The sequence below is a fragment of the Variovorax sp. IB41 genome (assembly GCF_016405905.1).
In the GTDB taxonomy this organism is placed as follows: Bacteria; Pseudomonadota; Gammaproteobacteria; order Burkholderiales; family Burkholderiaceae_C; genus Variovorax.
The window spans coordinates 1-54,414 of record NZ_JAEFCB010000010.1; the positions used below are offsets into that span (position 1 = coordinate 1).

56 protein-coding genes (1 of these 56 only partly in view) are annotated in these 54,414 nt (G+C 67.2%); 23 read left to right on the plus strand and 33 right to left on the minus strand.

Annotated features, from left to right (window positions below; translation table 11 throughout):
• The 7 genes from JC881_RS18550 to JC881_RS18580 all read left to right on the plus strand — a co-directional run.
• Positions 1-8,954 (plus strand): hemagglutinin repeat-containing protein (locus tag JC881_RS18550; RefSeq protein WP_198787183.1); only part of this gene is annotated, 8,954 nt, incomplete at its 5' end.
• A gap of 8 nt (positions 8,955-8,962) precedes the next feature.
• Complete coding sequence (locus tag JC881_RS18555) at positions 8,963-9,355, plus strand: hypothetical protein (RefSeq protein WP_198787184.1); 393 nt, start codon at positions 8,963-8,965, stop codon at positions 9,353-9,355.
• A gap of 51 nt (positions 9,356-9,406) precedes the next feature.
• Positions 9,407-9,586, plus strand: a complete 180-nt coding sequence (locus JC881_RS32610; protein ID WP_198787185.1) for a toxin C-terminal domain-containing protein — start codon at positions 9,407-9,409, stop codon at positions 9,584-9,586.
• Between the two features lie 173 nt (positions 9,587-9,759).
• Positions 9,760-10,080: a hypothetical protein gene (locus tag JC881_RS18565; RefSeq protein ID WP_198787186.1), complete on the plus strand. Its 321-nt coding sequence runs from the start codon at positions 9,760-9,762 to the stop codon at positions 10,078-10,080.
• A gap of 86 nt (positions 10,081-10,166) precedes the next feature.
• Positions 10,167-10,667: a hypothetical protein gene (locus JC881_RS18570; RefSeq protein WP_198787187.1), complete on the plus strand. Its 501-nt coding sequence runs from the start codon at positions 10,167-10,169 to the stop codon at positions 10,665-10,667.
• A gap of 115 nt (positions 10,668-10,782) precedes the next feature.
• Positions 10,783-10,953: a YrhB domain-containing protein gene (locus JC881_RS32465; protein WP_443083358.1), complete on the plus strand. Its 171-nt coding sequence runs from the start codon at positions 10,783-10,785 to the stop codon at positions 10,951-10,953.
• A gap of 373 nt (positions 10,954-11,326) precedes the next feature.
• Complete coding sequence (locus JC881_RS18580; protein ID WP_198787188.1) at positions 11,327-11,899, plus strand: hypothetical protein; 573 nt, start codon at positions 11,327-11,329, stop codon at positions 11,897-11,899.
• Between the two features lie 107 nt (positions 11,900-12,006).
• Here the strand turns inward: JC881_RS18580 and JC881_RS18585 are convergent, their stop codons facing one another.
• Positions 12,007-13,851 (minus strand): DEAD/DEAH box helicase, encoded by a 1,845-nt coding sequence (locus JC881_RS18585; RefSeq protein ID WP_198787189.1) that lies wholly within the window; start codon positions 13,849-13,851, stop codon positions 12,007-12,009.
• A gap of 290 nt (positions 13,852-14,141) precedes the next feature.
• Here JC881_RS18585 and ettA point away from each other — a divergent pair, with 290 nt between their 5' ends.
• On the plus strand, positions 14,142-15,803 hold the full coding sequence (ettA, locus tag JC881_RS18590; protein ID WP_198787190.1) for an energy-dependent translational throttle protein EttA: 1,662 nt from the start codon (positions 14,142-14,144) through the stop codon (positions 15,801-15,803).
• Between the two features lie 3 nt (positions 15,804-15,806).
• Here the strand turns inward: ettA and JC881_RS18595 are convergent, their stop codons facing one another.
• The 5 genes from JC881_RS18595 to JC881_RS18615 are packed head-to-tail and all read right to left on the minus strand — an operon-like array spanning position 15,807 to position 21,006.
• Positions 15,807-16,268 carry a carboxymuconolactone decarboxylase family protein gene (locus JC881_RS18595; RefSeq protein WP_198787191.1) on the minus strand — a complete coding sequence of 154 codons (462 nt, stop codon included), beginning with the start codon at positions 16,266-16,268 and terminating at the stop codon, positions 15,807-15,809.
• The gene (locus JC881_RS18600; protein WP_198787192.1) at positions 16,177-16,695 is read right to left on the minus strand and encodes a MerR family transcriptional regulator; all 519 of its coding nucleotides are present in this window, start codon (positions 16,693-16,695) and stop codon (positions 16,177-16,179) included. The genes JC881_RS18595 and JC881_RS18600 overlap by 92 nt, the downstream gene beginning before the upstream one ends.
• Positions 16,696-16,729: 34 nt before the next feature.
• Positions 16,730-18,517 carry an aminodeoxychorismate synthase component I gene (pabB, locus tag JC881_RS18605; RefSeq protein WP_443083359.1) on the minus strand — a complete coding sequence of 596 codons (1,788 nt, stop codon included), beginning with the start codon at positions 18,515-18,517 and terminating at the stop codon, positions 16,730-16,732.
• A gap of 4 nt (positions 18,518-18,521) precedes the next feature.
• Positions 18,522-19,934, minus strand: coding sequence for a TAXI family TRAP transporter solute-binding subunit (locus JC881_RS18610; RefSeq protein ID WP_198787194.1), 1,413 nt, complete (start codon positions 19,932-19,934; stop codon positions 18,522-18,524).
• 25 nt (positions 19,935-19,959) lie between these two features.
• Positions 19,960-21,006, minus strand: coding sequence for a P1 family peptidase (locus JC881_RS18615; RefSeq protein WP_198787195.1), 1,047 nt, complete (start codon positions 21,004-21,006; stop codon positions 19,960-19,962).
• Between the two features lie 48 nt (positions 21,007-21,054).
• Between JC881_RS18615 and JC881_RS18620 the strand changes: the two genes are divergently transcribed.
• Positions 21,055-22,356, plus strand: a complete 1,302-nt coding sequence (locus tag JC881_RS18620) for an NAD(P)/FAD-dependent oxidoreductase (RefSeq protein WP_198787196.1) — start codon at positions 21,055-21,057, stop codon at positions 22,354-22,356.
• Here the strand turns inward: JC881_RS18620 and JC881_RS18625 are convergent.
• From JC881_RS18625 to JC881_RS18710, 18 genes are all read right to left on the minus strand, one after another.
• A complete protein-coding gene (locus JC881_RS18625; RefSeq protein WP_198787197.1) occupies positions 22,349-22,645 on the minus strand; it encodes a copper-binding protein in 297 nt (98 codons plus the stop codon). The two genes, JC881_RS18620 and JC881_RS18625, sit on opposite strands and share 8 nt — an antisense overlap.
• Before the next feature lie 12 nt (positions 22,646-22,657).
• Positions 22,658-23,119 carry a DUF411 domain-containing protein gene (locus tag JC881_RS18630; protein ID WP_198787198.1) on the minus strand — a complete coding sequence of 154 codons (462 nt, stop codon included), beginning with the start codon at positions 23,117-23,119 and terminating at the stop codon, positions 22,658-22,660.
• A gap of 27 nt (positions 23,120-23,146) precedes the next feature.
• Positions 23,147-23,662 carry a cupredoxin domain-containing protein gene (locus JC881_RS18635; RefSeq protein ID WP_198787199.1) on the minus strand — a complete coding sequence of 172 codons (516 nt, stop codon included), beginning with the start codon at positions 23,660-23,662 and terminating at the stop codon, positions 23,147-23,149.
• 31 nt (positions 23,663-23,693) lie between these two features.
• Positions 23,694-25,073 carry a multicopper oxidase family protein gene (locus JC881_RS18640; RefSeq protein ID WP_198787200.1) on the minus strand — a complete coding sequence of 460 codons (1,380 nt, stop codon included), beginning with the start codon at positions 25,071-25,073 and terminating at the stop codon, positions 23,694-23,696.
• Between the two features lies 1 nt (position 25,074).
• Positions 25,075-26,550 carry a TolC family protein gene (locus tag JC881_RS18645; protein WP_198787201.1) on the minus strand — a complete coding sequence of 492 codons (1,476 nt, stop codon included), beginning with the start codon at positions 26,548-26,550 and terminating at the stop codon, positions 25,075-25,077.
• A gap of 76 nt (positions 26,551-26,626) precedes the next feature.
• Positions 26,627-27,040, minus strand: coding sequence for a hypothetical protein (locus JC881_RS18650; protein WP_198787202.1), 414 nt, complete (start codon positions 27,038-27,040; stop codon positions 26,627-26,629).
• Between the two features lie 24 nt (positions 27,041-27,064).
• Positions 27,065-27,340, minus strand: coding sequence for a hypothetical protein (locus JC881_RS18655; protein ID WP_198787203.1), 276 nt, complete (start codon positions 27,338-27,340; stop codon positions 27,065-27,067).
• Positions 27,337-28,329, minus strand: a complete 993-nt coding sequence (locus JC881_RS18660; RefSeq protein WP_198787204.1) for a glycerophosphodiester phosphodiesterase — start codon at positions 28,327-28,329, stop codon at positions 27,337-27,339. The genes JC881_RS18655 and JC881_RS18660 overlap by 4 nt, the downstream gene beginning before the upstream one ends.
• The gene (locus JC881_RS18665; protein ID WP_198787205.1) at positions 28,326-28,907 is read right to left on the minus strand and encodes a DUF1439 domain-containing protein; all 582 of its coding nucleotides are present in this window, start codon (positions 28,905-28,907) and stop codon (positions 28,326-28,328) included. Before JC881_RS18665 ends, JC881_RS18660 begins: the two co-directional genes overlap by 4 nt.
• A gap of 72 nt (positions 28,908-28,979) precedes the next feature.
• A complete protein-coding gene (locus JC881_RS18670) occupies positions 28,980-29,468 on the minus strand; it encodes a GNAT family N-acetyltransferase (RefSeq protein WP_198787377.1) in 489 nt (162 codons plus the stop codon).
• Between the two features lie 196 nt (positions 29,469-29,664).
• Positions 29,665-30,450, minus strand: a complete 786-nt coding sequence (locus JC881_RS18675) for an amino acid ABC transporter ATP-binding protein (protein WP_233101892.1) — start codon at positions 30,448-30,450, stop codon at positions 29,665-29,667.
• Positions 30,434-31,087, minus strand: a complete 654-nt coding sequence (locus JC881_RS18680) for an amino acid ABC transporter permease (RefSeq protein WP_198787206.1) — start codon at positions 31,085-31,087, stop codon at positions 30,434-30,436. The genes JC881_RS18675 and JC881_RS18680 overlap by 17 nt, the downstream gene beginning before the upstream one ends.
• 27 nt (positions 31,088-31,114) lie before the next feature.
• A complete protein-coding gene (locus tag JC881_RS18685; protein ID WP_198787207.1) occupies positions 31,115-31,777 on the minus strand; it encodes an amino acid ABC transporter permease in 663 nt (220 codons plus the stop codon).
• 15 nt (positions 31,778-31,792) lie between these two features.
• On the minus strand, positions 31,793-32,593 hold the full coding sequence (locus JC881_RS18690) for a transporter substrate-binding domain-containing protein (protein WP_198787208.1): 801 nt from the start codon (positions 32,591-32,593) through the stop codon (positions 31,793-31,795).
• On the minus strand, positions 32,590-33,363 hold the full coding sequence (locus tag JC881_RS18695) for a GntR family transcriptional regulator (RefSeq protein ID WP_198787209.1): 774 nt from the start codon (positions 33,361-33,363) through the stop codon (positions 32,590-32,592). The genes JC881_RS18690 and JC881_RS18695 overlap by 4 nt, the downstream gene beginning before the upstream one ends.
• An 82-nt stretch (positions 33,364-33,445) precedes the next feature.
• Positions 33,446-34,420 (minus strand): Bug family tripartite tricarboxylate transporter substrate binding protein, encoded by a 975-nt coding sequence (locus JC881_RS18700; RefSeq protein WP_198787210.1) that lies wholly within the window; start codon positions 34,418-34,420, stop codon positions 33,446-33,448.
• Between the two features lie 41 nt (positions 34,421-34,461).
• Complete coding sequence (locus JC881_RS18705; protein WP_198787211.1) at positions 34,462-34,902, minus strand: OsmC family protein; 441 nt, start codon at positions 34,900-34,902, stop codon at positions 34,462-34,464.
• 130 nt (positions 34,903-35,032) lie between these two features.
• Complete coding sequence (locus tag JC881_RS18710) at positions 35,033-35,569, minus strand: CHRD domain-containing protein (RefSeq protein ID WP_198787212.1); 537 nt, start codon at positions 35,567-35,569, stop codon at positions 35,033-35,035.
• 220 nt (positions 35,570-35,789) lie between these two features.
• Here JC881_RS18710 and JC881_RS18715 point away from each other — a divergent pair, with 220 nt between their 5' ends.
• Together JC881_RS18715 and JC881_RS18720 are read left to right on the plus strand one after the other, a co-directional pair.
• A complete protein-coding gene (locus JC881_RS18715) occupies positions 35,790-37,481 on the plus strand; it encodes a long-chain fatty acid--CoA ligase (protein ID WP_198787213.1) in 1,692 nt (563 codons plus the stop codon).
• Between the two features lie 79 nt (positions 37,482-37,560).
• The gene (locus JC881_RS18720) at positions 37,561-38,103 is read left to right on the plus strand and encodes a thermonuclease family protein (RefSeq protein WP_198787214.1); all 543 of its coding nucleotides are present in this window, start codon (positions 37,561-37,563) and stop codon (positions 38,101-38,103) included.
• A 334-nt stretch (positions 38,104-38,437) separates the two neighbouring features.
• Here the strand turns inward: JC881_RS18720 and JC881_RS18725 are convergent, their stop codons facing one another.
• Positions 38,438-38,686 carry a hypothetical protein gene (locus JC881_RS18725; protein WP_198787215.1) on the minus strand — a complete coding sequence of 83 codons (249 nt, stop codon included), beginning with the start codon at positions 38,684-38,686 and terminating at the stop codon, positions 38,438-38,440.
• Between the two features lie 16 nt (positions 38,687-38,702).
• Complete coding sequence (locus JC881_RS18730) at positions 38,703-40,058, minus strand: NAD(P)/FAD-dependent oxidoreductase (protein ID WP_198787216.1); 1,356 nt, start codon at positions 40,056-40,058, stop codon at positions 38,703-38,705.
• Between the two features lie 155 nt (positions 40,059-40,213).
• On the opposite strand from JC881_RS18730, the gene egtB reads away from it, so the two are divergent.
• The 5 genes from egtB (at position 40,214) to JC881_RS18755 (ending at position 45,008) form a co-directional block, all read left to right on the plus strand.
• The gene (egtB, locus tag JC881_RS18735; RefSeq protein ID WP_198787217.1) at positions 40,214-41,473 is read left to right on the plus strand and encodes an ergothioneine biosynthesis protein EgtB; all 1,260 of its coding nucleotides are present in this window, start codon (positions 40,214-40,216) and stop codon (positions 41,471-41,473) included.
• A gap of 113 nt (positions 41,474-41,586) precedes the next feature.
• Positions 41,587-42,483: an L-histidine N(alpha)-methyltransferase gene (egtD, locus tag JC881_RS18740; RefSeq protein ID WP_233101907.1), complete on the plus strand. Its 897-nt coding sequence runs from the start codon at positions 41,587-41,589 to the stop codon at positions 42,481-42,483.
• A 922-nt stretch (positions 42,484-43,405) separates the two neighbouring features.
• Entirely contained in the window at positions 43,406-43,687 is a 282-nt protein-coding gene (locus JC881_RS18745; protein ID WP_198787219.1) for a DUF427 domain-containing protein, read from the plus strand.
• Entirely contained in the window at positions 43,684-44,439 is a 756-nt protein-coding gene (locus tag JC881_RS18750; protein ID WP_198787220.1) for a 2OG-Fe dioxygenase family protein, read from the plus strand. The genes JC881_RS18745 and JC881_RS18750 overlap by 4 nt, the downstream gene beginning before the upstream one ends.
• Before the next feature lie 128 nt (positions 44,440-44,567).
• On the plus strand, positions 44,568-45,008 hold the full coding sequence (locus JC881_RS18755) for a universal stress protein (RefSeq protein WP_013542598.1): 441 nt from the start codon (positions 44,568-44,570) through the stop codon (positions 45,006-45,008).
• On the opposite strand, the gene JC881_RS18760 is transcribed toward JC881_RS18755, so the two are convergent.
• Complete coding sequence (locus JC881_RS18760; RefSeq protein WP_198787221.1) at positions 44,995-45,657, minus strand: RluA family pseudouridine synthase; 663 nt, start codon at positions 45,655-45,657, stop codon at positions 44,995-44,997. The genes JC881_RS18755 and JC881_RS18760 overlap by 14 nt on opposite strands.
• A gap of 99 nt (positions 45,658-45,756) precedes the next feature.
• Here JC881_RS18760 and JC881_RS18765 point away from each other — a divergent pair, with 99 nt between their 5' ends.
• Positions 45,757-47,058, plus strand: coding sequence for an MFS transporter (locus JC881_RS18765; RefSeq protein ID WP_269823192.1), 1,302 nt, complete (start codon positions 45,757-45,759; stop codon positions 47,056-47,058).
• Here JC881_RS18765 and JC881_RS18770 read toward each other — a convergent pair.
• The 3 genes from JC881_RS18770 to JC881_RS18780 are packed head-to-tail and all read right to left on the minus strand — an operon-like array spanning position 47,055 to position 47,784.
• On the minus strand, positions 47,055-47,336 hold the full coding sequence (locus JC881_RS18770) for a 2Fe-2S iron-sulfur cluster-binding protein (protein WP_198787223.1): 282 nt from the start codon (positions 47,334-47,336) through the stop codon (positions 47,055-47,057). The genes JC881_RS18765 and JC881_RS18770 overlap by 4 nt on opposite strands.
• On the minus strand, positions 47,333-47,638 hold the full coding sequence (locus JC881_RS18775; RefSeq protein ID WP_198787224.1) for a VF530 family DNA-binding protein: 306 nt from the start codon (positions 47,636-47,638) through the stop codon (positions 47,333-47,335). The genes JC881_RS18770 and JC881_RS18775 overlap by 4 nt, the downstream gene beginning before the upstream one ends.
• On the minus strand, positions 47,635-47,784 hold the full coding sequence (locus JC881_RS18780) for a hypothetical protein (RefSeq protein ID WP_013542593.1): 150 nt from the start codon (positions 47,782-47,784) through the stop codon (positions 47,635-47,637). Before JC881_RS18780 ends, JC881_RS18775 begins: the two co-directional genes overlap by 4 nt.
• A gap of 86 nt (positions 47,785-47,870) precedes the next feature.
• Here JC881_RS18780 and JC881_RS18785 point away from each other — a divergent pair, with 86 nt between their 5' ends.
• From JC881_RS18785 to JC881_RS18795, 3 genes are all read left to right on the plus strand, one after another.
• On the plus strand, positions 47,871-48,389 hold the full coding sequence (locus JC881_RS18785) for a GNAT family N-acetyltransferase (protein ID WP_198787225.1): 519 nt from the start codon (positions 47,871-47,873) through the stop codon (positions 48,387-48,389).
• 4 nt (positions 48,390-48,393) lie between these two features.
• Entirely contained in the window at positions 48,394-49,089 is a 696-nt protein-coding gene (locus JC881_RS18790; RefSeq protein ID WP_198787226.1) for a PepSY-associated TM helix domain-containing protein, read from the plus strand.
• A 94-nt stretch (positions 49,090-49,183) separates the two neighbouring features.
• On the plus strand, positions 49,184-50,092 hold the full coding sequence (locus JC881_RS18795; protein ID WP_198787227.1) for a DUF808 domain-containing protein: 909 nt from the start codon (positions 49,184-49,186) through the stop codon (positions 50,090-50,092).
• A 55-nt stretch (positions 50,093-50,147) separates the two neighbouring features.
• On the opposite strand, the gene JC881_RS18800 is transcribed toward JC881_RS18795, so the two are convergent.
• Together JC881_RS18800 and JC881_RS18805 are read right to left on the minus strand one after the other, a co-directional pair.
• Complete coding sequence (locus JC881_RS18800; RefSeq protein ID WP_198787228.1) at positions 50,148-50,360, minus strand: hypothetical protein; 213 nt, start codon at positions 50,358-50,360, stop codon at positions 50,148-50,150.
• A 41-nt stretch (positions 50,361-50,401) separates the two neighbouring features.
• A complete protein-coding gene (locus JC881_RS18805) occupies positions 50,402-51,598 on the minus strand; it encodes a lactonase family protein (protein ID WP_198787229.1) in 1,197 nt (398 codons plus the stop codon).
• A 101-nt stretch (positions 51,599-51,699) separates the two neighbouring features.
• Here JC881_RS18805 and JC881_RS18810 point away from each other — a divergent pair, with 101 nt between their 5' ends.
• The 3 genes from JC881_RS18810 (at position 51,700) to JC881_RS18820 (ending at position 53,330) form a co-directional block, all read left to right on the plus strand.
• On the plus strand, positions 51,700-51,972 hold the full coding sequence (locus JC881_RS18810) for a DUF2164 domain-containing protein (RefSeq protein WP_198787230.1): 273 nt from the start codon (positions 51,700-51,702) through the stop codon (positions 51,970-51,972).
• Between the two features lie 69 nt (positions 51,973-52,041).
• Complete coding sequence (locus JC881_RS18815) at positions 52,042-52,470, plus strand: hypothetical protein (RefSeq protein WP_198787231.1); 429 nt, start codon at positions 52,042-52,044, stop codon at positions 52,468-52,470.
• A gap of 62 nt (positions 52,471-52,532) precedes the next feature.
• Positions 52,533-53,330: an enoyl-CoA hydratase/isomerase family protein gene (locus JC881_RS18820; protein ID WP_198787232.1), complete on the plus strand. Its 798-nt coding sequence runs from the start codon at positions 52,533-52,535 to the stop codon at positions 53,328-53,330.
• Positions 53,331-53,357: 27 nt separating this feature from the next.
• On the opposite strand, the gene JC881_RS18825 is transcribed toward JC881_RS18820, so the two are convergent.
• Positions 53,358-54,414: the 3' portion of a M14 family metallopeptidase gene (locus JC881_RS18825; protein WP_198787233.1), read on the minus strand. 47 nt of this gene lie beyond the right edge of the window; only the last 1,057 of its 1,104 coding nucleotides appear in the window; its start codon lies beyond the right edge, outside the window; its stop codon occupies positions 53,358-53,360.

The window sequence follows — 54,414 nt, forward strand, 5'->3', positions numbered from 1 at the left end:
GCCACACGATCATCACGGCAGACAGCGTGCAGGGCGGCGAGAAGAGCGTGTTCGGCGCCGGCATCCAGGGCGACGGCAAGCCGGGCGCAGCGGGCGACCTGGGCGTCAGGGCGCGTGGCGCACTCGTGGCGCAGGGAACGAATCTCGCGGCCGGCAACGCCTTGCTGCAGGGCGCGAGCGTCGATCTCTCGAAGAGCCAGACGAGCGCCGCGAACATCGCGCTCGCGGCCGACCAAGGCCATGTCGCGACCAGCCATGCCACGGTCGTCACACCGGGCACGTTGGCCATCACGGCCGATGCCGATCCCTCGCAAACGCTGGTCAACGATGCAGGCAAGCTCGATGCGGGCCGCCTCGCGCTGAAGGTCTCGAACCTCACCAACACCGGCGGCGGCGAAATCGTGCAGACCGGCACGGATGCCACGGCCATTGCCGTGAGCGGCACGCTCGACAACAGCGATGGCCGCATTGCGAGCAACGGCAGTCTCGCGCTCGCAGCGGCGACCCTGCGCAACCGCGACGGCACCGTGCGCACCGCTGCAACGGCAGACCTCGCGTTGACGGTGAAGGGCCTCGCGGACAACGCCGGCGGCGACATCGCTTCCGGGAACGATCTGTCCATCCACGCCGGTACGCTGGGCAACGACGCAGGGCGCATCACCGCTGCGGGCAGCGCATCGGGCACCGTCGATGGCGCGGCCGGCAACAAGGGCGGCACCATCGCCTCGAACGGCGCGATGCGCCTCGGCGCGGGCAGCCTGGACAACAGCGCGGGCACGGTGTCCGGCGCGGAGGGCGTCACCGTCGATATCGCGGGCGCACTGAACAACACCGACGGCACCGTGGTGACCCACCGCGCGCTCTCGCTCAAGGCAGGCTCGCTGGACAACGCCGCAGGCGTGGTCCGCTCGATCCACTCCACCGCGCAGCTGGACGTGTCCGGCGCACTGGCGAACAGCAAGGGCCAGATCGATGCCGCCACGGATCTGGACGTGAAGGCAGGCGCCGTCGCCAACACAGGCAGCCTGCGCGGCACCCACGACATCACGATGAACGTCGGTGGCGACTTGGCTAACGACGGCAACATCACGGCGGGACGCAACAACACGGTCACCGCAGGCAGCGTGAAAGCCGGCAGTGCCGGCGTGTTCGGCGCCGGCATCCAGGCCGATGGCACGCTCGGAGCCACGGGCGCATTGAGCGTGCGTGCCGGCGGCGCGCTCGCGGCGCAAGGCCGCAACCTCGCGGCAGGCGATGCCGCCCTGCAGGGCGCCAGCGTGGATGTATCGGGCAGCCAGACGAGCGCCGCGAACATCGCCCTGACGGCCACGCGGGGCGATGTGACAACGAGCAAGGCCGCTGTCGTGACGCCGGGCACCTTGGTCATTGCGGCGAACAACCAGGCGGCCCAGGCGCTGGTCAACGCGGGAGGGCAACTCAATGCCAACCAGCTGGACCTGAAGCTCTCCAACCTCGCCAACACAAACGGCGGCGAGATCGTCCAGGTCGGCATGGCGGCGACGACCATCGCCGTCGCCGGCACCTTGAACAACGACGGCGGACGCATCGCCAGCAACGGCCGCGACCTGAGCCTCGGTGCCGGTGGCGCGATGACCAACGCAGCAGGCCGCATCGAGCATGCGGCCCCCGAGGGCCAGGGCACCTTGACCCTGAAGGCCGGCAGCTTCAGCGGCCCGGGAGGACAGATCACCGGCAACGGCGCCTTCGTGGCCAACGTGGCGGGCGCCTTCGACCAGCATGCCGGAACGACCCGTGCCCGCGCCATCGCCATCGATGCAGGTTCCCTCGGCAACCGCGGCGGGCAGATCGTCCAGAGCGGCACCGATGCCACGCGCATCGCCATCGTGGGCGCCATCGACAACAGCGACGGCACCATCGCCAGCAACGGCCACATGAATGTCGCGGCCGGCAGCCTCGCGAACCACGGCGGCACGGTCCGCGCGGCGGGCGCAGCCAGCCTCGACCTGGCCGTGGCCGGTTCGCTGGACAACAGCAGCAACGGCGTGATCGGCGCAGGCGGCAACGGCACCATCGCCGCCGGCCTGCTAAACAACGACACCGGCAGCGTGACCGCCGCCGGCGATCTGCGCGCCACCGTCGGCGGGGCCGCGAGCAACGTCGGCGGCATGCTGGCCGCGAACGGCAACACCACGCTCGTCGCGGACACGCTGGACAACAGCAAGGGCACGGCCGCCGCAGTCAAGGGCGACCTGAGCGTCAGCACGAAGGGCGCAACCACCAACGATGCCGGCACGCTGCAGGCGGCGGCGCGGGTCGCGTTGAAGAACGGCGGCCTCGGCAACATCGGCGGCAGGGCCCTGGGCGACAGCCTGTCCGTGGACACGCACGGCCACGCGCTCGACAACACGCAAGGCACGCTGGCCGCGGCCACCACGGTGGCCCTGAACTCGGGCGCGCTCGTCAACGCCGCCGGCCTGATCCAGTCCGGCGGCGCGATGGCCATCGACACGAACGGCAAGGCGCTCACCAACACCCACGCGGCAGGCCATGCCAGCAAGCAGGGCGGCATCGCCAGCGCGGACACGCTGGACCTGAAGACGGGCTCGATCGACAACGCGGCCGGCTTCATCGGCGCGAAGAACGCACTGACCGCCAGCACGCAGGCCCAGGCCTTCTCCAACACGAAGGCAGGCCTGGTGCTCGGCCAGTCCACAGTGGCGATCGATACGCACGGCGCCGCCTACGACAACAGCGGCGGACAGACCATGGCCGCCGGCGACCTGCGCATCGGCGCAGGCAGCCTGGGCAACACCGCGGGCCTCATTCGCTCGATGGCCACGACCACCCTCGATGCCGGTGGCATCGACAACCACGGCACCCAGGGCAAGGACCAGGGCATCGAAGGCAAGGCGGTCGCCATTGCGGCAAGCGGCTTGAACAATGCCTCCGGCGCCATCCGGGCCGACGCGGACACCACCGTAACCAGCAGTGGCACGGTTGACAACACCGGCGGCCTGATCTCGGGCGGCGGCACGGTGGCGATCGCCGATCCCCATGCGGCCGACCCCGCCGCCAAGACGCTGAACCTGGTCAACACCAACGGCTCGCTGGTGGGAGACCAGCACCTGAAGATCGACGCCGCGACCTTCAGCGGCGACGGCCAGCTCGTTGCGGGCAAGGACCTGTCCATTGCGCTGAAGCAGGACATCGTGAACAGCGCCGAGCTCTCGGCCCACGGCAACCTGGCCTACACCACGACCGGCAACTTCGCCAACCACGGCAAGCTCATGGCCGGCCAGGCGCTCACGGTGGGCGGCCGCGATGTCGACAACGCGGCAGGCGCCGAGATGTCGGGCACGGACACCACCGTCAACGCCGGCGGCACGCTCACCAATCGGGGCCTGATCGACAGCAACGGCAACACGCGCATCGACGCGAGCGCGGTGAAGAACATCGGCACCGGCCGCATCTACGGCAACCAGGTGTCGATTGCGACAGGCACGCTCGACAACGATGCCGAGGCCGCGAACGGTGCGACCAAGGCCGGCACCATCGCCGCGCGCAATACGCTGAACATCGGCGCGAACGCCATCCACAACCGCGAGCATGCGCTGCTCTTGAGCGCCGGTGCGGGCGCCGACGCGATGCGCATCGGCGCCGCGCTCGATGCCAACCGGCTCGCCACGGGGCAGGGCGGCTTGCTGGACAACCTGAGCGCGGACATCGAATCGCTGGGCGGCCTGTCGGTTTCGATGGCGAACGTCAACAACCGAGACGTGCACATCGAGCGCGGCGAGCCAGCCAGCGAGAGCAGCATGCTCGTCACCTACGCACCCAAGCTTCCGACCATGGGGCACAGCGGGTTCTACCTGCCCGAGCAGGTACGGCTCGACCCCGCCAATGGGCAGGTGTTCCTGAAGAAACCCGACGGCACCGAGGAACTGGTCGGCGTGGGCGGCTACGGCCAGTGGACGGCCGCCGTCGTCACGACGCGCGAGACGGCCAGGAACATCGACCCCGCGCGCATGGCGGCCGCGGGCGACATCACGGTCTCGGGCCGGCTCCTCAACCAGGACAGCCAGGTGTCAGCTGGCGGCACAGTGCAGGCCGGCCCCTATGCGCCCGAGCAGATGCAAGGCGAGAGCACCACCACCGTCGGGCCGACGATCGTGATCAACGAGAAGGGCGGCTTCGAACCCATGGTGCTCCCCCAGACAAAAAAAGACACCGTCTCGCTCGGCGCCTACAAATACGAGCCCAACGTCAACGCCGCAAACGGCACGAAGCCCGATGCGGCCGTCACCGCCGGCGGGAACGGCGCGGCCGGAGCGGCCGGCGCGGCCGGTGCGGGCGGTGCGGGTGGCATCGGCTCGGTGACCACGGGCCACGGCGCAGCCACCATCGTCGAGGTGCCGGCTACCGTGGGCGCAGTGGTGAGCGTCACGGGCCAGAGTACAGGCAAGGCCAGTGCCGCTGCGGTACCGCAAGGCGTGGCGGCCGTGTCGGTCAGCGCGTCCGGCGTCGTTCATGTGGACGGCACCGCGGCCGCGCAGGCCGGTGCAGGCGTCGATCGCGTGTCCGCCATTCAGGGCGGCAACGCCGGTGTCGGCACCGTGACGACGGGGGCCGCGGTTCATGCCGAAGCCGCGCCCGGCGGCGTGCCCGCGCCGCAGACCGGCCAAGCCGATGCCACGCGCGTATCGACGGGCGCCGCCGTCACGCCCGAGGCGTCGACGGCCCGGGCGGGCGCCACCCGCACCATCCCGATGGTCGTTCGCACCAGCAGCCCCAACACGAGCATCCCGCGCGCGAGCCTGTTCAACATCCACCCCGAGGCGGGCAGCCGCTACGTGGTCGAGACCGATCCGCGTTTTGCGAACTACCGCGAATGGCTCGGCAGCGACTACCTGCTGAACAACCTCGGGCTCGATCCGAACACCACCCTCAAGCGCCTGGGGGACGGCTTCTACGAACAGAAGCTCATCCGCGAGCAGGTCGCGCAGCTCACGGGCTACCGCTTCCTCGAAGGCTTCGCGAGCGACGACGACCAGTACACCACGCTGATGAACTCGGGCGCCACCTTCGCCAGGCAGTACGGCCTTCGCCCCGGCATTGCACTGACCGCCGCGCAGATGGCCCAGCTCACCTGCGACATCGTGTGGCTGGTCGAGCAGACCGTGACGCTGCCCGACGGCAGCACGCAGCAGGCGCTCGCGCCCCAGGTGTACGTGCGCGTGCGCCCGGGCGACATCGATGGCGCGGGCGCGTTGCTCAGCGCCGATGCGACGGTCATCAAGAGCAAGGGCGACGTGGTCAACACCGGCACCATCGCCGGGCGCACGCTGGTGGCGATCAATGCCGAGAACGTGAAGAACCTCGGCGGGCGCATTGCGGGTAGCGACGTCGGCATCAGTGCGCGCAATGACCTGGAGAACATCGGGGGCAGCATCACGGCGCGCGACAGTGCGGTGCTGACGGCCGGGCGGGACATTCGCATCGAGACCACGACCAAGACGGCCACGCAGCCGGGCACATCGCGCACGGACATCGACCGCGTGGCGGGCGTGTACGTCACCGATCCGGGGGGCGTGCTGATCGCCAACGCGGGCAACGACGTCAAGGTGATCGCCGGCGTGCTGTCGAACAAGGGCGCGGACAGCTTCACATCTGTCACGGCCGGCAGGAACATCGAACTGGGCACCGTCACCGAATCGCAAAGCCGGTTGACGATGCTGGGCGCCACGGGCTTCCGCGGCGATGCGTCCAGCAAGGAAATCGGCAGCACCGTCGCGGGCAACGGCACGGTGCTGCTCGATGCCAAGGGCGGCAACATCGATGCGCGCGCCGCGACCATCGATGCCGGCCCCGGTGTGCTGGGCCTCACGGCAGCGGGCAACGTCAACATCGCCGCGGGAGAAGAAACCGCGTCGGTGGTCGAGCGCAGCCAGTCCAAGGAGAAGCGCAAACTCAAGTCGACGACCAGCACCCTGGTGGGCGATGCCACCTCGAGCACCAGCATCGGCAGCCGCTTGTCCGGCGGGTCTGTCGGCGTCTTCGCCGGAGGCGACATCGACGTCGTGGGCAGCGACATCGAAGCCCGGAAGAACGCGACGCTCAAGGCCGCGGGCAACGTGAACATCGTGGCCGCGCAAGACAGCCTGTCCGCCAGCCTGGACACCACGCGAACGACGAAGGGCTTCATCGCGCCCAAGCTCGGCGGCTCCAGCATCGACCGCAAGCTCGCCACCGCGCAGCACGCCGCGGTGTCGAGCCAGACCGAACAGGCCTCCCGCATCGCCGCGGGCGAGAACCTCAACATCACGGCTGGCAGCGAGGTCACCGTGTATGCGAGCGACCTGAGCGCGGGCGACGACCTGAAGGTCACGGGCCGGGAGGTGAATGTGCTGAGCGGCACCAACGCGTCCAGCCGCGAGCTCGGCACCAGCAGCGCCAAGGGCTCCATCGGCACGATGGGCAACTTCAAGCGCGCCGGCAAGGGCATGAACGGCAAGGAGAGCGTGACCGACAGCGTGACCCAGACCACGCTCGCGCCGGCCACGCTCAGCGGCAGGAACGTCACGCTCACCGCCACCGATGGCGACCTGACGCTGGATGCCGCGCGCATTCATGCGGGCGAGCAGGTGACCCTGAACGCGGCAAAGGGCCGGGTGAACATGGGCGTGGTGACCACGACCACGGAGGTCGGCCAGAGCCGCGGCGAGAGCGACCCGATGTACCAGCGCACGCGCGAGTCCGGCGCGCACGTCGAAGCGGCGAACTACACCCGCATCGACAGCCAGGCCCTGAAGGTGCAGGCGCCCAAGATGAACGTGGAAGTGGCGCAGCACACGTTCAACGGCCAGAGCGCAACGCCCTCAACATCCGGTACGCAGCAGACCATCGATCAGCTTCTTGCCATGCAGCGCAACCAGCCGGGAATGGGCTGGTTGCAGCAGGTGCAGAACGATGCCGCACTGAACAGGCTGCAGATCGAATGGCAGGCCGTGCCGCTGACGCAGCGGCAATGGGCGCAGAGCCAGGGCAGCCTCACGGGCGCGGGCGGGGCGGTGGTGGCGATCGTGGCGACCGTGCTGACCTGGGGTGCGGCCAGCGGCATCGGCGCGGCAGTGGGCGGCACCGTGGGCGGCACCACCGGCGCGGTTGTCTCCGCGGCGGTCAGCGCGGGCGTATCGAGCATCGCGGCGCAGGCGGCGGTCAGCCTGATCAACAACAACAACAACGGCAACGTCGGCGCGGTGCTCGAGGAGCTGACGTCGAGCCAGGGCATCAAGGGCATCGTCTCCGCGATGGCGACGGCGGGCGCCTTGCAGGGCCTGAACATCGGCCTGGGCATCAACGACTACACGGCCGCCAACATCGGCCGCACGCTGCCCGACGGCACCACCGTGGGCTGGCAGCAGGTGCTGCAGCGCAACTTGATCGACAGCGTGTCCGGCGGAATCGTCAACTCGGCGATCCAGGGCACCAGCGTGGAGCAGGGGATCAAGCGCGGGCTGTTGAACGGGCTGCTGAACACGGCTGCCTCAGGCAGTGCGCACTGGATCGGCGCGAACGGGCCCAATGGAGAACAGAACCTGAACGCGCTGGCGTCCGAAGCCGCGCATGCGATCGCCGGATGCCTCGTGGGCGCCGGGCGGGCGTCCGCCGGCAGCGGCGGTGGCATGAGTTCGGGCGATGGCTGCAGCGCGGGCGCGGTGGGCGCGGTGGTGGGCCACCTGACGGGGCAGATCTACAACCCGAACGCCGATCCGCAGTATGCGGAGCGCACGATCCAGTTGGGGCAGATGGTGGCGGGCATCGCGGGTGCGCTGGTCGGTGGCACGCAGGGCGCGGCGGACATTGCTTCGGGCGCGGGTGCGAATGCGGTGGAGAACAACTGGCTGAGCCAGAAGAATCCCAAGGGCCCGATGTACACGTCGCAACAGCAGCAGTACGACGCTGCGGTCGCGGCTTGCAACGGCGGGCGAGGTTCCGCAGATGCCTGCGCGACCATGAGCCGACTGGCGAGCGAATCGGCCACCAACGAGAGCGCGCTGAGAGCCGCCTGTGATGCCGTCACCGGTTCGGCCAATGCCTGTGCCGCGCAAACGCAATTGGCTCAGGCGAACGGCAATACCGTGGTGACGGCGGGATCGGGCGGTAGCGCCATCACGTACACGACAGGCGCTTATCCGAAGGGGTATCCGACGCTCGGGCCGGTCAACAGCCCCTTCTACAACTCGTGGCATGGGCAGCAGTCGCAAAGCCTGTCGGATGGGCTGGTGCTGGAGGCTGCGAATCAACTTGCAGGGCCGCTTGTGGCGCCGATTGCGAGAGGGCTCGGGGCGGGCGTGGATGCGCTGGCGGGATGGGTGGGAGGAGGGGAGGTCGTGACGCGGATCGCCGCGCCGGCGGTGGAGAGGACGGTCACGGCGGAGATGGCTCCTGTGGCGCTTGGTCCGGTGCCAAGAACGGCTTTAACAGCAATCTACAGAGATGTAGAGACGGGCTTGAACGCAGTGAATCCGACATCCTCTGTAAGCCGAGCCGAAGTAGATCGACTAGCCTGGGATACGGCAGCGGGAAAAGCGCGCCCTGGCGAAGGAAATGCGGCAGCCCAATACCAAAACGCGACAGGTAGTACGCTGGAGCGAGTGAATCCGGCCGACTACCTGCCGGGAACTCCAAAGCCGGACTTTGTGATTGTCTCGGGCCCCAATGCAGGCCAAAAGGTTGATTTCATGTTCGCCGTGGATAGCGAGTACGCAGCGGCCGGCATGAACAATAATTTTTTGAAGACCAATAAAGATGTCACAGCTATGAAAAATCAACTCATTGACCATGCGGAAAAAGCTGACGTAGTTCCACTGGATTTCAGAAAACTTACTGCGGAGAATCAACAGCTTTTATTGGACAGAGTGATCAGCTTGCTGTCACCGGCGGAGCAAGCAAAGTTGCTCATTCTTCGTTGAGGTGAACTATGGGTCGCGCCATCATCATTTCTCTAGACCACGACGCCACCGGACATTCTGCAAGTCTTTCCGCTGCCTACGCAACAGGCGTTTTTGAGGTAATTACTGAAGGAACGCGAAAGCAATTCAAGCCAACGGAGCAAGGGTGTCTTCGAGCTTGTTTTCTTCGGCTGGATGAGGAGTTTCAGGAATACATAAACCTTGACGAAATATCTGCCGAGTGCTTCAACGTGTTTGTTCGCGCATGCGAGTCAGGCCTCGCAAACTACCAAGCTACTGGGACGACTGCCTGGGGCTTCAAGCAAGAAGAAGCTTGGGTTCACAGCAATACATTGGAATGGTCCGAGCTCATCAAAAAGCTCCATGCCGATCCTCGGTATGAATTGGCACGACTTCCTTGACGCTCCTGTGCCACTGGAATGACGTTGTGCCAACTAAGGCCAAACTTTCGCGTGAAAGCGCAGCCTGTTTATTTCAATCCGAATGCCAAAGAAGAGGAAGAACGTTTTATCATGCCCGATGTAGGCAGCGGTGATGGCTCTGGAAGTCATAATGGCGGTTTTTGGAAAGCGGCCTCAGCGCCTGAAGAGCTCGGAAAAAAGACTACGCGTTCAGGGACGACGCAGAAATGAATCGGATGAAAAATGATTTCCAAAATATCAGTAACCGAGTTGATTGACGCTCTAAAAAAAATTGGGGGAGATCGGGCTTTTATTAAGGGGAAAATAATGGAAAAGGTTCTTCCTATATATTCGATTGGTTTTTCTGGGAATTTCGTAAATTTAACCATGCTTTATAAGAAGCCATGGGAAAATGCGGAAAAAATGTTCAAGAGGTAATTGGAATTTTGGAAAGATATGCTTTTTCAAAAGAAGGCTTTCCAAAGGGCGATTCCGCCGTATATTTGACTGTGGAAAAGAATTTAATAAATTATCGGGTGAGGATAAGTTCCTTTTTTATAAAAACAGTCTTTTCGAAAGAAAATGGAGTTTTAATTATTGGGGGCGATGAAGATGGTGCATTGAGAAGAGAGCGTCCGCCAAGTCCTTATCTTTTAAAAATGCAAAAAAGTGAACCATCGAATCCTTTCTATTTTCCTTTTAGACCGGGTATAGATAAAAAATAAAGGGTGTTGCGCGTTTAAAGATCGTGCACGGTTTGCTGCCTCTCGGTATTCGATTGCAGGTCTTCGAATCGCAAAGCCGCCTGACGATGCTCGGCGCCACGGGGTTCCACGGCGATGTGTCCAGCAAGGCACAGCTTTCTACCGAGGTCGGAGATCATCTCGAGGTTCGTGTCGAATTGGCCAATAGAAGGAGTGCCATGGCCTTAGATCCGTTTAAGTATTCATATACCCAGGATCAACTGGGTGTAATTTTAACTTGGGCCATTAGCATGGTGGTTGCTGATGATTTGGGAAGATTCGATATTCGGCCCAAACCTTCCTTGCAATATCTTGTTGAGGAACGTGGGCTGGGACATGAGGCAGGTTTTGAGATCGATGCTTATCCCGTGAATAAAAATGAGCCAGTCCTTTTTTATATAGTTCAAGGTGATGTATTTGGCTGTTCTGCGGATGGAAACGATGTGGCCATATACTCTCCGGAGGAGTTTAAGGCGGCGGTGTCTAGAGAATTTTCCATTCAGCTTGAAAGAGAGCCGGAATATTTTTTGGCCGTAGAGAAATTGAAAATGATTTTCAGTTTGTCCTAAACGTATGAAATATGAAAAAAGATGCTGCAATGGATCTTGATTTTTGTAGTGCAAAAAACCGGCGACCGAGTATTTAAAAAACCTTGAAACGCAACAGGATGGCGTTTCATATGTTTTGATCGAATCGCTCACCAAGGAAGACCTCGATGGATGGTACTTTCCCTACCAATCGAAAAGTTTTATCGAAAGTGGCGATTTCAATCAATCACTGGTCGGAAATTGGCCTGTATTTGTTGATCGTTCAGGGGGGAATGTGGGGCCGCGTCGCAGAAAGCTACCGATCTGAAAATAATTCGATGGAGCCTTCAATTATTCTTGAAAAAGGGCGGTGCATGATCTTTCCGGCAAGGTAGAGAAGAAAACGTGAGGGGCGTTATTGGGATGTTTGGAGATAAAAGGCGGTGTAATTTGAAAATGCACTATCTGCCTGGATTTTTTGAAAGCCTTGTTATTTGGCTGTTCTATCGATTCCGATGGTCGCCCGCCCTCGAATTGGGTGCGCCAATAAATTTGATATAAGGGGTGGGCTGATGAAGAATTAAATAAGTTTCTGCTCTAAAAAACATCAATAGCTGTAATCCATCAAATGCCCACGAGCGCGCTCGCCTTTGGCCTTGGATACAAAAATGAACCCCATCAAGCTGTCACACCCTTCCCCCTTGCGAATCCTCCCCATCACCCTGGCCGCCAGCCTGCTCCTCTCCGCCTGCGCCACCCACCTCCCCCAACCCATCACCGGCTACACCTGCTGCAACCTGCACCCCGACGCCGGCTGGACCTCCAGCGCCAACATGCTTGGAGGCCCCATCGTCCCGGCCGGCCAGCCCGTGGTGATCGACACCATGAAGCGCGATCGGTATCTCTACGGCACGATGGGCAGCGACTACATCACCCTGCGCGACGACACCGCGCGCGGCAAGGACGACGTGCTGCGCTGGACGCGGCAGATCGTCGTGCCCACGGACCCTCGGGCGGCGCTCGCGCGCTGGAGCCCCGAGGTGCAGAAGGCGGTTTATTCGGGCAAGGTGCTGGTCGGCATGACGCGTGCGCAGGTGCTGATGTCGCTCAGCTATCCGTCGCGCAACGACACCAAGGACCTGAGCGCGAGCGCATGGCGCTACTGGACGATTCAGGACGACGAGCCGGTCGACGTGCGCTTCGGCGCCGATGGCCTCGTGAGTGGATTCGCGGGCACGCCGTCTGCCGTGCGTGCCGTCGAGTTCAAGGGCTGATCGGCCCGCGGCGCGGCGCGGGCGCCGATGCGTCCGACGAATGAAAAAAAAGGGCACCGAAGTGCCCTTTTTCATTTGCCGCAGGTAGGTGTTCCTACCGCCAGCGTTCAGCGCCCGAACGAACGGCCACCGCCGCCACCGCCGGAACGGTTGCCACCGCCACCGCCGCCACCGCCGTAACCACCGCCGCCGCCACCCGAACGGCCACCGCCGCCCGAGCGATTGCCGCCATAGCCGCCACCACCGCCACCCGGGCGGCCGCGACCGCGTCCGCCACCCATGTGGTCCACGCTCGTGCGCAACGGATCCGGCTGGCCGTCACCGCCACCGGCGACCGCTTCGGCGCGCAGGTGCGCGACCTGGTTGGCTTGCGTCGGGCTGTGGCTGTTGCCGTGATGGCGCGGTTGGCGCTCGTCGTGCGGCAGGTGGTTCTGTTGTTGATGCTGGGGTGCATGGTGCGGCGTGCGTGCCGGACCTTGCGGACCGCGGCCTTGCGGTGCGCGTGCGCCCTGGCCGCGCGGGCCTTGGCCCTGGCCGCCGCCATTGGCGTTGCGGCCCTGACCGCCACCACCGCCGCCGCCGCCACCGCCCTGGCCGCCACCGCGGCGTTGGCCGCCGCCGTTGCCGCCGCCACCGCCGCCGGCGCGCTCACCGCCGCCCTGGCCGGCCTTGTTCTCGCGAATGCGCGAGAGCATCTCGGTGCGCGCGGCCTTGGCGGCCGCCTGCATCACGTCGCGGCTCGGCGGACGACCCGCACCGCCCCAGATCGTCTGGCGACCCATGGCGATCGGCTCGGCACGTTCGCCGTCTTCGGGCGCGAAGCCCTCGACGATCTGCACCGGAATCGTCTGCTTGGTGAAGCGTTCGATTTCCTGCATGAAGCCTTCTTCGTCCAGGCACACGAAGCTCACGGCCTCGCCGCTCGAACCGGCGCGGCCGGTGCGGCCGATGCGGTGCACGTAGTCTTCGCTGACGTTCGGGATTTCGTAGTTCACCACGTGCGGCAGCTCGTCGATGTCGATGCCGCGGGCGGCGATGTCGGTGGCCACCAGCGCGCGGATGTCGCCGCTCTTGAAGCCGGCCAGCGCCTGCGTGCGGGCGCTCTGGCTCTTGTTGCCGTGCAGCGCCATCGCCTCGATGCCGTTCTTGGTCAAGAATTCGGCCACGCTGTTGGCGCCGAACTTGGTGCGCGTGAACACGAGCACCTGGCTCCACTTGTTCTCGTTGATGATGTGCGCGAGCAGCGCCTTCTTCTTGCCGCGGCCCACGGGGTGGATCACCTGGGTGATGCGTTGCACCGTGGTGTTGCGCGGCGTGACCTGGATGCTCTGCGGGTTCTTCAGGAGCGTGGCCGCGAGGTCGCGGATTTCGTCGCTGAAGGTGGCCGAGAAGAGCAGGCTCTGCTTTTCCTTGGGCACGAGCGCCAGGATCTTCTTCACGTCGTGGATGAAGCCCATGTCCAGCATGCGGTCGGCTTCATCGAGGATCAGCATCTGCACCTGGCTCAGGTCCAGCATGCCCTGCTGCTGCAGGTCGAGCAGGCGGCCGGGGGTGGCCACGAGGATGTCGACGCCCTTCTTGAGCTTGCTGATCTGCGGGTTCATGCCGACGCCGCCGAAGATCACGGTCGAGTCGAGCTGCAGGTACTTGCCGTAGGTGCGCACCGACTCTTCGACCTGGGCCGCGAGTTCGCGGGTGGGGGTGAGCACGAGGGCGCGGATGCCCACGCCGCCGAACTTGTTGGTGGCGCTGCGGCTCATGGTGAGCTTGTGCAGCATGGGCAGCGTGAAGGCAGCGGTCTTGCCGGTGCCGGTCTGGGCGCCGCCGAGCAGGTCGTGGCCTTCGAGAACGGCGGGAATGGCTTGCGCCTGGATGGGGGTGGGGGTGTCGTAACCGTGCTCGTGCACAGCCTTCAAGATGGCGGGAGCCAGCTTCAGTTCATCAAAATTCATTGGAAACAATAAGCGCCATACACGGCGCAGTGGCATCGGCCCGCTTGGCGTCTTAGTGTTGACGCCGAGCCAGTCAAGGCAGATGAAGGTCAGGGGTGGGAGCCGGAAAACCCGTTGCAAGAAGGGTCTTCTTCGTCCCCGGCAGAGAGCCGGTGTTGCGGGCAACTGGACCCGGCAACGGTGCCTATTGTCGCATGAGTCGATAATCGGTGGTTTGCCGCGCCCGGATGCGTTGTTCTGGCGCCCGCGCTTTTCCCCCAATTTCCGCTACCCAAGGTAAGTATCCACAGATGGCTCAATACGTCTATTCGATGAACCGCGTCAGCAAGACCGTGCCGCCCAAGCGGCAGCTCTTGAAGGACATTTCGCTTTCTTTCTTCCCCGGCGCCAAGATCGGCGTGCTCGGCCTGAACGGCTCGGGCAAGTCCACGCTGCTCAAGATCATGGCGGGTGTGGACAAGGAGTTCGAAGGCGAGGCGCTGCCCATGCCGGGGATGACGATCGGCTATCTGGAGCAGGAGCCCAAGCTCAACAACGAGCACACGGTGCGCGAATCGGTCGAGGAGTCCATGGGCGCGGTGTTCGCGGCCAAGGCGAGGCTGGAAGAGGTGTACATCGCCTACGGTGCCGAAGACGCCGACTTCGACGCGCTGGCCGCCGAGCAGGCCCAGCTCGAAGCGATCATCGCCACCGCCGGCACCGATTCCGAGCACCAGCTGGAAATCGCCGCCGATGCCCTGCGCCTGCCGCCATGGGACGCGAAGATCGGCCTCCTGTCGGGCGGCGAAAAACGTCGCGTGGCGCTGTGCCGCCTCCTGCTGAGCAAGCCCGACATGCTGCTGCTCGACGAGCCGACCAACCACCTGGACGCCGAATCGGTGGAGTGGCTCGAAGTGTTCCTGCAGCGCTTCACGGGCACCGTGGTGGCCATCACCCACGATCGCTACTTCCTCGACAACGCGGCCGAGTGGATCCTGGAAATGGACCGCGGTCGCGGCATCCCATGGAAGGGCAACTACAGCACCTGGCTCGAGCAGAAGGGCGAGCGCCTGGCGCAAGAGCAAAAGAGCGAAGAAGCCCACGCCAAGGCACTGAAGAAGGAACTGGAGTGGTCGCGCCAGAACCCCAAGGCACGCCAGGCCAAGAGCAAGTCGCGTCTGGCCCGCTTCGAAGAGCTGAGCGACATGGAATACCAGAAGCGCAACGAAACGCAGGAAATCTTCATTCCCGTGGCCGAGCGGCTGGGCCAGCAGGTGTTCGAGTTCCACGGCGTGAGCAAGAGCTTCGGCGACCGCATGCTGATCGACAACCTGAGCTTCACCGTGCCGCCGGGCGCGATCGTCGGCATCATCGGCCCGAACGGCGCCGGCAAGTCGACGCTCTTCAAGCTGCTCGCGGGCAAGGAACAGCCGGACGCCGGCAGTGTGGTCATCGGCTCGACCGTCAAGGCGGCGTTCGTCGACCAGCACCGCGACGAGCTCGCCAATCAGAAGACCGTGTGGGAGGACATCTCGAACGGCCTGGACATCATCAATGTCGGCAAGTTCCAGATGGCCAGCCGTGCGTATGCAGGTCGCTTCAACTTCAACGGTGCGGACCAGCAGAAGAAGGTCGGCACGCTGTCGGGCGGTGAGCGCGGTCGTTTGCACCTCGCCAAGACCCTGATCGCCGGCGGCAACGTGCTGATGCTCGATGAACCCTCGAACGACCTGGACGTCGAAACCCTGCGCGCACTGGAAGACGCGCTGCTCGAGTTCGCCGGCACGGTCATGGTGATCAGCCATGACCGCTGGTTCCTCGACCGCATCGCCACGCACATCCTCGCGGCCGAAGGCGACAGCCAGTGGACCTTCTTCGACGGCAACTACCAGGAGTACGAAGCCGACAAGAAGAAGCGCCTCGGCGAAGAAGGCGCCAAGCCCAAGCGCATGCGCTACAAAGCCCTCAAGTAAGCCTCAGGCTGCTTCCAGGGAAGCGCGCGGTTCCGTAAGGGACTGCGCGCTTTTTTCATCGTCCGCCGCAAACACCTCGCGCGCCGCGCTGATGCCGTTGAGCGCCGCCGGAAAGCCCGCGTACACGGCCATCTGCATGATGATCTCGATCACTTCGGTGCGCGTGACGCCGACGTTCAGCGCGCCCTGGATGTGCACCTTCAGCTGCGGCGCCGCATTGCCCATGGCCGTGAGCGCGGCCACCACCGCGATCTCGCGGGAGCGCAGGTCCAGGCCGGGGCGCGAATAGATATCGCCGAACGGAAACTCGATCAAGAGGCGCGCGAAGTCGGGCGCGATGTCGGCCAGGCTCCTGACCACATTGACGCCGCCTTCACCGTCGATTTCCTGGAGCTTGGCCAGCCCGCGTTCGTAGCGCAGGTTGTCGTGGCTGTTGTGGGTCGGGTTGGCTTGTGTGTTCGTCATCGCTCGTCTTTCTTTCCGGGGCAGTGCCCGACAACGAGGGACGCTTCGTCTTGACCCTGGCCTTGGCCTCGATCGCGCGGTAGTGCGCAATCTTGGTCGAAAGCGCCTGCATCGATTGCTGCAGCGCTTCCACCCGGGCCTGGACCTCGGCGAGATGCTGCTCGAGCATCTCGCGCCGTTCGCCGACGCTGGCGTCCCCCTGGCTTCGAAGCCCGGCGAAGGCCTGCATGCCCTGGATGGGCATGCCGGTCTCGCGCAGGCGCAACAGGAAGGCCAGCCAGTCCATGTCGGCGCCCGCGTAGCGGCGCTGGCCGCCCGGTGCGCGAGACACCGCGGCGATCAGGCCGATGCGCTCGTAATAGCGCAGCGTGTGGGCCGTGAGGCCGGTGCGCTGTGCGACTTGCGCGATGGTCAGGCTGGTTTCCATGGCGTTGATTCTCGGAGTTGGAGCGCGCTCTAAGTCAAGCGCTTTGTCGAACTATTTTTTGCGGAGGCAGAAGATCGGCGTCGAGCCAGCCGCGCAGGCTGTTGACGAAGGCCAAGCGCTGCACACGGGGCAGATCGTCCACCCGCACGACGGCTTCGGCAAGCTGGCCGTCGTGCAGGCGCCTGGCGCGGCCGATGCCATCGAGCAGCCCGCAGCGCAGCGGCGGCGTGACCCAGCGGCCATCGAGCAGCAGCGCGATGTTGCCGCGCGTGCATTCGGTGATCTCGCCGTGGCGGTTCCACAGCAGCGTGTCGAACACGCCAGGCCCGATGGGCGCGAAGGCCTCGTAGTGCGCGCGGTGCGTGGTCTTGAAGCGCGAGAACTCGCTGTCGGCCTCGTCGAATGCGCGGGAGGCCAACTGCAGTTGCACGCGCGACGGTGGGGCGTCCATCGCGAAGGCTTCTGCGCGCGGCTGGCCTTGGGCATCGAGCAGGAGGCGAACGCGCCACGTACCCGTTGGATGCGCGTCGATCAGCCGATGAAGGCATGCCGTCACGACCGTCTCGTTCCACGGACAGCCGAAATGCGCAGCCGCCTTCTGCATCCGCGCCAGGTGCGCAGGCGCATCGCGCAACGCGCCGCCGACCAGCGCAAGGGTTTCGAGCAATTCGAAAGAAGGCATGGCCGCAGACGATACAGACGCGCGCTGTTGCCCCAGAAAAGCCCGCTTGTGCCGCCACTCATCCCATTCCGCATCGGCCTGCGCATCGGCGGTGATGCCACTCCCGATGCCGCAGCGGGCCTGAGTGCCGCGCAGCGTCACGGTGCGGATCGGCACGTTGAAGGTCGCATGCCCGCCGGGTCGCACCACGCCGACCGCGCCGCAGTACACGCCGCGCGCCTCAGGCTCCAGCGCGCGGATCATGCGCATCGCGCCGACCTTGGGCGCGCCCGTGATCGAGCCGCAGGGAAAGAGCGCCGCGAACACATCGGCCAGCGAAATACCGTCCCGCACCTTCGCCTCGACGTCGGACGTCATCTGCCACACCGTGGGCAGCGCCTCGGCGTGAAAGAGCCGCGGCACGCGCACCGAGAAGGGCTGCGCGATGCGCGAGAGATCGTTGCGGATCAGGTCCACGATCATCACGTTCTCGGCGCGCTCCTTGGGCACGGTGCGAAGGCGCTGCGCCATCGCCTCGTCTTCGGCGGGCGTCGCGCCACGCGGGGCGGTGCCTTTCATGGGGCGCGCGAGGATGCGGTCGCCCTGCCAGTCGAAGAAGAGTTCGGGCGACACCGACAGCACCTGCTCGTCGCCGGTGTCGATGAAGGCGGCGTAGCCGTTGGGCTGCGCGTGGCGCAGGGCCATGAACCAGTCGCGCGCATCGCCCGTGAATTCGGCCCGCAGCGGCGCGGTGTAGTTGAGCTGGTAAAGCTCGCCGTTCGCGATCGCGCGATGGATGGCCTGCATGTTCCGCTCGAAGCCGGCGCGTGAGAGGCCGGCTTGCCAATCGACGGCGGGCGCATGGATGGGTGCTTCATTGGGCCACGGCACGGCAACGTCGTGCACACCGAACCACGCCAGCGGCCCTTCACCCGCATGCACCGCGAACGCAGCGTCGAAGGCCGCGGCCGCCTCGTAGCGCAGATAACCCACGCACCAGCGCCCCTCGCGCGACAGCGCCTCGACGGCCTCCAGCACCGGCTTCACTTCCTCCGCGGTGCGCGCAACGAGCACGCGCGAAGGCGCGCCGAATGCCAAGCGCAGCCGCGTCGCGCCGTCGCCGCGCGGCTCGGCGAAATCGATCAGCGTCTGCAAGACCAAATCGTCAGGCGGATTCCGCGGGCTTGGGCGTCACGGGCGTCACGGGCGTCACGGGCGCTGGCGCCGATGCCGCTTCGCCCTTCGCTGTTCCGGCCAGCACGCGCTTCCTCACCGCATAGATGTTGTTGCGCAGCGCATAGAGCTCGTCCGCATACGACAGCGGCACGGCCACCTTGTTGACCACGCGATCGAGGTCGTCGAGCTCCTTGAGCAGCGTGTCGCGATCTCCCGTCCGGGCATCGACCTTGCCCTCGATGTCGCGCAGCCGCGCATACCAGCGGAACACGCGCCGCCGCACGCGGAACTGGTAGAGCGGCGGGATCACGCGGCTCAGCGGCAGCATCAGCACCAGCAAGCCGCCCAGCACCAGCCACATGCGCTCGACCAGGTTGCTGGCCCAGAAGGGCAGGTAGCGCTGCCAGAACGGCGGCGTGCCGTTGATCGCGCGATCGCCCTCGGGGCTCACCGGCAGTTCGCTGGTGCGCGTGTTCGGAAAATCGCGCGCCCGGTTGAACCAGCCCGCGCCGCTGTGCACCGTCTGCGCCGATTGCGCGAACAGCTGGCGCAGCGCCGGGTGGGTTTCCTCGCGCGAGAGCAGCGAGGTGGTGGCCGCGAGCAGCGATACGTCCGAGGGCGGCAGGTCTTTCGACAGGTCGACCACGCCGCGCGGCAGCGTCACCGCCGAGAGAAACGGAAAGCGCCGCGAGTAGGCATCGGCCTGGCCGAAGTCCATCAGCTTGATGTCGCCCGCGCGCAGCAGCCGCTGCACCTGCTGCGATTGCGGCGCGGAAGACAGCACGATCGCATCGAGCAGCCCCGCCTGCAACGCCTCGGCGGCGGCGGCCTGTTCGAGGTTGGACAGCAGCACGTCGTCGGGTCCGAGGCGGTTGGCCTTGAAGAGCCGCTCCATGATCTCGGGCAGCCCGCTGCCGGGCATGTCGACGTTCACGCGCAGGCCGCGCAGTTGCGTGAGCGAGGTGAGCGTGCCGGTCTTCTTGTCGACCTTGTGCGCGCTGTCGGCGCGGTAGAAGAGCCAGATCGGCTCGAAGAACAGGCTGCCGAGCGAGCTGAGCCCGGCCTCTTCGTCGGCCACCGGATCGGCACTGCCGCCGCGCACGAAGCCCACGTCGGCGCCGCCCTTGCGCAGCAGCTCCAGGTTCTCGGAGGAGCCCGAGGTGGGCTTGAGCTCCACCGAGATGCCGTTGGCCTTGAGCGCCGTCGCATAGCGCTTGCCGAACTCCGCATAGGCGCTGCCCGTGGGGCCCGTGGCCAGCGTCACGTGCTTGGGCGGCTGCGGCTGCAGGTACCAGTAGGCGGCGATCAGGAGACCGATCACCAGAAAGATGATGGGCCCGGCCGAGGCGATCAGGTCGCGGATCGACAGCAGGATCAGCTTCAGGGTTCTGGGGAACGCCATGGTGGTCCTTTCTTGTGGGAATGCGTCAGGGGCGGGGCGTGGCCAGGTCGGCGGCCGAGGGAATGTGCAGGTCGCCCACCGTTACCGATGTCGCCGCGCGCACGGCGCGCAGCGTGGCGATGGCCACGGCCTCCGCGGCCATGGTGCCGAGCACCGTCATGCCCGGCGCGTTGCCTTCGAGCGGCACGCGGCCGGTGGCCAGGGCGAACAGCGTGTCGCCGTCGCTCATCGTGTGCACGGGGTTGATGGCGCGCGCCAGGCCGTCGTGCGCCACGTTGGCCAGGCGGTTGGCCTGCACCTTGGTCAGCACCGCGTCGGTCGCGACCACGCCCAGCGTGGTGTTGGTGCCCGCGAGCAGGGGCTTGGGCAGGTCGCCGCGCAGCAGGGCGCGGCGGGTGTCGAGCAAGGCGGTGCCGTCTTCGGTGCGCGCGCCGGCCACGGGCCGCGCGGTGTCGTGGTCGATCACGTCGCCCAGCGAATTGACCGCGATCAGCGCGCCCACCGTGACCCCGCCGACGGTGACCGACGCGGTGCCGATCCCGCCCTTCATCGCGCGGTGCACGCCGAAGAGCTTGCCCACGAGCGCGCCGCTGCCGGCGCCCACGTTGCCTTCGGCGGGCGCGGCGTTCGATGCGGCATCGCAGGCCGCGTAGCCGGCTGCGGCGTCGGGGCGGATGCGCGCATCGCCCATCGGCAGGTCGAACAGCACCGCGGCCGGCACGATGGGCAGGGTGCCGAAGCGCACGTCCATGCCGATGTTGCGCTCCTCGAGCCAGCGCATCGCGCCCTCGGCCGCCGAGAGGCCCCAGGCGCTGCCGCCCGCGAGCATCACCGCATGCACCTGCTGCACCAGGTTGCCGGGCGAGAGCAGGTCGGTCTCGCGCGTGCCGGGCGCGGCGCCGCGCACGTCCACACCGGCCACCGCGCCTTCGCGCGCCATGACGACGGTGCAGCCCGTGGGGCGGCGCGTGTCGGAAAAATGGCCGACTTCGATGCCGGCGACGTCGGTGATGGCACCGGCGCGAGGGGTGGGGGAGGCGGGGGAGGACGAAGTGGAAGACGGGGCTGGCATGGCGGCCGATTATGGGACCGCGCCTCTCTGGCCTCTACGATGGGCGCCATGACAGTTGCAAGAAGTAGTTTCGCCCCCGAGGGCGATGCGCGCCGCCACGTGGTGGTGATCGGCGCGGGCGCGGTCGGCTGCGCCACGGCCATCGAGGCGCTGCGCGCGGGCCTGCGCGTGACGCTCCTGGAACCCGAGGCGCCCGGCGGCCCGCAGGCGACGAGCTACGGCAACGCGGGCTGGCTCTCGTCGCATTCGGTGGTGCCGCCCGCGCTCCCCGGCGCCTGGCGCAAGGTGCCGGGCTGGCTGGCCGATCCGCTGGGGCCGCTGGCGGTGCGCTGGCGCTACCTGCCGCATGCGCTGCCGTGGCTGCTGCGCTACCTGGCTTCGGGCTGGACCGAGGCGCGCGTGCAGCGCACCGCCGACGCGTTGCGCACCCTGCTGGCGGATGCGCCCGCGCTGCATGCGCAACTCGCGGCCGAGTCGGGCGTGCCGCAGCTCATCGAACAGCGCGGGCTGCTGCATGCCTACCGCTCGCGCGCCGAGTTCGAAGACGACGCGCTCGCTTGGCGCGTGCGCGAACGCGCGGGGGTCCGATGGCAAGAGTGGCCAGCCGACGAACTGCGAAGCCGCGAACCCGACCTCGATGCGCGCTACACGCTCGGCATCTTCGTGCCCGAGGCTGGCCACTGCCGCGACCCGGGCGCCTACGTGGCCGCGCTGGCGCAGCATGCGGTCGATGCCGGTGCCGAGCGGCGCGTGGCGCGTGGCACGGGCTTTCGCATCGAAGCCGGCCGGTTGCGCGCGGTACGCACGAACTACGGCGACATCGCCTGCGACGCCGCCGCCATCTGCGCCGGCGCGTATTCAGGCCCGCTCGCGGCGGCCGCAGGTTCCCCGGTGCCACTCGACACCGAGCGCGGCTACCACGTGGTGATCGAAGGCGCGGTCGTCGGCCCGCGCACGCCGGTGATGGTGGCCGACGGCAAGCTCATCGCGCACTGGATGGACGGCGGCCTGCGCGCAGCCGGCCAGGTCGAGATCGGCGGACTGGACGCCGAGCCCGACTGGCGCCGCGCCGAGATCCTGCATCGCCATCTGCAATCGATGTTTCCCGCGCTTGCAGAAATGGGCGGCGGCAAAGCTTTCAAGCACTGGCTCGGCCGCCGCCCCAGCATGCCCGACGGCTTGCCCTGCATCGGGCCCTCGGCCGCGAGCGCGGACGTCGTGCTCGCGTTCGGCCATGGCCATGTGGGCCTGTGCGGCTCGGCGCGCACGGGGCGACTGGCAGCGCAGCTGCTCGCGGGCATCGCGCCGGAGACGCCGCTGGCGCCTTTCGATCCGGGGCGGTTCAGCTAGCCGGCTCGGGCTCTATCGACAGCACCGTGAGCGCCCCATCGACCTTGTCCGCGGTGAAGCGCACCTTGTCGCCGGGCTTCACCTTGCCGAGCAGCTCGGGGTCTTGCACGCGAAAGACCATCGTCATGCCGGTCATCTCGAGGTTCGGGATGTCGCCGTGCTTGAGGGTGATCTTCTTCGCGTCGGCGTCGACCTTGCGCACTTCGCCTTCGACGGCGGGTAGCGCGGCTTGCGCGAAAGCGGCCGCCGCAAGCAGAGCGGAGGAGAGGGCTGTGAGAAGTTTCTTCATGCCATTGCCCTTTCAGCGATAGCTTTGATAGACACGCGTGCTGCCATCGGCGAGCACGAGCAGCACGTCGTACGGATCGCGTTGGTCGCCGTAGGCCGGACCGTCCATGCCCGGCGAGCCGACCGGCATGCCGGGCACCACGAGGCCGACGGCCTTGGGCTTTTCCCTCAGGAGGCGCTGCACTTCGCGCGCGGGCACATGGCCTTCGAGGGCATAGCCGCCGACGAGGCCGGTGTGGCATGAGCCCAGCTTGTCGGGCACGCCGAGCCGCGTGCGTGCGGCCGTGTTGCCTTCGTCGTGCACCTTCGTGGCGAAGCCGTTCTTGTTGAGGTGCTTGACCCAGTCCTGGCAGCAGCCGCAGTTCGGGTCTTTCCATATCTCGACCATCGGCGCCGCTGCGAAGGCGGTGAGCGGCAGGGTGGATGCGAGCGCCAGCAGCGGGGCGGCGCGCTTCAAGAGGGTTCGTCGTTGCATGGTGATCTCCTTGGTCTGTTCGTTCATTCAGGATTTGCCGGGTGCGGCCGCCAGCACGCGGATGCGGCCGGCCATGCCGAGTTCGAAGTGGTCTTTCACGAGGCAGGCGAAATCGAAGTCGCCGGCGCGGTTGAAGCTCCAGACCATCTCGCCGGTCTTGCCCGCGGGCACGTGCACCATCCACGGGTCGTCGTGCTCCATGTCCGGGAATTTCTTCATCATGGCCGCGTGGTTCGCGATCTCCAGCTCGGTGCCCAGCACGAGCTCGTGCAACTCCTTGCCCTTGTTCTTCAGGCGCAGGCGGATGGTGTCGCCCTCGCGCACTTCGATGACCGAAGGCGTGAAGGTCATGTCGTCGGCCATCGCGATGTCGATGGTGCGGCGCACGGCGCTCGCCTTGCCCTCGATGCCCCAGGGCTTTTGTTCGGGAGCGAGCGTGGCGGCACCCTTCGGTTTCGGCGTGTGGTTTTCGTGGGCCTGCGATGTGGTTGCAGCGGCGGCGAGCGCGACGCACAGGGCGATGGATTTGAGGGTCTTGTTCATGCGATGAACTCCGGAATGAAAGTGGATGAGGTCAATGGTTGTGCGCGCCCGAAGGCTTGCGCACGGTGGCGTCGGTGTTGTTGCTGTTGTCCTGCGATGGCGCGTTGCGCGTGGTCGGTGGCACGGCGGCGCCGGGCACTTCGCGCGCGACCGTGCCGGCCGGGTGCTTGAACCAGCCCGGGTCCTTGTAGTCCCCCGGCTTCTGGTCGCGCCGCACCTTCAGGAGCGTGAACATGCCGCCCATCTCTGCCGAGCCGAACGGGCCTGCGCCGGTCATCATCGGCATCGTGTTGTCGGGAATGGGCATCTCCATGCCCCCCATATCGGCCATGCCCTTGTCGCCCATCACCATGTAGTCGGGCACGAGCTTCCTGATCTTCTCGGCCACGCCCTTGTGATCGACGCCGATCATGGTCGGCACCTCGTGGCCCATCGGCCCCATCGTGTGGTGCGCTTTGTGGCAGTGCAGCGACCAGTCGCCTTCCTCGTCGGCGATGAATTCCATCTGCCGCATCTGGCCGACCGCCACGTCCACCGACACCTCGGGCCAGCGCGCGGTGCGCGGCACGGGGCCGCCGTCGGTGCCGGTCACCTCGAACTCGTGGCCGTGGATGTGGATCGGGTGGTTGGTCATCGTGAGGTTGCCCACGCGGATGCGCACGCGGTCGCCGCGGCGCACATTGAGCGTGTCGATGCCCGGGAACACGCGGCTGTTGAAGCTCCAGATGTTGAAGTCGGTCATGGTGTTGACCTTGGGCGTGGCGCTGCCGGGCTCCACGTCGAAGCTGCCGAGCAGGAAGCAGAAGTCGCGCTGCACCGGCTCGATGAGCGGATGGCTCTCCTTCGGATGCGTGACCCAGAAGCCCATCATCCCCATCGCCATCTGCACCATCTCGTCGGCATGCGGGTGGTACATGAAGGTGCCGGGGCGGCGCGCGGTGAACTCGTAGACGAAGGTCTTGCCCGGCGGAATGTGCGGCTGCGTGATGCCGCCCACGCCGTCCATCCCGTTGGGCAGGCGCTGGCCGTGCCAGTGCACCGTCGTGTGCTCGGGCAACTTGTTGGTCACGTAGATGCGCACGCGGTCGCCTTCGACCACCTCGATGGTCGGGCCCGGCGACTGGCCGTTGTAGCCCCACATGTTGACCTTGAAGCCGGGCGCCATCTCGCGCACGACGGGTTCGGCGACTAGATGGAATTCCTTGACGCCGGCGTTCATGCGCCAAGGGAGCGTCCAGCCGTTGAGGGTGACGACAGGGTTGTAGGGGCGGCCGTTCGGGGGCGCGAGCGGTGGCGCGGTGGCTGTCGAGCTTTGCATCACCGGCTCGGGCAGCGCGGCCATCGCGACGCGGCTGACGGTGGTTGCGGCGACGGCCGTGGCAGCACCTGCGAAGAAGTTGCGGCGGTTCATGTCAGTGCCCTCCCGCCGCGGGTGCATCGCCGGCCGCAGCCGTCTGCAGCGCCGTCATGCCGCCGGGCGAACTGCCCGTGAGCGCGAGTTGCAGGTCGGTGTCGGCGAGCCAGAAATCGCGCTGCGCCTCGATGCCCGCGTTGACGACGAGCATGCTCGCGCGCGTTTCGCCGAGCAGTTCCCACACGCTCGCGAGCATGCCGTTGTAGCGCAGCACCATTTCCTCGTTGACCTTCTTGCGCAGCGGCAGCACTTCGTCGCGGTAGCGGCGCGCCAATGCGTACGACGTGTTCCAGCCTTGCCAGGCCTCGCGCGCCTCGCTCGCGGCCAGCACGCCGACATCGCGCACGCGGGCGGCCGACTGCATGTACTGCGCTTCTGCGCGGCCCGTGCGGGCCTGGCCCCAGTCGAACAGCGGCAGCGGCAGGTCCAGCTCGAAGCCGCGCTGTGTCGAGCGCGAGCGGTCGGCGTCGTTCTCGAACGTGGTGTTGCGCACCGCGCCGATCTCCATCGCGTTGATCACGCGGGTGGCACGCGTGAGGCCGAGCGAATCGGCCACCGCGGTGTTCTGCGCCTGCGCCGAACGCACGTCGAGCCGGTCGCGCAGCGCGCGCGCCTGCACGTCGCCGAGGTCGGGCGCGGACTGCGGCAGCGGAGGCAGGCGATCGGGCAGCGTGTGGCGGGTGCGCTCACCGCCGAGGCCGAGCAATCGATTGAGCTGCTCGCGCGTGGCGACGGCGGTCTGCTCGGCGCGCGCGAGCTGCGCCGACGCATCGGCCAGCAGCAGCTGTTCGCGCGTGCGCTGCAACGCGCTCCAGTTGCCGGCCTGCGCCATGCGGTGCGCGAGCTCGGCACCCGCTTCCGCGGCCTCCTTTGCATCGCGCAGGTACGCCACGCTCTGCTGCGCCGACACCGCGCGCACCCACGCGCGGCGCGTGTCGGCGGCCAGCATCAGCACGCTCTGCGCGGCCTGCAGCTTGGCGGCCTCGTGCCGCTGTCCGGCCCACCGCGCCTGCCACGGCAGCGTGACGAGTCCGATCACGTTGAAGCTGAGCATCCGCTCGAACTCGCGCTCGCGCCCTTGCGCCAAACGGCTGAACGAGAGCACCGGATTCGGCAGGCTCGCGGCCTGCACGCGGTCGGCGTCGCTCAGCTGCAGCGTGGCGAAGGCGTCCTGCACGCGCGGGCTGTTGAGGAGCGCAATGCGCACGGCCGCCTCGGCATCGAGCGGCTTGGCGAGCAGCGCATCGACGCTTTTCTGCGAGGCCTCGTCGGGCACGCGCTGCGCGGTGCTGCCCGCCATCAGCGGATTGCCTGCGACCAGCGCCTGCACGTCGGCCGAGCCGCCGTCGGGGGAAAGGCTGGCACATCCGGCCAGCGTCAGGGCGCTGGCGAATGCGGCGGCGCGCTGGAGCAGCGCGCTACGTCTTCGATAGCGAAGGGAGCCGGCAAGCTGCCGGCGAACAATGAGGTTCACGCTCGATCTCCATGAGCAATACGACCAACGCCGAGAGCCTCAGGGGCTCACTGCGGACGGACTACGGGCAGGGAGATCAGGAAATGGGCGGCTTCAGGCCCAGGACGGGCTCTGCGCTCGCGAAGCGGGCCGCATGGGCCGCCGGTGGCGCTTGAGGCGCGCCGTGCACGATATCGATGAGGGGTGTGCCGCCCAGCGCCACCGTGTGGCAGACCTGGCAGACGGTGCAGGTGCCGCAGCCCTGGTGGTCGGTGCCGTGGTCGCTGCTGCTGCCTTCGTCGTGGTGCGCCATGGTGGCCATGCCGCCATCGGATGCTTCCATGGCTTCATGGCAATGCGCATCTGCCGCGACGGAGGCCGGGGTGGCCTCTTGTGCAACCAGCGATGCGGCCGGCAGCGCGTGCCGCACCATCTCCACCGCCATCGCATCGCCGAGCCAGCCGCGGATGGGCAGCAGGGCGATCATGAGGGCGAGCAGCAGGGTGCGCATGGGGCGGGATGATAAACCGGTGCCCTAAGACACCAGCTGGCCGCGGGCCTTGTCGACCCATACCTGCAGGTTGTCCAGCAGGTCCTTCTGGCTGAAGGAGCAGCTCTCTTCGCTGAAGAGCGCGCTCGATTCGAGCCGGTCGAGCAGGTTCAGCAGCACCTCGCCGTAGCGCGGGGGCAGGGCGCCGAGCAGTTCGGTGCTGGCCCGGGCTTCGTTCGATAGCGCGGCGACCGATCCGCCGCCACCGCCGAGCGCCGCGATGCGTGCGGCGATGGCGTCGAGTTGCTGCGCCGTGCTCATCCCGCCACCTTTGCGGAAGGCGGCATCGACAGCCCGCGCTCGCGCATGAGGTCGCGCAGCACGTCGGGGTAGTCGGTGATGAGGCCGTCCGCGCCCCAGTCCATCAGCCGCTGCATGTCGGCGCGCTGGTTCACCGTCCAGGGCAGCACCTTCATGCCGAGCTTCTGCGCTTCCTTGATGACGGCCGGCGTGAGGTCCGCATAGGCCGGCGACCAGATCACCGGCCCGGCGCTTTTGCCAGCGGCCGCCTGCACCAGCTGCGGCACCGAAGCGAAGCCGGCCGCATCGAGGCCCGCGGTCCAGCGGCTGTCCTTCAGCGTGCGCGGCGTGCTGAGGTAGGCGCGTGGCAGTTGCGGCGCGAGCTGGCCGACGAGCGCGAGCGTGCGCCAGTCGAAGCTCTGGATGGTCACGCGGTCGGCCATCCTGGCCTTGTCGATCTCGGCGAGCAGCGCGCGCACCATCGGCTCGGGCGCCGCGGTTTCGTCCGGCTTGTTCGGATCGATCTTGGTCTCGATGTTCAAGCGCACCGTGGCCGCGGCGGCACCGCGTGCCTGCACCAGCGCGAACAGCGCGGCGAGCGTCGGGATGCGTTCGCCATCGCGCGGCTGCTGCAATGCGAACTGCTTGCCGTAGTTGCTCGTGGGGTTCAGGCGCCCCACGTCGTAGGTCTGCAACTGCGCCAGCGTGAGCGAACGCACGGCCGCGCCGCTCTTGCCCGGGAGCCAGTTGCCGTTGGCATCGCGCGTGTGGTCGGGGTTGAGCGCGGTGTCGTGCGAGATCACGACCACGTTGTCGGCGGTGAGCCCGATGTCCAACTCCAGCGTCGTCACGCCCAGGTCGATCGCGTTCGAGAATGCGGCCAGCGTGTTCTCCGGCGCGAGCCCGCGGCCACCGCGGTGAGCCTGCAGGTCGAAGTGCTGCTTCGCGGTGGGAACGATGGCGGCACAGCCCGCAACGAGCAGTGCGGCCACGAGCAGGGGGTATTTCATTTCAGCTGCACCTTGATGCCGTTTTCTTGCACGGTGATGTCACCGATCTCGTAGGTCTTGCGGCCCACGGTGAGTTCGTCGGCGGTAAAGCTGCGCAGCACCTGGCCCTGCAGCAGTTCCTGCGCGACCACCGCGCCCACCTTCTGCAGCCGCTCGGCATCGCGGCCTTCCACGCCCTGCAGTTCGAGGCGCTCGGACTTGGGGCGATCCAGCCGCAGCGTGCGCGTGGCCGCGTCGTAGCGCAGCGCACTGCTCATCGACACGACGCCCTGCACCGGCGAGGCCGCCAGGAGGGGGCTCGCGATCGTCAGCGTGGCAGTAAGGGCCGCGCGGTTGGTGGCGGCATCCAGCCCCAACTGCGGATCGCGCAGCCCGACCATAAAGATCTCGGCATAGCGCTCGGCCACCGGAAAGCGCTTGGCGATCATCGCCTGCAGCTCGTCGCGGCTCGCGGTGTATTCGCTGGTGAAGAAGTTGAAGCCGGCCAGCGCCGCGAACGGGGCCTGCAGGGCGGCCGTGCCGAGCAGGGCCTGCAGCATCCGGCGGCGGGAGGTGAGGGACGGAGGGCGGAGGTTCATAGGGGTTCCGAGCTTGCCACAGGCCGATGCGTTCCCGCCAGCGCCAAGGCGGCGCCACCGCCTGTCGGACAGTCAGCCGTCGATGCGCATTTCGTAGCGGGCGAAAGACCCGTTTTCCTTCTGGATGACGCTGTGCAGCACGAAACCGAAGCCTTCGTAGAGCGTGCGCAGCGCCTGCCGGTCCGCCACGCAATCCAGGCGCAGGTACGGCCGGCCGAGGCTGCGGGCGTGTTCGCGCGCAAAGGTCAGCAGGGTGGCCGAGACGCCCTTGCCGCCCCACGACCTGCGAACGGCCAGCTTGTGCACGAACGCCGAGCTTCCAGCCTCGATCTCGGGCCAGAAGAAGGGATCTTCCATGTCGATCCGAACCACCCCGGCCACGTCTCCGTTTTCGCGTGCGATGAAGTAGCACCCCGCATCGGTGTCGCGCTGGATGCGCTCGATGCCAATGTCGGTGGCTGACCACAAAGGTCTCCCCTCGGTGGCGAGCCATTGAGCGGCTTCGTTGAGAACGGCGGCGACAGTGGCCGCTTCGGAAGGCTGGGCTTTTTCGATGTTCATCGCGGCGCGAGGATAGCGGACCGCGAAGCCCCCGGAGCATCCGTTGATCGGCCGCACACCAACAGCGTGCCCAGTGCGCAGGGCGTCGGGTGCTCCCCGCAGCGAAATCAAGGAGGAGGGCGAAGCCCGGGGGACATTCGCGGAGGGGAGCACCCGGCGGCCTGTGCACCCACCCCCGAACCGACAGCGCAAAAAATCAGTCGTGCAGCGAAGACAGAAACTGCTTCAACTCCGCAGTCTGCGGATTCCCGAACAGCTCCCCCGGCGCCCCCATCTCGTGCACCCGCCCCTGGTGCATGAAGATCACCCGGTCGCTCACCTTGCGCGCGAAGCTCATCTCGTGCGTCACCATCAGGAGCGTCATGCCCTCGTCGGCCAGCGACTCCACCACGCGAAGCACCTCCCCCACCAGCTCGGGGTCGAGCGCCGAAGTGATCTCGTCGCACAGCAGCACAGCCGGCTCCATCGCGAGCGCACGGGCGATCGCCACGCGCTGCTGCTGGCCACCCGAGAGCTGGTCGGGCATCGCATCGAACTTCTCGGCAAGGCCCACGCGTTCGAGGAGCTTGCGCGCCTGCGAGGCGGCCTCCAACGACGAGCGCTTCTTCACCAGCGTCGGCGCGAGCATCACGTTCTTGCCCACCGTGAGGTGCGGAAAAAGATTGAAGCTCTGGAAGATCATCCCCACGCGCTGGCGAAGCTCGCGCATGGCCATCGCGCTCTCGTGCAGCAGCGGCTTGCTGTCCACGGTGAGCGAGCCTTCCTGGAACACTTCCAGCCCGTTGATGCAGCGCAAAAGCGTGCTCTTGCCCGAGCCGCTCTTGCCGATGATGGCGATCACCTCGCCGCGCTTCACATCCAGGTCGATGCCCTTCAACACCTCGTTGGTGCCGTAGGACTTGCGAAGCGCCGTGATGCGCACGATGGGCGCGGCGAAGGCGCTCGCGGGTTCGGGTTTGGCTTGTTCAAGCACGGCGGCCATGGGTCTTCCTCTCGAGGTTCTTGGCGTACAGGCTCACGGGAAAGCACAGCACGAAGTAAAGCAACGCCACGCAGCTGAACACCACGAAGGGTTTGAAGGTGGCGTTCGAAATCATGCTGCCGGCCTTGGTGAGTTCGACGAAGCCGATCACCGAGGCGAGCGCCGTGCCCTTGATCACCTGCACCAGAAAGCCGACCGTCGGCGCGATCGCGATCTTCACGGCCTGCGGCAGGATCACATGGCGCATCTGCTCGCCGAAGCTCAGCGCGAGGCTGCCGGATGCTTCCCACTGGCCCTTCGGAATCGAGGCCACGCAGCCGCGCCAGATCTCGGTGAGAAAGGCGCTGGTGTAGAGCGTGAGCGCCACGCTCGCCGCGGTCCACGCCGACACGTCGATGCCGAACAGCGCGATGCCGAAGTAGGCGAGAAACAACTGCATCAGCAGCGGCGTGCCCTGGAAGAGCTGCACGTAGAGGCCCACGGCCTTGCCCGCAAGCTTGCCGCCGCGCAGCCGCACGAACAGCAGCAGCCCGCCCACGATGCCGCCGCCGATGAAGGCGATCAGCGAGAGCACGACGGTCCAGCGCAGCGCCATCAGCAGGTTGCGCACGATGTCCCACAAAGAAAAATCACTCATGGCGATGGGTGTCCTTCAGTCATGCGTTCAGCGGCCGAAGAAGAACTTCGGCCCCGCCCAGTCGAGCAGCCGCCTGAGCGCCACCGAGAGTGCGAGGTAAATCAGCGTCGCGATGATGAACGCCTCGAACGCGCGGAAGTTGCGGCTCTGGATCAGGTTGGCCGCGTAGCTCAGCTCCTCGGTGGAGATCTGGCCGCACACCGCCGAGCCCAGCATCACGATGATGATCTGGCTCACCATCGCGGGCCACACCTTCTTGAGCGCGGGCGGCAGCACCACGCGCAGAAACACCTGCGCCTTGCTGAGCGCGAGGCTCACGGCCGCTTCGATCTGCCCCTTGGGCGTGGCCTCGATGCCGGCACGGATGATCTCGGTCGAATACGCGCCCAGGTTCATCACCATCGCGATCACCGATGCCACCTCGGGCGAGAGCTTCACGCCCGCCGCCGGCAGCCCGAAGAAGATGAAGAACAGCTGCACGATGAAGGGCGTGTTGCGGATCAGCTCCACATACGTGCCCACGATGGCGCGCAGCCACACGGGCCCGCCGGCACGCGCCCACGCGCAGAACGTGCCCACGATCATGCCGAGCACGGTACCGATGGCCGTGAGGCCGATGGTCCACGCCACGCCGCGCAGCAGCAGCGGCCATTCGGCGAGAACCGCTCCGAAGTCGAATTCGATGCCCATGGCCGCGCGATTCGATCAGACGGGAAGATCGCCGGCTGCCTTGCCGAGCCACTTCTTGGACATGGCGTCCAGCGTGCCGTCTTTCCTGGCGGCGGCAATGATTTCGTTGACCTTGGTCTTCAAGGCGGTTTCACCCTTGGCGACGCCCACGAAGCAGGGGCTGTCTTTCAGCAGCAGCTTGAACTCCGCGCTGACCTTCGGATTCTTGGCGAGCATGTCGCCGGCGACCGCCGCGCTGGTCGCGAGGGTCTGCGTCTGGCCGGCCACGAAGGCCGCGATGGTCGCGTTGTTGTCCTCGAACCGGCGGTAGTCGACGTTCGGCGGCGCCACCTTGTTCAGCTCCTGGTCTTCCATCGCGCCGCGCGTCACGGCGACGGTCTTGCCGGCCATGTCGGAAAAGGCGGTGAGCTTCATGCTCTTGGCGGCGTACACGGCCTGGAAGAAGGGCGCATAAGCCGACGTGAATTCGATCACCTTCTCGCGCTCGGGGTTCTTGCCGAGCGTGGAGATCACGAGGTCGGCCTTGCGCGTCTGCAGGTACGGAATGCGGTTGGCGCTGGTGACGGGCACCAGTTCGATCTTCACGCCCAGCTTGGCGGCGATGAGCTCGGCCATCTCCACATCGAGGCCCTGCGGCTTCATGTTCTTGTCGACCGAGCCATACGGCGGGTAGTCGGTGGGCACGGCGATCTTGATGGTCTTGGCCTTGAGCACGTTGTCCAGCGCGTTCTGGGCGTGGGCGCCGCCGGCCGTGGCCAGCAGGGCGACGGAAGCGAACGCGAGGGCGAGGTGGCGTTTCGATGCAGAGAAAGTCATAGCAGGGCTCCTAGGTAAGTCGATGAATCGGTGTCGTCGGGGGATGACGCGGGCTTGCGGCGTTTGGGTTTGGCAGAAGTGGCCGCCGTGTTGTGCAGCGGCGCGAGCGCATCGCGCAGCTGCGCGAGCGGATCGGTGGGCGCCTGCACGCGCAGCGCCGACTGCACCGTGCCGATGTGCGCGGCCATCAGCGCCTCGGCGGCGGCGTGGTCGCCGCGCTCGAGCGCCGCGACGATCTGCACGTGGTCTTCGCACGACTGCACCGCGTCGTGCGTGCTCTGGTAGAGCATGGCGATCAGCGTGGTGCGCGCGGTGAAGTCGCGCAGCGTGTCGGCCAAGAGCGTGTTGCCCAGGCACTCGGCCAGGCACACATGGAAATCGCCGAGCAGAAAGCTGCGGTTGCCGACGTCGCTCTCTTTCAGTGCGGCCTTTTCACGCTGCAGGTGCGCCTTCAGTTGGCGCAGGGCGGTCTTGTCGATCTTGCCGGTGCTGCCCGCGCTGCGGATGAGGCCCAGCTCGATCACGCGCCGCGCCTCGAAGGCTTCGCGCGCTTCTTCCTGCGAAGGCTCGATCACGAACCAGCCGCGCCGCGCGCTCACGGTGACGATGCCGCGCGCCGCCAGCCGGGTGAGGGCTTCGCGCACGATGGTGCGGCTGCAGTCGAAGAGCATGGCCAGCTGCTGCTCGCCCAGGCGCGAGCCCGGCGCGAGCTTCTGCGCCATCACCGCTTCGACGATGCGTGCACTGATTTCGGATGCGGATGTAGACATTCGCCTGCATACCAGCAGCTTTTGTGCCAACTGGTATGCAAGACGTGTGCACCGAAATGGACCGGCGGGTGCCGGCGCGCGCTCAATCCATCCGCGCGCCCGACGCCTTCACCGCCTTGTCCCAGCGCGGCGTCTCGGTCGCGAGGAAGCGCGCGAAGTCTTCGCTCCCGAGGTAGGCCGGGTCCGCGCCCTGGCTCACCATGCGCTCGCGCACCTCGGGGCTGGTCAGCACCTGCCTGAAGGCATCGCTCAGCTTGGCGACCACGTCTTTCGGCGTGTCCTTCGGCGCGAGGAAGCCATAGAAGCCCACCACCTCGAAGCCCTTGACGCCCGACTCGATGACCGTCGGCACGTCGGGCAGCGCGGGGTTGCGCTCGCGGCTGGTCACGGCCAGCGCGCGCACCTTGCCCTGCTTGTGATAGTTGGCGGCCTGCGGAATGGACTCGGCCATGAACTGCACCTGCCCGCCCATCAAATCGGTGAAGGCCGGCGCGCTGCCGCGGTAGGGGATGTGCACCATGAAGATGCCGGTCGCGGTCTTGAACATCTCGGGCACGAGGTGGCTGATGCCGCCGTTGCCCGCCGAGCCGTAGTTGACCTGGCCGGGCCGCGCCTTGGCGTAGTCGATGAATTGCTTCAGGTTCTGCACCGGCAGCTTGGGCGTGACCAGCAGCGCGAGCGGCTGCATCGCGGTGCGCGCGATCGGCACGAAGTCGCGCTGCGTGTTGTAGGGCAGCTTGCTGTAGAGCGCGCCGTTGATCACTGCCACGCCGGTGTTGGCCAGCATCAGCGTGTAGCCATCGGCCGGGCTCTTGGCGACCGCATCGGCACCGACCGAGCCGCCCGCGCCGGGCTTGTAGTCGACGATCAGCGGCTGGCCGAGCACGGCCTGCAGCTTGTCGGTGAGAAGGCGCGCATGCTGGTCGAGCGGGCCGCCGGCGGGGAAGCCGATGACCACCTTGATCGGCTTGTCGGGGTAGGCGGCGATGGCCGCGGTGCCGAATGCGCCAAGAGCAAAGGAAAGGGCCGCCAGCGCGGCCCGGTTGGGCTTGTTCATGATCCGTCTCCTTGTTGTGGAGACGATCATAAGCAGCGCGCTCAAGCCGCCAGCGTGGCCTTCAGCGTGATCTCGGGCACGCTCGCGAGCGCCTTCGACAGCGGGCAGCCGGCCTTGGCGGCGGCCGCGATTTCCTGGAACTTCGCTTCGTCCAGGTTGGGCACGGCCGCGTCCAGTTCGAGCTGGATGCGGTCGATCTTGAAGCCGGCGCCGTCCTTGGCCAGCCGCACGGCGGCCTTGGTGTCGATGCGCGTGGCCGTGAGGCCCGCCGCTTCCAGCGCGAAGGCGAAGGCCATCGTGAAGCAGGCCGCATGGGCCGCGCCGACGATCTCCTCGGGGTTGGTGCCGCGCTTGTCGTCCTCGAAGCGGCTCGCGAAGCCGTAGGGGTAGTCCTTGAGGGCGCCGGTCTCGGTGCTGACCTGGCCTTTGCCGGTCTTGCCGGCGCCTTCCCAGTGAACGCTTGCGTGCTTGTCTGCTGCCATGGAAATTCCTTCGGTCGGGTGGGTGGATGGATTGCTCGGAGGGAGAGCCTCAGGTATCGCTCCGAAAGCCGCGCCTGTCTGTAGTCGCAGGGCGCATCGCGTCTCCCCCATCGCGTCGGGGGCGCGCGGGTCAACCGCCGTGCACGCCCGCCGTGCTGCGCTTGAGCTGTCCCCGCACCTCGCCCGCCGGCCATGTTCGCGTCGACACGCTGACGTACCAGAGGCCGGCCATGAGATCGGCCACCTGGGCCTGTGTCAGCGTGCTGGTGCCGGTCAGCTCGTAGCCGGCGTCGGGGCCCGCGCCGTGCTGCACGCCCTGGCTGTGCGGCGGCAACTGGATCGCCAACGGGCCGTTGCTGCCCTTGGCCGCAGGGCCGTAGAAGCCCGCGAGCGTGGCCGGTCCGCTCAGGCGCGCGTAGTTCACGCGCCATTTGAAGACGCCGGTGGCCAGCGTCAGCGTGCCGAACATGGAGCCGCCCGCGTTGCCGGCGTGGCGCGGCACCACGTCCTCGGTGCCGAGCCAGCAGTCGATCGGCACCCACTCCGGCGGATCGCGCGGCACGGCGGCCGTGTCGTCCGGCAATCCGATCCCCGAGACCAGCGCGCAGCCCGAGGCGGCCAGCGCGCCCCCCAGGAGGATGGACCGTCGCCGGAATGTTTTTCGCAAGAGTTCGCGCATGAAGGACAGGGCCTGGCTGCGGGCACACGGCCCGGGGCCCGCACGATAGCCGATGCCGGGGCATACGAAAAAAGGGCGTCGCCAAGGTGACGGTCCGGGGGCTTCCCCGATGGGAGGCGCGGGCTGGGCCGCTTAGGCTGGCGTGCCTTTGTCTTTTCCCCGCTCCGGGTCCTTTCTCCGCCTGTTCTCTTCCCCGCCTGTTCTCACCATGCAACAACGCCCGCATTACAAGTTCTGGCCCAAACGCCTGCCGCATTCGCTCACCGTTCCCGCCACGTCGCTGTGGCACAACCTCTCGGTCTCCGCCGCCCGCTATCCGGACAAGGCCGCGCTCGTGTTCTTCGGCCGGGTGATGAGCTACCGCGAACTGGCCGAGCAGGTCGAGCGGCTGGCCGGCACGCTGCATGCGCTGGGCGTGCAGCGCGGCGACCGCGTGGTGCTGAACATGCAGAACTGCCCGCAGCTCGTCGTCGCGCACTTCGCGATCCTGCGGGCCAATGCGGTGGTGGTGCCGGTCAATCCGATGAACCGCGCCGAGGAGCTCAAGCACTACATCGTCGACCCCGACGCCAAGGTGGCGCTCACCACCGGCGACCTCGCGGCCGAGCTGGCCAAGGCCAGCGATGCGCTGCCGGCAGAGCAGCGGCTCGCGCACATCATCGTGACCCAGTTCACCGACGCCTTCGACGCCGATGTGTCCGGCGACGACGCCCCGGCCCCCGCCTGGACCGCCTGGCTCACCACCCGCCACCCGCTGCCCGCGCTCGCCGGCGGCCAGGTGACGGCATGGACCGACGCGCTCGAAGCCGGCCACCCGGCGCCCGCGCACGTGGTGGGCGCCAACGACATGGCGCTCCTGCCCTACACCAGCGGCACCACGGGTCTGCCCAAGGGCTGCGTGCACCACCATTCGAGCCTGATGCACAACGCCGTCTCGGGCCAGCTCTGGGGCCATGCGACGTCGGAAGCCGTGGTGCTGGCCGTGGTGCCCATGTTCCACATCACCGGCGTGGTGAGCATGCTGCAGACCTCGATCCTCGCGGCGGCCACGCTGGTCATCATGCCGCGCTGGGACCGCGACGTGGCCGGCCGGCTCATCTCGCGCTGGAAGGTGACGAGCTGGACGAACATTCCGACCATGGTGATCGACCTCATGGCCAGCCCCAACTTCGCGAGCTACGACCTCTCCAGCATCACCCACATCGGCGGCGGCGGCGCGGCGATGCCGCAGGCGGTGGCGCAGCGCCTGTTCGAGCAGTACGGCCTGAAGTACCAGGAGGGCTACGGCCTCACCGAGACGGCTGCGCCATCGCACACCAACCCGTCGGAAAACCCCAAGCAGCAGTGCCTGGGCATTCCGTTCATGAGCACCGACGCGCGCGTGGTCGACCCCGACACACTGGTGGAAATGTCCATCGGCGAATCGGGCGAAATCATCATCCACGGCCCCGAGGTGTTCCAGGGCTACTGGAAGCGGCCCGATGCCACGCGGGCGGCCTTCGTCGAGTTCGAGGGCAAGCGCTTCTTCCGCTCGGGCGACATGGGCCGCATGGACGAGGACGGCTACTTCTTCATGACCGACCGCCTCAAACGGATGATCAACGCGAGCGGCTTCAAGGTGTGGCCCGCCGAGGTCGAGCTCCTGATGTTCCGCCACCCCGCGATCCAGGAGGCCTGCGTCATCTCGACCAAGGACGACTACCGCGGCGAATCGGTCAAGGCCGTGGTGGTGCTGCGCCCGACGCACAAGGACACGACCGAGCAGGACATCATCGACTGGTGCCGCGAGAACATGGCCGTCTACAAGATCCCGCGCAAGGTGCAGTTCGTGGAGGCGCTGCCCAAGAGCGGCAGCGGCAAGGTGATGTGGCGGCTGTTGCAGGAAGACGAAAACAAATGATTCGGCCGGATGGCGCGGGCGCTTCGCGTCGAGAATCTTTCCCCTCTCTCTTCTCGCAACGCGTCCGTTCCATTCCTGCATGCGCTTTTTTCGACCGACTTTCCTTCTCTCCGTTTTCCTCTCCCTCCCCCTGCTGGCGCAAGCCGCGCCGCGCACCTGCCTGGTCGTCGGCGTGACCGACGGCGACACGCTCACCGCGCGCTGCGGGCACATCGGGTCTTACGAACAGGTCAAGGTGCGCATCGCCGCCATCGACGCGCCTGAGAAAAAGCAGCCCTACGGCCAGCGCAGCCGGCAGGCGCTCAGCCGCCTGTGCTACGCCGAGAAGGCGGTCATCACCGAGCGCGACACCGACCGCTACGGCCGCACCGTGGCCGACGTGTCGTGCAATGGCGAGGACGTGGGCAACCGCATGGTGTCCGAGGGCTGGGCCTGGGTGTACGACTACAACAAGATCGCGACCAAGCGTGGCGGCGGGCTCTTCAAGCTGCAGGACAGCGCGCGCTCGCGGCACTTGGGGCTGTGGGCCGATGCGAAGCCGGTGCCGCCGTGGGACTGGCGAAAGCAGCAGCGTGAGTCGCGCGAGTCGCGCGAGTCGCATTGGGGGGCGGGCTTCTTCTGAGGCCTGTTCCGTTCGGGGCGCTTTGTTCGGGGCGGCACTCCCGCCGACGGTGGGCTCTGTTTCGCGAATGTCCCCCGGCCTGCGGCCTCCTCCTTGATTTCGCGAAACAGAGCCCACCGCCAGCGCGAGCGCTTCAGAGCGGTCGTTGATCGGCGGTTCACCCAGAGCGTGCCCCCGTGCGCAGGGCATCGGGTGCTCCCCGCAGCGAAATCAAGGAGGAGGGCGAAGCCCGGGGGACATTCGCGGAGGGGAGTACCCGGTGGCCTGTGCACGCCGCATCACGACAAACGATGGCGGCGTGATCGGGACCTGAGGCCGAAAGAAGCGGCGGCGTTCAGCAGGCCCCGCTGCTCCAGCACCGGAGCGAGGGCATGAACAGCCCCGCGACAAAGGTGATCGCGCAGAACACCAGCAGGATCAGCGCCGCCATGCGCAGGCCCTCGGCGCTCCAGCGCGGTGCGAAGTTGCTGATGAAGCCCGAGGCCCACGAACCCTCCAGCCGCTCCGCGCCGCCCCAGCGCAGCACCCAGACGAGGAACAGCGCCTCGATGGCGTGAATGGCGATCCACCAGATCATCGACATGGCCCCGGCTCCGGTATCAGGATTCGCTCTTGCCCTGCACGTCGGCCACGACGCGCGCGTTGCGCTGGAAGCTCCAGTACGCGCCGGCCCAGTCCATCATCACGACGATGCGATTGCGAAAGCCGATGAGGAAGTACGCGTGCGCGAACAGCCAGAACAGCCACGCGAGGCGGCCGCTGAAGCGCAGCGGGCCGAAGGGCGTGCCCAGGTCCACCACCGCCGAGTTGCGGCCGATGGTGGCGAGGTTGCCGTAGTCCGCATAGCGGAACGGCACGGTCGGCTGGCCCGCGATGCGGCGCAGGATGTTCGAGGCCGCGGCGCGGCCCATCTGCTTGGCGCCGGGCGACACGCCGGGCACCGGCTTGGGCGGCTTGCCGGGCGCGTGGCTCATGGCGGCCGCGAGGTCGCCCACCACGCTGATCTCGGGGTGGCCCGCAAGACTCAGGTCGGGCTCGACCTTGATGCGGCCCGCGCGGTCGCATTCGACGCCGGTGGCCGTGCCCAGCATGCGGCCCAGCGGCGAGGCCGCGACGCCCGCGGCCCAGACCACGCAGCTGCTATCGATTCGGTAGCTCGCGACCGGTGCGCCGTCCGCGCCGCCGCCGGTCTGCACTTCGAGCCCGGTGGCGTCGATGGCGGTGACGCGCGCATTCAGCCGCACTTCGACGCCGAGCTTTTCCAGCTGTTCGAGCGCCTTCTGGCTCAAGCTTTCGGGCATGGCCTGCAGCACGCGCGGGCCGCCTTCGACCAGCAGCACCTGCGAGCTGCTCGGGTCGATGTGGCGGAACTCGCCCGAGAGCGTGTGCTTGGCGATCTCGGCCAGCGTGCCGGCCATCTCCACGCCGGTCGGGCCGGCGCCGATCACCACGAAGGTGAGCAGGGCGCGGCGGCGGGCGGGGTCGGTGGTGGTCTCGGCGGTCTCGAACGACAGCAGCACGCGGCGGCGGATCTCGAAGGCATCGGCCAGCGTCTTCAGGCCCGGCGCGACGGGCGCCCATTCGTCGTGGCCGAAATAGCTGTGCGTGGCGCCGGCGGCGACGATCAGGTGGTCGTAGGGCACGGCGGTGCCGCTGGCCAGCTGCACCGTGCGGCCGGCCGGATCGATGGCGCTCACCTCGCCCAGCAGCGTGGTGATGTTCGGTTGCTTGCGAAAGAGCGCCCGCACCGGCGCCGCGATGGAGGGCGCGGCGAGCCCGGCGGTGGCCACCTGGTAGAGCAGGGGCTGGAACAGGTGGTGGTTGGTCTTGTCGATCACGGTGACATCGACATCGGCGCGCTGCAGCTTGCGGGCCGCCTCGAGTCCACCGAATCCGCAGCCGACGATGACGACGCTGGGCCGGGCAGGCCCGCTCGAGGAGGTGTTCGTTTGCATCGAACGGATGATACGCAGCCGTCCTGCACGCCCTGCCATCTTGTGCCACAGTGGCTGCCCGTCGAATTTCCGGCGGCGGCCCTGCGGCGTTTTGTCCTACGGACGGCGCCGACCCGGATGGGCTAAAACTTGCTGCTGACCCGACTGGAGACCCCATGACGCTTTCCCGGCCGATCACACAGGCGGCGAGCGCACTGCGCGACAGATTCCGCGACGTGCGCGCCACGACCCTGGCCCTGGCCGCCCCGCTTTCCGCCGAAGACCAGTGCATCCAGTCGATGCCCGATGCGAGCCCGACCAAATGGCATCTGGCGCACACGACGTGGTTCTTCGAGACGGTGCTCCTGCAACCGCATGCCGAGGGCTACCAGCCTTTCGACACGCGATTTCATTACCTCTTCAATTCGTACTACGAAGCGCTCGGCCCGCGGCATCCGCGCCCGCAGCGCGGGCTGCTCACGCGGCCTTCGGTGGACGAGGTGCATGCCTACCGGCGGCACGTGGACGAGGCGGTGCTCGCGTTGCTCGAAGGTGGCGTCGACGAGCAGGACTGGGCGGCGATCGAGCCCATCGTCACGCTCGGGCTGAATCACGAGCAGCAGCACCAGGAGCTGCTGCTCACCGACATCCTGCATGCGCTGTCGTGCAATCCGCTGCTACCTGCGTACAAGGCAGCAAGCGGCCCTGCATTGCGCCTGGCTGCTGTGCCTTCCCCAGTGCGCTGGCTCTCGCAGCATGGCGGCATCGCCGAGGTGGGGCATGCAGGGCAGGACTTTTCTTTCGACAACGAGACGCCGCGCCACAAGGCGCTGCTGCAGCCGTATGCGATTGCGGACCGCTTGGTGAACTGCGGCGACTATGCGCAGTTCATCGCCGATGGCGGCTATCAGCGTGCGGAGCTCTGGCTCTCCGATGGATGGGCCGCGGTGCAGGCCAATGGCTGGCGCCATCCGGCGTACTGGCTCGCGGCCGACGACCCGCGCCTGGACCTCGGAACGCAGCAGCAAGGCACGGCCGAATGGCATGTGTTCGGCCTGCACGGCGTGCGGCCGATGGAGGCCGATGCGCCGGTGGCGCAACTGAGTTTCTATGAAGCCGCTGCATATGCCGAATGGGCCGGCGCACGGCTGCCGACCGAGTTCGAATGGGAGGCCGCGTTCGACGCGCCCGGCATCACGCAGATGACCGGCCATGTCTGGCAGTGGACGCGTTCCTCGTACGACCCGTACCCCGGCTTTCGTCCGATGCCCGGGATCGCAGCCGAATACAACGGCAAGTTCATGGTGGGGCAACTGGTGCTGCGCGGCGGCAGCGTGGCCACGCCGGCCGGGCATGCGCGGCCCAGTTATCGCAACTTTTTTCCGCCGGCAGCGCGCTGGCAATTCTCGGGGCTGCGGCTCGCGAAAGACCTTTGATCATGCGCAATCCAACTTCTTCTTCGTCGCTCTCTTCCTTCGTGGCCTCGAAGTCGGCGAAGACGCCCCGCTCGCCGGCGGCCGTCGTGCCGCTGTCCGAATTCGGGCGGGAAATGCAGGCGGGCCTGGCGCGCACGCCGCGCAGCATTTCGCCCAAGTTCTTCTACGACGCGGCGGGCTCGCAGCTGTTCGACCGCATCTGCGACCTGCCCGAGTACTACCCGACGCGCACCGAGCTGCGCATCCTCGGCGAATGCGCGGACGAGATCGCCGAGCAGATCGGACCGAACGCCGAGATCGTGGAGTTCGGCGCGGGGTCGCTCACCAAGGTGCGGCTGCTGCTCGATGCGCTCGAGTCGCCCAAGCGCTATCTGCCGATCGACATTTCGGGCGAGCACCTCGAGGCGGCGGCGGAGCGGTTGAAGGCGGACTATCCGGCGCTTGTGGTGCAGCCCATTGCTGCGGACTACACGATGCCTTTGGTGCTGCCTGCGCCCCTGGCTGGCGCGGGGCGGCGCGTGGGGTTCTTTCCGGGCTCGACCATCGGGAATTTCGAGCCTGAGGAGGCGCTGGCTTTTCTACAGCTGGCAGCGCGGATGCTGCGCGGCGGCGGGCTCTTGATCGGCGTCGATCTGGTGAAGGCGCCGGAGCGGTTGCATGCGGCTTACAACGATGCGCAAGGGGTGACTGCGGACTTCAATCTGAATCTGTTGCGTCGTGCGAATACCGAGCTGGATGCGGACTTCGATCTGGATGGGTTCGCGCATGCGGCGTTCTACAACGCGCCTCGGCAACGGATCGAGATGCATCTGGTGAGCCGCAAGGCCCAGAGCGTTTCCTTGAATGGGGAACGGTTTGGGTTCGAGGAGGGCGAGACCATTCATACGGAGTACTCGCACAAATTCACTGTGGATGGGTTGCGTGCGCTGGCTGTGCGGGCCGGGTTTCGGCCGGGGGCTGTGTGGACGGATCCGGAGAAGCTCTTCAGTGTTCACTGGCTGGCTGCCTAGTTTTCTTTCCGAGGCCGGGTCTCGCCCCGGCGGGCGACTCACTTTCTTTTGCTTCGCCAAAAGAAAGTAAGCAAAGAAAAGGCGACCCCACTGTCTGCGACCCTCCGCTTCGCTGCGGGCAACCTGCGGTGCTCACGTTTCGCGGGGTCTCGCCGAACTCGCTGCGCTCAGACAGCGGCGAGCCCTGATCCGCGAAACGCTGCGCTCCTCGGCGCAGCCAGAGGGGGGTGGATACCGAACAAGCCATCGCTTCGCTCGGCTTGCGCTCGGGCCTTTGCTTCGCTCGGCCTCCGTGCCCCCACCCCGGCCCTCCCCCAAGGGGGGAGGAAGAAAGACAAGACCTGCAACACAGGGCCTTGATGCATTGCTCCTTCCCCCGCTGGGGGAAGGCTGGGATGGGGGCACGACGGCGCTCGCAACACGGCAGTGCTTCAACGAGCGCCGCGTGCCCCCACCCCAACCCTCCCCCGGAAGGGGAGGGAGCCAATCCAAGCCGAGCGAAGCAAAGGCTCGTGGGTGTCCAGGCGCCGAGCGCAGCGATGGCGTGCCGGTCCCCCAACCCCTTCTGTCTGCGCCGAGGAGCGGAGCGTTTCGCGGACAAGGGCTCGCCGCTGTTTGAGCGAAGCGAGTTCGGCGAGACCCCGCGAAACGCGAGCACCGCAGGTTGCCCGAAGCGAAGCGTAGGGACGCAGACAGCAGGGTCGCCTTTTCTTTGCTTACGTTCTTTTGGCGAAGCAAAAGAAAGTAAGTCGCCCGCCGGGGCGAGACCCGGCCTCGGAAAAAAACCACCTCAATAACGTTCATACATCCCCGAAGAAATCACGCAAGCCAAGCAACGGCACAATACCCAAGCCCCGTGCGCCAGCGATCAGGCCACCGCAACGGCCAGCTCCCCCCGCACCACTCCCCCGGAGATCAGTTCATGAAAGCAACCTGGAACGGCGTCACCATCGCCGAAAGCGACGACACCGTGCTCGTCGAAGGCAACCACTACTTCCCGATGAGTTCGCTCAACCGCGATCACGTCACCTTCAGCAACCACAAGACCACCTGCCCCTGGAAGGGCACCGCGAGCTACTACTCGCTGCTGGTCAACGGCGAGCTCAACACGGACGCCGCCTGGTACTACGCCGACCCGAAGCCCGAAGCCGAGGAAATTCGCGACCGCGTCGCGTTCTGGAAGGATGTGAAGGTCGCCGCGTGACCACCGCCGCCTTCACGCCGCCCTTCATCGATCCCGCCGAACTGCCCGCCGCGCTGCGCGAACAGGGCTACGCGGTGCTCAGCCCGCAGGGCGTGAGCGAGTGGCTCGGCGCACCGCTCTCGCAGCTCGAGGCGCTGCACGCGGACTGGAACGACCTTCCGCCCGACGAGTACCTGAAGGACGGCGGCCGCTACCGCACGCGGCGCCATGCCTGCTTCACCGTCGAGGCCGATGACAACGCCACGCTGCAGCAGGTGCCGCACCGCGCGCACTGGCAGCCGGTCGAATACAACGCGCTGCACGGCGGCATGCAGCGCTGGTTCGCGCCGATGCTCGCGGAGACCATCGTGCAGCCGGTGTGGCAGCGGCTGCTGCAGCACCTGGGTACCGCGGCGAGCGAGATGCGCGGCGCGCCGCAGAAATGGTTCGTCGAAGCGCACCAGTTCCGCATCGACACCGCGGGCGGCATCGGCCGCCCGACCCCCGAAGGCGCGCACCGCGACGGCGTCGATCTCGTGGCTGTCGCATTGGTCGGCCGCCAGGGCATCAAGGGCGGCGAGACGCGCGTGTTCGAGGCCAACGGCCGGCGCGGCGAGCGCTTCACCATGACCGAGCCGTGGACGCTGCTCGTGCTCGACGACGCGCGCGTCATCCACGAATCCACGCCGATCCAGCCGCTCGAAGAGGGCGGCGCGGGCTGGCGCGATACGCTCGTGATCACCTGCCGATCGCAGGGTTTCCAGGGCGATTGAAGCGCTTTGGCGGCACTTGCGGGTGCCGCTGGCCCGAGTCCTACAGCCGCCCACCGGCGTAGCGGTTAAATTCGGGACCCGGTTCGACTTCGAGCCGTGTCTGTCTGCGAACGAAAGCGAGGTCCGCCATGTTCAATCACATCCTGGTTCCCATCGACGGTTCTGAAACTTCCATGCTCGCCGTCAGCAAGGCCAGTGGCCTCGCACTGGCTTTCGGAAGCCGCATCACGCTGATCCACGTGATCGACAACTACCCCTTCATCGGCGTGGGCGCGGACTATGCGCTCGGCCAGAACGAATACCTCGCCGCCGCCACCGCGAGCGCGAATGCGGCCCTCGCACGCGGCGTGGCCGCATTGGCCGCCGAAGGCCTGCACAGCGACCAGCGCGTCATCGACGGGCACGTGGTGCACGAAGGCATCGTGGACACGGCCATCGCCATCGCGGCCGACCTGATCGTGATGGGCTCGCACGGCCGCAGCGGCATCGAGAAGCTGCTGCTGGGCAGCGTCACGCAGCGCGTGCTGCAGGACGCGACCATGCCGGTGCTCGTGGTCAAGGGCGGCTGAGCGAGAAGCCTGAAGGACTCTCGAAGCGAAGGGGCCGCTGCGTCGCCGGGTGCACGAAGGCCAACTCGCTCGCATGCAGCATCAGGCGCGGCGCACGCGCCTGCACCGCGGCATCGCCATACAACGCATCGCCAAGAATCGGATGACCGATCGACAGCAGGTGCACGCGCAGCTGGTGCGAGCGGCCCGTCTCGGGTTCGAGCAGCACATGAGTCGCGCTGATTTCTCCCTGCACCGATGACGCGAGCGCACGCCAGCGCGTGAGGCTGGGCTTGCCCGCGGGGTCGGTCTTCTGCAGGGGCCTGCGCGGCCAGTCGGCCATCAGCGGCGCATCGATGACCGACCAGTCCTCGCGCACGGGCATCGCGCCATCGACGATGGCTTCGTAGCGCTTGTGCACCTGCCGGTCGGCAAAGGCCGCGCTCAATGCGCGCTGCATGTCCAGGCTGCGCGCCATCACCACGAGGCCGCTGGTGGCCATGTCCAGGCGGTGCACGACGAGCGCAACGGGCCATTGGCGCATCGCACGGGCGCTCAGGCAGTCCTGCTTGTCGTCGCCGCGGCCGGGCACGCAGAGCAGGCCCGCGGGCTTCTCCAGCACCAGCAGGTGGGCGTCTTCGTGAATCGGTTGCAGCGGCGGCGCGGTCATGGAGGAAGCGAGTGTAGAGAGGGCGCGAAGGGCAGGCAGGGAGGGCATTGCGCCTTGCTAACGGGCGGCTCACGGCGCCTGGGCTATCCTCGACGCACAATGTCCGGCTCCGCTTCCGCCTCCGCTTCCTCTCCCCAGCCCAGCTTTTCCGACCTGACGCGCGAGCGCCCCTTCATGCACATGTGGACGGCGCGGCTCTTCGGCACCGCCGCCTCGCAGATGCTGCTGGTGGCCATCGGCTGGCACATGTACGAGCTCACCAGCAGCGCCTGGGACCTGGGCCTCGTCGGGCTCTACCAGTTCGTTCCCGCGCTGCTGCTGGCGCTGCTGGCCGGGCACATCGTGGACCGCCACCACCGCGGCCGCATCGTGGCGGCGTGCTTCGCGGTGCAGGGGCTCGTGGGCCTCGTGCTGCTCCTGGCCGTGCTGGAAAAGCACGACACGCGTGGCCTGCTGCTCGGGCTCTCGCTGGTGCTGGGCGCGGTGCGCGCCTTCCAGATGCCGGCGCAGCAGGCGTTGACGCCGCTGCTGGTGCCGCCCTCGATGCTCGCGCGGGCCATGGCCTTCAGCTCGGCCGGCATGCAGGGCGCGATCATCGGCGGACCCGCGCTCGGCGGCTTGCTTTTCGTGGCGGGCATGTCGGTGGTGTACGGCGCGAGCGTGGCGTTCTTCGTCGTCGCCTGCGTGCTGGTGCTGCGGCTGCGCTATGCCTACACGCCGGCCGCGCGCGAGCCGGTCACGCTGTCCACGGTGTTCGCGGGCGTCGATTTCATCTGGAAGCGCAAGCCCGTGCTCGGCGCCGTCTCGCTCGACCTGTTCGCGGTGCTGCTGGGCGGCGCGGTGGCGCTGCTGCCGATCTATGCGAAGGACATCCTGCATACCGGCCCCTGGGGGCTCGGCCTCTTGCGCGGCGCGCCCGCGGTGGGAGCGCTGGTGATGTCGATCGCGCTCACGCGGCGGCCGGTCGAGCGCCACGTGGGGCGCACGCTGCTCCTGGCCATCGGGCTCTTTGGCCTGTGCATGGTGGTGTTCGGCATTTCGAAGAGTTTCATCGTCTCGCTCATCGCGCTCGCGGTGTCGGGCGGGGCGGACATGGTCAACGTGGTGATCCGCCAGACGCTGGTGCAGCTGGAGACGCCCGATGCGATGCGCGGGCGGGTGAGCGCGGTCAACTCGATCTTCATCGGCGCGAGCAACCAGCTGGGCGAATTCGAATCGGGCGCCACGGCGGCGCTGCTCGGGCCCGTGGGGTCGGTGGTGGTGGGCGGCGTGGGAACGATGCTGGTGGCGCTGACGTGGTTCAAGCTGTTCCCGTCGCTGGCGCAGCGCGATCGCCTCGTGGTGGCGATGCCTTCTGGCGCCAAGCCCATCGCGCCGATCAAGCCCGCGGAGCCGGTCTAGAAAACCGAAAAGGCTTTCGGCGCGTCGAGCGTGAGGTCGTCCAGCGCCTCGGCCACGCAGGGCAGGATCCAGCCCTCGTCCTTTTCGTCGGCGCTCAGGCCGGGCCATTCGATGATGTGGCGCACATGGCCCGACACCAGCTGGCAGATGCAGGTGCGGCAGGTGCCGTTGCGGCAGGAGCTCGGCAGTTCGATGCCGGCCGCCTCGGCCGCTTTCAAAAGCGTGGTGCCCGGTTCGGTCTCGAAGCCGAGGCCCGAGGGCTCGAGGCGGACCTTCATTCCCGGGGCGGCTGTTGTTGCTGCTGCTGCTCGCGGCGCTGTTCGCGCAGCATGAAGAGATAAAGGCTCTCGACCTTCTCGCGTGCCCACGGCGTCTTGCGCAGGAACTTGAGGCTGGAGCCCACGCTCGGGTCGATCTGGAAGCAACGGATGGGAACGAGCTCGCCGAGTTGTTCCCAGCCGTACCAATCGGCCAGCGAGGTGACGATGGCCTCCAGCGTGAGCCCGTGCAGCGGGTTGCGGGGTTGGGCCGGTTTGGCCGGGGCCTCCGGCGGGGGCCCGGCCGGTGCCTCGTCGGTCACTTGTTCTTGAGCTTGCCGCGCGGAATCACCGCCGTGGTGATCGTGCGGACCGGCTCGATGCCGCCGGTGCCCACGGGCTTGGGCGGCGAGGTGTCCTTCTTCGGTTTCTTGGCTTCCTTGGTGCTGCGTTGCTGACTCTTTGCCATGACTTTTCTCCAGTTGATGCTACGGATGCAGCGGGCAGTTTAGCGGTGCGGCGACAATAGCCGGTTCCATCCGATTTCCTGCATTCATGTCCGATTACGAAGTTCGCCCCGCCACGATGCGCGACGCCAAGGCCGTCGCCGAAGTCCATGCCCTGGCCGCCAAGGCCGCCTACGAAGGCATCCTCCCCGAAGAAGAGCTGCGCACGCTGGCCCCGGCCACCCGCGAAGCCAAGTGGCGCGAAGCCATCGAATACAGCGAGCCGCAGGTGCAGGTGGCCACGCTGGACGGCGAAATCGTCGGCTTCGTCGGCTTCGACCGCTCGCGCGACCCCAAGACGCCGTCCACCACGGGCGAGCTCTGGGCCATTTACGTCAAGCCCGAGCACTGGGGCAAGGGCGTGGGCGTCGCCCTCTGGGACGCCGCGCGCGAGGGCCTCGAGGAAGAGGGCTGCACCACGGTCACCATCTGGGTGCCCATTCGCAACGACCGCGCCATGCGCTTCCACGAGCTCGCGGGCTTCAAGCGCGAGATGAAGACCGCCAAGACCACGCTGCTGGGCACCGTGCGCATCGAAGAAATCCGCCTCAAGCGCACCGTCGCCTGACCGCATGACGACACCGACCGCGCCGGACGCCGGCCACAGCAACCACGCGGCGCGGGTGCTCGCGCACCAGCGCCGCACGACCCTCGTGCAATGGATTCGCCGCACGCACGGCTGGTTCGGCCTCTGGGGCGCGGTGCTGGGGCTCCTGTTCGGTTTCAGCGGCATCTGGCTCAACCACCGCAACGTGCTCAAGCTGCCGCAGGCCCAGGAGCGCACGCGCGCCCAGCTGGCGCTGCCCGATCCGGTGCCCGCAACGCCCGAGGCGATGAGCCAGTGGCTGCAGGGCGCGCTGCGCATGAGCGGGCCGCCCGCTTCGTCGCGCATCGAACCGGCCAAGCCGGTGGCGTGGGCCGACAAGAGCGACAAGACCGCGCCCGCGCTCACGCAGCCGGCGCACTGGGTCTTCAACTTCGGCGGGCCCAACGAGACCGTGCAGGCCGACTACTGGCAGGGCAATCGCTCGGTCGGCGTCAACACCACGCACAACGGCTTCGTCGCCACGCTCACCAGCATGCACAAGGGCGGCGGCATGCCGCTCGCGTGGATCTTGTTGGTGGACACGCTGGCCGGCAGCCTGATCTTCCTGTCGCTCTCGGGCGTGGCGCTGTGGATGCTCACGCACCGCCGCCGCCGCGTGGGCCTGGCGCTCTTCGGCGCGTCGCTGGCCGCGGTGCTGGCCATCGCGCTCAGCGCGCTCTGACCGGCGGCGCGCAGGCTGCCGCAAACGGTTATTGCGCGCGCGCGCAGCCGCTGCGGCTAAGCTCGCCGCTTCTTTTTCAGACTGACCTTTTCACATGGCCACCAGCCTGCTCCTGCTGCTCGACGACATCGCGACCGTCCTGGACGACGTGTCGATCCTCACCAAAGTCGCCGCCAAGAAGACGGCCGGCGTGCTCGGCGACGACCTCGCGCTCAACGCGCAGCAGGTCTCCGGCGTCAGGGCCGAGCGCGAAATTCCGGTGGTCTGGGCGGTTTGCAAGGGCTCGTTCATCAACAAGGCCATCCTGGTGCCCGCGGCGCTGGCCATCGGCACCTGGCTGCCTTGGCTGGTGACGCCGCTCCTGATGGTCGGCGGCGCCTTCCTCTGCTTCGAGGGCGCCGAAAAGCTCGCGCACAAGTTCCTGCACAAGAAGGAACACGAAGCCGACACAGAACGTCACGAGAAGGCCGTGGCCGACGAGGCGGTCGACGTGGTGGCGATCGAGAAGGACAAGATCAAGGGCGCCGTGCGCACCGACTTCATCCTCTCGGCCGAAATCATCGCGATCACGCTCGGCACCGTGCAGGGCCAGCCATTCACCACGCAGCTGAGCGTGCTGGTGGGCATCGCGCTGATCATGACCATCGGCGTCTACGGCCTGGTGGCCGGCATCGTGAAGCTCGACGACGCGGGCCTCTACCTGAGCCAGCGCGCGAGCGCCGCCGCCCGGGCCCTGGGCCGCGGCATCCTGGCCACGGCGCCCTGGCTCATGAAAGCGCTGTCGGTCGCCGGCACGGCCGCCATGTTCCTCGTGGGCGGCGGCATCCTGGTGCACGGCGTGCCCGCGTTCGGCCATGCGGTCGAAGACTGGGCCAAGGCCACGGGCGGCGTGTTCGGCACGCTGGGCTCGATGGGCGTGAACGCCGTCGTGGGGCTCGTTGCTGGCGCGATCGTGCTGGCGGTCGTGGAGCTCGTGGGCAAGCTGCGCGGCAAGAAAAGCTGAGTCTGCCGCCGCGCGCTCATCGCGACGAAACCCGCCGAACGGCGGGTTTTTTCTTTCAGGGGCGCTGCTTGTTGCGCTGGAACAGCCCGACGCCGACCAGCGCGATGCCCAGCACCAGCGCGAACCAGCCGACGATGTACGCGCCCGCCACCATCTCGAACCAGCGCGTGCCCTGCAGGAAGCGCGGCGCCAGCAGGACGGCGGCGCCGATGACGAGGCAGAGGATGCCGCGTTCGAGCGTGCGGAGGGTGCGTTGGGGTTTGGCCATGGCTTGTCGTTTTCAGTCGGTCGGGGCAGTGAGGCGGGCGGTCAGTGCGTCATTGTCCCGCGCATCGCCGCCGGGTGTCCTTGCAGCGGAACCGACTTCCCCGTCGGCACCAGCGTGTCGCCATCGACGCGCAGGATCGTGATGTCCTGGTCGATGAAATTCCCCACGTAGAGGTACTTGCCGTCCGCGCTCCACACCGCGCCTTCGGGCAGGCCGCGCACCACCACTTCGTTGGCGCGCGTGACCTTCTTGCCGTCGATCTTGAGCAGCACCACCGAGCCGTTGCGGTTGTAGAAGTAGGCGTTCTTCGCCGAGTTGCTGCCGCGCAGGATCACCGCCACCGCGTGCTTGCCAGTGGGGCTCACGGCCAGGCCTTCGGGGCCGTCGCCGACCACCACCTTGTCGATCACGCGCGGCGGCGCGGCTTCCATGTCGATCACGCTGACCGTGTCGACCTGCCCGTCCGATGCGCCCGAGTTGCCGTTGTCGGCCGTGAGCGCGAGCTTGCCGTCGGGCGTCACATCCACGTTGTAGGGCCACAGGCCCGCCGCGAGGTCGACCTTGTTGTAGCTGACCTTCTCGCCGTTCACCTCGAGCAGCGCGATCTTGTGGGTCGGAAACTTGGTCGCCAATGCGCGCTTGCCATCGGGCGTGAAGCGCACGTGCGCCACCGAATCGTTCATGGCCACGGTGTCGATGAGCGTCACCTTCTTGCCCGCGATGCGCAGCACGCTCACCGAGTTGTCGGCGCGGTTGGCCACCAGCGCGAGCGTGCCCGCGCGGTTGATCGACAAGCCCGAGGGCTGCTTGCCGACTGCGAGCGTGTCGATCAATTTCGGCGGCGTCGCGGTCAGGTCGATCACGAAGAGGCGGTTGTCGGGCACCTGCTTTCTCACGCCGTTTTCCTCGACCACGTTGAGCGAGTTGGCGACGAGCGCGAGCGTTTCGCCGGGCATGATCGCCAGGTTCGTCGGCGGGCCGGCGATGGTGTTGTCCAGCTGCAGCGTGCCGACGACTTTGGGTGCGAGCGGGTCGGTGCCGATGTCGAGCACCTGCACCGTGTCGCGCCCCATGGGGCCGAGGATGACGGCGCCCGCATCGCTCCACGATTGTTTCTCGTCGTTGGCCACGATCATCAACTGGCGCTGCGGCACGGTGGGGGTGAGGTTGGTGCAGCCCGAAATCGCTGCAAGAACGGCGAGGGCGAGGGCAGCCGGCGCGGCTGAGTGGAACTTCATGGCGTTGTCTCCGTTGTTGTGTGTCGTTGTCGCGCGGGCCTTGCGGCCGCAGCGCATCGTAGCGGCACAATCGTCCGGCCCAACCTCCGAGAGCCACCCGCATGACCATCGAGATATCCAAGGAAGCGCGCCAGCAGGCCATCGCCTCGATCGAGCGCTACTTCATCGAGAACATGGAAGAGAAGATCGGCAACATCGCCGCCGGCGCGCTGCTCGGCTTCTTCCTGGAGGAGGTCGGCCCCATCGTCTACAACAAGGCGGTGGCCGAGGTGCAGGAGCGGCTGCAGTCGCGCATCTCCGAAGTCGATCTCGAAGTGCACGAGGACGAGTTCCAGTACTGGCGCAAGTTCGACAGGCAGAAAAAGGGCAAGTAGGCCCGGGCGTCGCGCGCACGCATCGCCTGGCATTCAAAGATGCTTCCAAACGTTGCAGAATCCCAAGCCATGCAACTCCACCGCCCGACCACCCGCCTTTCGCCTTCCTCGCTGCTGCGCACCCTGGTCTTCGTGCCGCTCGTGCTGGCCGCATCCCTCGCCGCCGCCCAGCAGGAGCCGCCCTCGGCGTTTCCCCTGGACGCCGCCGGCTACCTGAACGAGGAACTGCCGCGCATGGAGGCCGCCATCGCCGCCAGGGACCGCAGCTTCTTCCACGGCGCGATGGTCCGCACGGTGCAGTTCTCCGAACGCTGGGGCTTCAAGGTGAAGGCCAATCCGGACCTCGCGGCCTACCCGATGTGCACTTCGGCGGTGATGGACTACGTGGTCGTCGGCATGTGCAGGCTCACGCCCGGCGACGAGGCCTGCGAGCCCGGCCTCGCACCACGTTTCGATGCCAATGTGCAGCGCTGCCGCGAAGTGGCGGCGCGAAAATAGTCTTCCGATCTTTTCAACGAAGAAGAAAGTCCTCGTCCTTTCGGACAAGGGACGGAGACACCATGGACTACACCCGCTACCAGACCCTCGCCATCACCCGCCGCGGCGCCAACGGCACCGTGCTCGACATCCAGATGCGCGCGGCCAACGGCAAACTGCCCACCGCCGGCCATGATGGCCACCGCGAGCTCGCCGAGATCTGGCGCGACATCTCGGCCGACGACACGGTGCGCTGTGCGGTGCTGCGGGGCGAGGGCCTGGGCTTCTCGGGCGGCGGCGACCTCTCGCTGGTGCAGGACATGGCCACCGACGATGCCATCCGCCAGCGCGTGTGGAAAGAGGCGCGCGACCTCGTCTACAACATCATCAATTGCGACAAGCCCATCGTGAGCGCGATGCACGGCCCGGCCGTGGGTGCGGGGCTGGTGGCCGGCCTGCTCGCCGACATTTCCATCGCCACGAAGACCGCGAAGATCGTCGACGGCCACACGCGCCTGGGCGTGGCGGCGGGCGACCATGCGGCGATCGTCTGGCCGCTCCTGTGCGGCATGGCCAAGGCCAAGTACCACCTGCTGCTGTGCGAGCCGGTGAGCGGCGAGGAGGCCGAGCGCATCGGGCTGGTGTCGCTCGCCGTGGAAGAGGCCGACCTCTTGCCGCGCGCCTACGAAGTGGCCGACCGGCTCGCGGCCGGCAGCCAGAGCGCGATCCGCTTCACCAAGTACGCGCTCAACAACTGGCTGCGCCAGGCCGGCCCGACCTTCGACGCCTCGCTCGCGCTCGAATTCATGGGCTTCGCGGGCGCCGACGTGCGCGAGGGCGTGGCGTCGCTGCGCGAGCGGCGCGCGCCGAACTTCGGCTGAAGTCCGGCTTGCCGCGTCAGGCCTTCTTCAGGCCTTCTTCAGGCCTTGCAGCGTCTGCAGCAGCACGACGCGCGTCTGCCCGAGCACCATGCCCTTCCACTCGTCGTTGTCGCAGTAGAACGCGTCGCGCAGCCCCTGGCGGATCTCGCGCTTCTGCGCTTGCGGCGCCTCGGGGTGGCGGCGCAGCCAGGTGTCGGCGCGCAGGCGCGTGAGCACCTCGCCATCGGGCAGCGTGCCGAATTCGAGGCCCATCGGCGCGATGCTCGCGTTCGGGCATTCGTCGTACGCGATCGACACCACGGGTCCCGACACGTCGGCCGAAGCCGAGTCGCCCGCGAAGGGCGCGAACACGTCGGCGCCCCACCACGCATGTGCCTGCGCAAGATCGGCGGGCGTGTTGCGGCCCGGGTAGATCTTCTCGCCGTGGCCGTAGGGGCCGAGGCCGGTGTGGATGTCGATCCAGCCGATGTGCGTGGCCGAAGCCGCGTACTTGCGCAGGATGGCGCGCATCGTGCCGTTGCTCCACGAGGGCGCGGTGCCGCCGTAGAAGAGGCCATCGGGCGACACGTACTGGCCCTTGGTGACGGCCGCGCGGAAGGCGCGCATGCCGTGCTTCTCGACATAGGCGGCCACTGCTGCCTCATCGGCCGGCGTCGGCGGCCAGGTGGCGGTCAGCACCAGCGGCTCGACGTCGGCGTACTCCGCGTTCACCGGCAGCGGCGCGTTGAAGTCGATGTGGTTGCGGTTCAGGTCGATGTTGTCTTCGTTCGTGCGGTGCAGGTGAGAAAACCCGTGCGGGTTGACCGCATGCACCAGCAGCAGCGCCACGCCGGCCTGTTCGAGCCGGGAGATCAGGTCGGCGTCGTGCAGCGTCGCCACCTGCGCGCCCGAGCCGCAGAAGCCCTCGGGGCCGTGCGTGCCGGAGGTGACGAGCAGCAGCTTCTTCGCGTCCGTCGCGCCGATCAGCGCCACGTCGGTGGCGAGTTCCTCGCCGAGCGCGCCGCGGTGCGCGGGATGCACGAACGATTCGATGGCCGCGCCGCGCTGGGCCGCGGCCTCGAGGAACTTGGCGCGGGCTTCGACA

What these genes read in the sequence shown, in the direction of transcription:
- JC881_RS18670 (WP_198787377.1), bottom strand. Translation starts at nt 29,468, where the DNA reads ATGAACATCGAAAAAGCCCAGCCTTCCGAAGCGGCCACTGTCGCCGCC.
- JC881_RS18715 (WP_198787213.1), top strand. Translation starts at nt 35,790, where the DNA reads ATGCAACAACGCCCGCATTACAAGTTCTGGCCCAAACGCCTGCCGCAT.
- JC881_RS18700 (WP_198787210.1), bottom strand. Translation starts at nt 34,420, where the DNA reads ATGAACAAGCCCAACCGGGCCGCGCTGGCGGCCCTTTCCTTTGCTCTT.
- JC881_RS18655 (WP_198787203.1), bottom strand. Translation starts at nt 27,340, where the DNA reads ATGAGCACGGCGCAGCAACTCGACGCCATCGCCGCACGCATCGCGGCG.
- JC881_RS18565 (WP_198787186.1), top strand. Translation starts at nt 9,760, where the DNA reads ATGGGAAAATGCGGAAAAAATGTTCAAGAGGTAATTGGAATTTTGGAA.
- JC881_RS18600 (WP_198787192.1), bottom strand. Translation starts at nt 16,695, where the DNA reads ATGGAAACCAGCCTGACCATCGCGCAAGTCGCACAGCGCACCGGCCTC.
- JC881_RS18585 (WP_198787189.1), bottom strand. Translation starts at nt 13,851, where the DNA reads ATGAATTTTGATGAACTGAAGCTGGCTCCCGCCATCTTGAAGGCTGTG.
- JC881_RS18760 (WP_198787221.1), bottom strand. Translation starts at nt 45,657, where the DNA reads ATGACCGCGCCGCCGCTGCAACCGATTCACGAAGACGCCCACCTGCTG.
- JC881_RS18625 (WP_198787197.1), bottom strand. Translation starts at nt 22,645, where the DNA reads ATGAAGAAACTTCTCACAGCCCTCTCCTCCGCTCTGCTTGCGGCGGCC.
- JC881_RS18805 (WP_198787229.1), bottom strand. Translation starts at nt 51,598, where the DNA reads ATGAAGTTCCACTCAGCCGCGCCGGCTGCCCTCGCCCTCGCCGTTCTT.
- JC881_RS18780 (WP_013542593.1), bottom strand. Translation starts at nt 47,784, where the DNA reads ATGGCAAAGAGTCAGCAACGCAGCACCAAGGAAGCCAAGAAACCGAAG.
- JC881_RS18570 (WP_198787187.1), top strand. Translation starts at nt 10,167, where the DNA reads ATGCTCGGCGCCACGGGGTTCCACGGCGATGTGTCCAGCAAGGCACAG.
- JC881_RS18690 (WP_198787208.1), bottom strand. Translation starts at nt 32,593, where the DNA reads ATGACTTTCTCTGCATCGAAACGCCACCTCGCCCTCGCGTTCGCTTCC.
- JC881_RS18720 (WP_198787214.1), top strand. Translation starts at nt 37,561, where the DNA reads ATGCGCTTTTTTCGACCGACTTTCCTTCTCTCCGTTTTCCTCTCCCTC.
- JC881_RS18790 (WP_198787226.1), top strand. Translation starts at nt 48,394, where the DNA reads ATGACGACACCGACCGCGCCGGACGCCGGCCACAGCAACCACGCGGCG.
- JC881_RS18595 (WP_198787191.1), bottom strand. Translation starts at nt 16,268, where the DNA reads ATGACGAACACACAAGCCAACCCGACCCACAACAGCCACGACAACCTG.
- JC881_RS18630 (WP_198787198.1), bottom strand. Translation starts at nt 23,119, where the DNA reads ATGCAACGACGAACCCTCTTGAAGCGCGCCGCCCCGCTGCTGGCGCTC.
- JC881_RS18820 (WP_198787232.1), top strand. Translation starts at nt 52,533, where the DNA reads ATGGACTACACCCGCTACCAGACCCTCGCCATCACCCGCCGCGGCGCC.
- JC881_RS18685 (WP_198787207.1), bottom strand. Translation starts at nt 31,777, where the DNA reads ATGGGCATCGAATTCGACTTCGGAGCGGTTCTCGCCGAATGGCCGCTG.
- egtB (WP_198787217.1), top strand. Translation starts at nt 40,214, where the DNA reads ATGACGCTTTCCCGGCCGATCACACAGGCGGCGAGCGCACTGCGCGAC.
- JC881_RS18660 (WP_198787204.1), bottom strand. Translation starts at nt 28,329, where the DNA reads ATGAAATACCCCCTGCTCGTGGCCGCACTGCTCGTTGCGGGCTGTGCC.
- JC881_RS18745 (WP_198787219.1), top strand. Translation starts at nt 43,406, where the DNA reads ATGAAAGCAACCTGGAACGGCGTCACCATCGCCGAAAGCGACGACACC.
- JC881_RS18705 (WP_198787211.1), bottom strand. Translation starts at nt 34,902, where the DNA reads ATGGCAGCAGACAAGCACGCAAGCGTTCACTGGGAAGGCGCCGGCAAG.
- JC881_RS18770 (WP_198787223.1), bottom strand. Translation starts at nt 47,336, where the DNA reads ATGAAGGTCCGCCTCGAGCCCTCGGGCCTCGGCTTCGAGACCGAACCG.
- JC881_RS18800 (WP_198787228.1), bottom strand. Translation starts at nt 50,360, where the DNA reads ATGGCCAAACCCCAACGCACCCTCCGCACGCTCGAACGCGGCATCCTC.
- JC881_RS18615 (WP_198787195.1), bottom strand. Translation starts at nt 21,006, where the DNA reads ATGCCAGCCCCGTCTTCCACTTCGTCCTCCCCCGCCTCCCCCACCCCT.
- JC881_RS18610 (WP_198787194.1), bottom strand. Translation starts at nt 19,934, where the DNA reads ATGGCGTTCCCCAGAACCCTGAAGCTGATCCTGCTGTCGATCCGCGAC.
- JC881_RS18640 (WP_198787200.1), bottom strand. Translation starts at nt 25,073, where the DNA reads ATGAACCGCCGCAACTTCTTCGCAGGTGCTGCCACGGCCGTCGCCGCA.
- JC881_RS18815 (WP_198787231.1), top strand. Translation starts at nt 52,042, where the DNA reads ATGCAACTCCACCGCCCGACCACCCGCCTTTCGCCTTCCTCGCTGCTG.
- JC881_RS18765 (WP_269823192.1), top strand. Translation starts at nt 45,757, where the DNA reads ATGTCCGGCTCCGCTTCCGCCTCCGCTTCCTCTCCCCAGCCCAGCTTT.
- JC881_RS18810 (WP_198787230.1), top strand. Translation starts at nt 51,700, where the DNA reads ATGACCATCGAGATATCCAAGGAAGCGCGCCAGCAGGCCATCGCCTCG.
- JC881_RS18620 (WP_198787196.1), top strand. Translation starts at nt 21,055, where the DNA reads ATGACAGTTGCAAGAAGTAGTTTCGCCCCCGAGGGCGATGCGCGCCGC.
- JC881_RS18680 (WP_198787206.1), bottom strand. Translation starts at nt 31,087, where the DNA reads ATGAGTGATTTTTCTTTGTGGGACATCGTGCGCAACCTGCTGATGGCG.
- JC881_RS18650 (WP_198787202.1), bottom strand. Translation starts at nt 27,040, where the DNA reads ATGCGCACCCTGCTGCTCGCCCTCATGATCGCCCTGCTGCCCATCCGC.
- JC881_RS18795 (WP_198787227.1), top strand. Translation starts at nt 49,184, where the DNA reads ATGGCCACCAGCCTGCTCCTGCTGCTCGACGACATCGCGACCGTCCTG.
- JC881_RS18665 (WP_198787205.1), bottom strand. Translation starts at nt 28,907, where the DNA reads ATGAACCTCCGCCCTCCGTCCCTCACCTCCCGCCGCCGGATGCTGCAG.
- JC881_RS18555 (WP_198787184.1), top strand. Translation starts at nt 8,963, where the DNA reads ATGGGTCGCGCCATCATCATTTCTCTAGACCACGACGCCACCGGACAT.
- JC881_RS18635 (WP_198787199.1), bottom strand. Translation starts at nt 23,662, where the DNA reads ATGAACAAGACCCTCAAATCCATCGCCCTGTGCGTCGCGCTCGCCGCC.
- JC881_RS18675 (WP_233101892.1), bottom strand. Translation starts at nt 30,450, where the DNA reads ATGGCCGCCGTGCTTGAACAAGCCAAACCCGAACCCGCGAGCGCCTTC.
- JC881_RS18785 (WP_198787225.1), top strand. Translation starts at nt 47,871, where the DNA reads ATGTCCGATTACGAAGTTCGCCCCGCCACGATGCGCGACGCCAAGGCC.
- JC881_RS18755 (WP_013542598.1), top strand. Translation starts at nt 44,568, where the DNA reads ATGTTCAATCACATCCTGGTTCCCATCGACGGTTCTGAAACTTCCATG.
- JC881_RS18730 (WP_198787216.1), bottom strand. Translation starts at nt 40,058, where the DNA reads ATGCAAACGAACACCTCCTCGAGCGGGCCTGCCCGGCCCAGCGTCGTC.
- JC881_RS18725 (WP_198787215.1), bottom strand. Translation starts at nt 38,686, where the DNA reads ATGTCGATGATCTGGTGGATCGCCATTCACGCCATCGAGGCGCTGTTC.
- egtD (WP_233101907.1), top strand. Translation starts at nt 41,587, where the DNA reads ATGCAGGCGGGCCTGGCGCGCACGCCGCGCAGCATTTCGCCCAAGTTC.
- ettA (WP_198787190.1), top strand. Translation starts at nt 14,142, where the DNA reads ATGGCTCAATACGTCTATTCGATGAACCGCGTCAGCAAGACCGTGCCG.
- JC881_RS18695 (WP_198787209.1), bottom strand. Translation starts at nt 33,363, where the DNA reads ATGTCTACATCCGCATCCGAAATCAGTGCACGCATCGTCGAAGCGGTG.